At 69.2% G+C, this 56,515-nt stretch carries 54 protein-coding genes (2 of these 54 only partly in view); 36 read left to right on the forward strand and 18 right to left on the reverse strand.

What is annotated here, in order from left to right; translation table 11 throughout:
- The 4 genes in view from EIZ45_RS36830 to EIZ45_RS36845 are tightly spaced (at most 41 nt apart) and all read left to right on the forward strand, a layout consistent with a single transcriptional unit that may run on beyond the window.
- Positions 1-56, forward strand: partial view of a hypothetical protein gene (locus EIZ45_RS36830; RefSeq protein ID WP_037713222.1) — the 3' end only. It extends 142 nt beyond the left edge of the window; the window shows 56 of its 198 coding nt (coding positions 143-198); the start codon falls outside the window, past its left edge; the stop codon is at positions 54-56.
- A gap of 2 nt (positions 57-58) precedes the next feature.
- A complete protein-coding gene (locus EIZ45_RS36835; RefSeq protein WP_051171808.1) occupies positions 59-1,492 on the forward strand; it encodes a sodium:solute symporter in 1,434 nt (477 codons plus the stop codon).
- Complete coding sequence (locus EIZ45_RS36840; RefSeq protein ID WP_134668194.1) at positions 1,489-2,691, forward strand: amidohydrolase family protein; 1,203 nt, start codon at positions 1,489-1,491, stop codon at positions 2,689-2,691. The genes EIZ45_RS36835 and EIZ45_RS36840 overlap by 4 nt, the downstream gene beginning before the upstream one ends.
- 41 nt (positions 2,692-2,732) lie before the next feature.
- On the forward strand, positions 2,733-3,899 hold the full coding sequence (locus tag EIZ45_RS36845; protein ID WP_238608394.1) for a low temperature requirement protein A: 1,167 nt from the start codon (positions 2,733-2,735) through the stop codon (positions 3,897-3,899).
- A gap of 48 nt (positions 3,900-3,947) precedes the next feature.
- On the opposite strand, the gene EIZ45_RS36850 is transcribed toward EIZ45_RS36845, so the two are convergent.
- The gene (locus EIZ45_RS36850; protein ID WP_037810129.1) at positions 3,948-4,763 is read right to left on the reverse strand and encodes an alpha/beta fold hydrolase; all 816 of its coding nucleotides are present in this window, start codon (positions 4,761-4,763) and stop codon (positions 3,948-3,950) included.
- 82 nt (positions 4,764-4,845) lie between these two features.
- On the opposite strand from EIZ45_RS36850, the gene EIZ45_RS36855 reads away from it, so the two are divergent.
- Positions 4,846-5,343, forward strand: a complete 498-nt coding sequence (locus EIZ45_RS36855) for a pyridoxamine 5'-phosphate oxidase family protein (protein WP_037809986.1) — start codon at positions 4,846-4,848, stop codon at positions 5,341-5,343.
- A gap of 40 nt (positions 5,344-5,383) precedes the next feature.
- Positions 5,384-5,761, forward strand: coding sequence for a VOC family protein (locus tag EIZ45_RS36860; protein WP_134668192.1), 378 nt, complete (start codon positions 5,384-5,386; stop codon positions 5,759-5,761).
- A gap of 636 nt (positions 5,762-6,397) precedes the next feature.
- On the opposite strand, the gene EIZ45_RS36865 is transcribed toward EIZ45_RS36860, so the two are convergent.
- Complete coding sequence (locus EIZ45_RS36865; RefSeq protein WP_134668191.1) at positions 6,398-7,528, reverse strand: steroid 3-ketoacyl-CoA thiolase; 1,131 nt, start codon at positions 7,526-7,528, stop codon at positions 6,398-6,400.
- Positions 7,529-7,784: 256 nt separating this feature from the next.
- Between EIZ45_RS36865 and EIZ45_RS36870 the strand changes: the two genes are divergently transcribed.
- The 3 genes from EIZ45_RS36870 to EIZ45_RS36880 all read left to right on the forward strand — a co-directional run bounded on the left by EIZ45_RS36870 (position 7,785) and on the right by EIZ45_RS36880 (position 10,935).
- Positions 7,785-9,011 (forward strand): cytochrome P450, encoded by a 1,227-nt coding sequence (locus EIZ45_RS36870; RefSeq protein ID WP_037809990.1) that lies wholly within the window; start codon positions 7,785-7,787, stop codon positions 9,009-9,011.
- Between the two features lie 66 nt (positions 9,012-9,077).
- Complete coding sequence (locus tag EIZ45_RS36875) at positions 9,078-9,863, forward strand: transglutaminase family protein (RefSeq protein WP_037809991.1); 786 nt, start codon at positions 9,078-9,080, stop codon at positions 9,861-9,863.
- Positions 9,864-9,906: 43 nt separating this feature from the next.
- Positions 9,907-10,935: a YhjD/YihY/BrkB family envelope integrity protein gene (locus EIZ45_RS36880; protein ID WP_134668190.1), complete on the forward strand. Its 1,029-nt coding sequence runs from the start codon at positions 9,907-9,909 to the stop codon at positions 10,933-10,935.
- Here the strand turns inward: EIZ45_RS36880 and EIZ45_RS36885 are convergent.
- From EIZ45_RS36885 to EIZ45_RS36895, 3 genes are read right to left on the reverse strand one after another with little or no spacing between them, the layout of a single operon-like run.
- Entirely contained in the window at positions 10,932-12,092 is a 1,161-nt protein-coding gene (locus EIZ45_RS36885; protein WP_134668189.1) for a thiolase domain-containing protein, read from the reverse strand. The genes EIZ45_RS36880 and EIZ45_RS36885 overlap by 4 nt on opposite strands.
- On the reverse strand, positions 12,089-13,141 hold the full coding sequence (locus EIZ45_RS36890; RefSeq protein WP_134668188.1) for a thiolase domain-containing protein: 1,053 nt from the start codon (positions 13,139-13,141) through the stop codon (positions 12,089-12,091). The genes EIZ45_RS36885 and EIZ45_RS36890 overlap by 4 nt, the downstream gene beginning before the upstream one ends.
- 6 nt (positions 13,142-13,147) lie before the next feature.
- A complete protein-coding gene (locus EIZ45_RS36895; protein WP_134668187.1) occupies positions 13,148-14,131 on the reverse strand; it encodes a Zn-ribbon domain-containing OB-fold protein in 984 nt (327 codons plus the stop codon).
- A gap of 81 nt (positions 14,132-14,212) precedes the next feature.
- On the opposite strand from EIZ45_RS36895, the gene EIZ45_RS36900 reads away from it, so the two are divergent.
- The gene (locus EIZ45_RS36900) at positions 14,213-15,742 is read left to right on the forward strand and encodes an acyl-CoA synthetase (RefSeq protein ID WP_134668186.1); all 1,530 of its coding nucleotides are present in this window, start codon (positions 14,213-14,215) and stop codon (positions 15,740-15,742) included.
- 660 nt (positions 15,743-16,402) lie between these two features.
- Here the strand turns inward: EIZ45_RS36900 and EIZ45_RS36905 are convergent.
- Complete coding sequence (locus EIZ45_RS36905; protein ID WP_134668185.1) at positions 16,403-17,191, reverse strand: crotonase/enoyl-CoA hydratase family protein; 789 nt, start codon at positions 17,189-17,191, stop codon at positions 16,403-16,405.
- A 65-nt stretch (positions 17,192-17,256) separates the two neighbouring features.
- Here EIZ45_RS36905 and EIZ45_RS36910 point away from each other — a divergent pair, with 65 nt between their 5' ends.
- Together EIZ45_RS36910 and EIZ45_RS36915 are read left to right on the forward strand one after the other, a co-directional pair.
- The gene (locus tag EIZ45_RS36910) at positions 17,257-18,852 is read left to right on the forward strand and encodes an acyl-CoA synthetase (protein ID WP_199817435.1); all 1,596 of its coding nucleotides are present in this window, start codon (positions 17,257-17,259) and stop codon (positions 18,850-18,852) included.
- Between the two features lie 8 nt (positions 18,853-18,860).
- On the forward strand, positions 18,861-19,967 hold the full coding sequence (locus tag EIZ45_RS36915) for a nitronate monooxygenase family protein (protein ID WP_134668184.1): 1,107 nt from the start codon (positions 18,861-18,863) through the stop codon (positions 19,965-19,967).
- 3 nt (positions 19,968-19,970) lie between these two features.
- Here EIZ45_RS36915 and EIZ45_RS36920 read toward each other — a convergent pair whose 3' ends face one another.
- Positions 19,971-20,864, reverse strand: coding sequence for an alpha/beta hydrolase (locus EIZ45_RS36920; RefSeq protein WP_134668183.1), 894 nt, complete (start codon positions 20,862-20,864; stop codon positions 19,971-19,973).
- Between the two features lie 61 nt (positions 20,865-20,925).
- On the opposite strand from EIZ45_RS36920, the gene EIZ45_RS36925 reads away from it, so the two are divergent.
- On the forward strand, positions 20,926-21,387 hold the full coding sequence (locus EIZ45_RS36925) for a MarR family winged helix-turn-helix transcriptional regulator (protein WP_134668182.1): 462 nt from the start codon (positions 20,926-20,928) through the stop codon (positions 21,385-21,387).
- A 233-nt stretch (positions 21,388-21,620) separates the two neighbouring features.
- Here the strand turns inward: EIZ45_RS36925 and EIZ45_RS36930 are convergent, their stop codons facing one another.
- Both EIZ45_RS36930 and EIZ45_RS36935 read right to left on the reverse strand, forming a co-directional pair.
- A complete protein-coding gene (locus tag EIZ45_RS36930) occupies positions 21,621-22,430 on the reverse strand; it encodes a trypsin-like serine protease (protein ID WP_240690887.1) in 810 nt (269 codons plus the stop codon).
- Positions 22,431-22,723: 293 nt separating this feature from the next.
- Positions 22,724-23,941, reverse strand: a complete 1,218-nt coding sequence (locus EIZ45_RS36935) for an APC family permease (RefSeq protein WP_134668181.1) — start codon at positions 23,939-23,941, stop codon at positions 22,724-22,726.
- A gap of 75 nt (positions 23,942-24,016) precedes the next feature.
- Here EIZ45_RS36935 and EIZ45_RS36940 point away from each other — a divergent pair, with 75 nt between their 5' ends.
- The 11 genes from EIZ45_RS36940 (at position 24,017) to EIZ45_RS36990 (ending at position 33,090) form a co-directional block, all read left to right on the forward strand.
- Entirely contained in the window at positions 24,017-24,793 is a 777-nt protein-coding gene (locus tag EIZ45_RS36940) for a GntR family transcriptional regulator (RefSeq protein ID WP_134668180.1), read from the forward strand.
- Between the two features lie 55 nt (positions 24,794-24,848).
- Positions 24,849-25,229 (forward strand): DoxX family protein, encoded by a 381-nt coding sequence (locus EIZ45_RS36945; protein WP_134668179.1) that lies wholly within the window; start codon positions 24,849-24,851, stop codon positions 25,227-25,229.
- 105 nt (positions 25,230-25,334) lie between these two features.
- Complete coding sequence (locus EIZ45_RS36950; protein WP_134668178.1) at positions 25,335-26,453, forward strand: TIGR03364 family FAD-dependent oxidoreductase; 1,119 nt, start codon at positions 25,335-25,337, stop codon at positions 26,451-26,453.
- Positions 26,447-27,133 carry a phosphonatase-like hydrolase gene (locus EIZ45_RS36955; protein ID WP_134668231.1) on the forward strand — a complete coding sequence of 229 codons (687 nt, stop codon included), beginning with the start codon at positions 26,447-26,449 and terminating at the stop codon, positions 27,131-27,133. Before EIZ45_RS36950 ends, EIZ45_RS36955 begins: the two co-directional genes overlap by 7 nt.
- Positions 27,130-28,164, forward strand: a complete 1,035-nt coding sequence (locus EIZ45_RS36960; protein WP_134668177.1) for a 2-aminoethylphosphonate ABC transporter substrate-binding protein — start codon at positions 27,130-27,132, stop codon at positions 28,162-28,164. The genes EIZ45_RS36955 and EIZ45_RS36960 overlap by 4 nt, the downstream gene beginning before the upstream one ends.
- The gene (locus tag EIZ45_RS36965) at positions 28,161-29,228 is read left to right on the forward strand and encodes an ABC transporter ATP-binding protein (protein ID WP_134668176.1); all 1,068 of its coding nucleotides are present in this window, start codon (positions 28,161-28,163) and stop codon (positions 29,226-29,228) included. The genes EIZ45_RS36960 and EIZ45_RS36965 overlap by 4 nt, the downstream gene beginning before the upstream one ends.
- Positions 29,225-30,088, forward strand: coding sequence for a 2-aminoethylphosphonate ABC transporter permease subunit (locus EIZ45_RS36970; protein WP_134668175.1), 864 nt, complete (start codon positions 29,225-29,227; stop codon positions 30,086-30,088). Before EIZ45_RS36965 ends, EIZ45_RS36970 begins: the two co-directional genes overlap by 4 nt.
- Positions 30,066-30,863, forward strand: a complete 798-nt coding sequence (locus EIZ45_RS36975; protein ID WP_134668174.1) for an ABC transporter permease — start codon at positions 30,066-30,068, stop codon at positions 30,861-30,863. The genes EIZ45_RS36970 and EIZ45_RS36975 overlap by 23 nt, the downstream gene beginning before the upstream one ends.
- Positions 30,864-30,937: 74 nt before the next feature.
- Positions 30,938-31,426: a hypothetical protein gene (locus tag EIZ45_RS36980; protein ID WP_134668173.1), complete on the forward strand. Its 489-nt coding sequence runs from the start codon at positions 30,938-30,940 to the stop codon at positions 31,424-31,426.
- Between the two features lie 44 nt (positions 31,427-31,470).
- Entirely contained in the window at positions 31,471-31,971 is a 501-nt protein-coding gene (locus EIZ45_RS36985; RefSeq protein ID WP_235146630.1) for a hypothetical protein, read from the forward strand.
- A 681-nt stretch (positions 31,972-32,652) separates the two neighbouring features.
- Entirely contained in the window at positions 32,653-33,090 is a 438-nt protein-coding gene (locus EIZ45_RS36990) for an SRPBCC family protein (RefSeq protein WP_043829286.1), read from the forward strand.
- An 18-nt stretch (positions 33,091-33,108) separates the two neighbouring features.
- Here the strand turns inward: EIZ45_RS36990 and EIZ45_RS36995 are convergent, their stop codons facing one another.
- The 4 genes from EIZ45_RS36995 to EIZ45_RS37010 form a co-directional block, all read right to left on the reverse strand.
- Positions 33,109-34,770, reverse strand: coding sequence for a fumarate hydratase (locus EIZ45_RS36995; RefSeq protein ID WP_037810030.1), 1,662 nt, complete (start codon positions 34,768-34,770; stop codon positions 33,109-33,111).
- A gap of 856 nt (positions 34,771-35,626) precedes the next feature.
- Positions 35,627-36,658 (reverse strand): sigma-70 family RNA polymerase sigma factor, encoded by a 1,032-nt coding sequence (locus EIZ45_RS37000; protein WP_037810032.1) that lies wholly within the window; start codon positions 36,656-36,658, stop codon positions 35,627-35,629.
- A gap of 277 nt (positions 36,659-36,935) precedes the next feature.
- Positions 36,936-37,361 carry a D-aminoacyl-tRNA deacylase gene (dtd, locus tag EIZ45_RS37005; RefSeq protein WP_037810034.1) on the reverse strand — a complete coding sequence of 142 codons (426 nt, stop codon included), beginning with the start codon at positions 37,359-37,361 and terminating at the stop codon, positions 36,936-36,938.
- Positions 37,358-38,863 carry a class I SAM-dependent methyltransferase gene (locus EIZ45_RS37010; RefSeq protein WP_240692045.1) on the reverse strand — a complete coding sequence of 502 codons (1,506 nt, stop codon included), beginning with the start codon at positions 38,861-38,863 and terminating at the stop codon, positions 37,358-37,360. Before EIZ45_RS37010 ends, dtd begins: the two co-directional genes overlap by 4 nt.
- A gap of 19 nt (positions 38,864-38,882) precedes the next feature.
- Here EIZ45_RS37010 and EIZ45_RS37015 point away from each other — a divergent pair, with 19 nt between their 5' ends.
- The gene (locus EIZ45_RS37015) at positions 38,883-40,175 is read left to right on the forward strand and encodes an amidohydrolase (protein ID WP_134668172.1); all 1,293 of its coding nucleotides are present in this window, start codon (positions 38,883-38,885) and stop codon (positions 40,173-40,175) included.
- 8 nt (positions 40,176-40,183) lie between these two features.
- Positions 40,184-40,528: a DUF3099 domain-containing protein gene (locus EIZ45_RS37020; protein WP_134668229.1), complete on the forward strand. Its 345-nt coding sequence runs from the start codon at positions 40,184-40,186 to the stop codon at positions 40,526-40,528.
- 264 nt (positions 40,529-40,792) lie between these two features.
- Here EIZ45_RS37020 and EIZ45_RS37025 read toward each other — a convergent pair whose 3' ends face one another.
- From EIZ45_RS37025 to EIZ45_RS37035, 3 genes are read right to left on the reverse strand one after another with little or no spacing between them, the layout of a single operon-like run.
- Positions 40,793-41,662 (reverse strand): carbohydrate kinase family protein, encoded by an 870-nt coding sequence (locus EIZ45_RS37025; protein WP_134668171.1) that lies wholly within the window; start codon positions 41,660-41,662, stop codon positions 40,793-40,795.
- Positions 41,659-42,573, reverse strand: a complete 915-nt coding sequence (locus EIZ45_RS37030) for a pseudouridine-5'-phosphate glycosidase (RefSeq protein ID WP_037819193.1) — start codon at positions 42,571-42,573, stop codon at positions 41,659-41,661. The genes EIZ45_RS37025 and EIZ45_RS37030 overlap by 4 nt, the downstream gene beginning before the upstream one ends.
- Before the next feature lie 9 nt (positions 42,574-42,582).
- The gene (locus tag EIZ45_RS37035; RefSeq protein ID WP_134668170.1) at positions 42,583-43,239 is read right to left on the reverse strand and encodes a hypothetical protein; all 657 of its coding nucleotides are present in this window, start codon (positions 43,237-43,239) and stop codon (positions 42,583-42,585) included.
- Between the two features lie 84 nt (positions 43,240-43,323).
- Here EIZ45_RS37035 and EIZ45_RS37040 point away from each other — a divergent pair, with 84 nt between their 5' ends.
- Together EIZ45_RS37040 and EIZ45_RS37045 are read left to right on the forward strand one after the other, a co-directional pair.
- Positions 43,324-43,566: a DUF3039 domain-containing protein gene (locus EIZ45_RS37040; RefSeq protein WP_020657970.1), complete on the forward strand. Its 243-nt coding sequence runs from the start codon at positions 43,324-43,326 to the stop codon at positions 43,564-43,566.
- Positions 43,567-43,694: 128 nt separating this feature from the next.
- Positions 43,695-44,546 (forward strand): hypothetical protein, encoded by an 852-nt coding sequence (locus EIZ45_RS37045; protein WP_134668169.1) that lies wholly within the window; start codon positions 43,695-43,697, stop codon positions 44,544-44,546.
- 2 nt (positions 44,547-44,548) lie between these two features.
- On the opposite strand, the gene EIZ45_RS37050 is transcribed toward EIZ45_RS37045, so the two are convergent.
- The gene (locus EIZ45_RS37050; RefSeq protein WP_240690886.1) at positions 44,549-45,772 is read right to left on the reverse strand and encodes a YihY/virulence factor BrkB family protein; all 1,224 of its coding nucleotides are present in this window, start codon (positions 45,770-45,772) and stop codon (positions 44,549-44,551) included.
- Between the two features lie 227 nt (positions 45,773-45,999).
- On the opposite strand from EIZ45_RS37050, the gene EIZ45_RS37055 reads away from it, so the two are divergent.
- The 5 genes from EIZ45_RS37055 (at position 46,000) to EIZ45_RS37075 (ending at position 52,743) form a co-directional block, all read left to right on the forward strand.
- Positions 46,000-47,745 (forward strand): DEAD/DEAH box helicase, encoded by a 1,746-nt coding sequence (locus tag EIZ45_RS37055; RefSeq protein WP_037819238.1) that lies wholly within the window; start codon positions 46,000-46,002, stop codon positions 47,743-47,745.
- A 349-nt stretch (positions 47,746-48,094) separates the two neighbouring features.
- Positions 48,095-49,231, forward strand: a complete 1,137-nt coding sequence (locus tag EIZ45_RS37060) for a sugar ABC transporter substrate-binding protein (RefSeq protein ID WP_037819186.1) — start codon at positions 48,095-48,097, stop codon at positions 49,229-49,231.
- 95 nt (positions 49,232-49,326) lie between these two features.
- Positions 49,327-50,100, forward strand: coding sequence for an ATP-binding cassette domain-containing protein (locus tag EIZ45_RS37065; protein WP_134668168.1), 774 nt, complete (start codon positions 49,327-49,329; stop codon positions 50,098-50,100).
- Between the two features lie 17 nt (positions 50,101-50,117).
- On the forward strand, positions 50,118-51,551 hold the full coding sequence (locus EIZ45_RS37070) for a sugar ABC transporter permease (protein ID WP_134668167.1): 1,434 nt from the start codon (positions 50,118-50,120) through the stop codon (positions 51,549-51,551).
- A gap of 22 nt (positions 51,552-51,573) precedes the next feature.
- Complete coding sequence (locus tag EIZ45_RS37075; RefSeq protein ID WP_043829305.1) at positions 51,574-52,743, forward strand: ROK family transcriptional regulator; 1,170 nt, start codon at positions 51,574-51,576, stop codon at positions 52,741-52,743.
- Between the two features lie 885 nt (positions 52,744-53,628).
- Here EIZ45_RS37075 and EIZ45_RS37080 read toward each other — a convergent pair.
- On the reverse strand, positions 53,629-53,808 hold the full coding sequence (locus tag EIZ45_RS37080; protein ID WP_037358805.1) for a hypothetical protein: 180 nt from the start codon (positions 53,806-53,808) through the stop codon (positions 53,629-53,631).
- A gap of 341 nt (positions 53,809-54,149) precedes the next feature.
- On the opposite strand from EIZ45_RS37080, the gene EIZ45_RS37085 reads away from it, so the two are divergent.
- The 3 genes in view from EIZ45_RS37085 to EIZ45_RS37095 are tightly spaced (at most 58 nt apart) and all read left to right on the forward strand, a layout consistent with a single transcriptional unit that may run on beyond the window.
- Positions 54,150-54,950: a DMT family transporter gene (locus EIZ45_RS37085; protein WP_043838437.1), complete on the forward strand. Its 801-nt coding sequence runs from the start codon at positions 54,150-54,152 to the stop codon at positions 54,948-54,950.
- Positions 54,951-55,008: 58 nt separating this feature from the next.
- Positions 55,009-56,361 (forward strand): glutamine synthetase family protein, encoded by a 1,353-nt coding sequence (locus tag EIZ45_RS37090; protein WP_167756670.1) that lies wholly within the window; start codon positions 55,009-55,011, stop codon positions 56,359-56,361.
- A protein-coding gene (locus tag EIZ45_RS37095; RefSeq protein WP_134668165.1) for a hypothetical protein crosses the window boundary here: on the forward strand, positions 56,349-56,515 show its 5' end (the start). 589 nt of this gene lie beyond the right edge of the window; only the first 167 of its 756 coding nucleotides appear in the window; its start codon is at positions 56,349-56,351; the stop codon falls past the right edge of the window. The genes EIZ45_RS37090 and EIZ45_RS37095 overlap by 13 nt, the downstream gene beginning before the upstream one ends.

Raw genomic sequence — 56,515 nt, forward strand, 5'->3', positions numbered from 1 at the left:
CTCCGGCGCTGCTGCTGTCGGAACGCTTGCTGTCCCGCAGCGGCGAGGAGGATTGACGATGATCCTCGCCTTCACTCTCGCCGGCATCGTGCTCATCGGCGTGCTCGGCTTCGTCGGCCGCCGCCGTCCCGCCGCGGACCTCGCGGAATGGACCGTCGGCGGCCGGAAGTTCGGCGCGCTGACCATGTGGTTCCTGCAAGCGGGCGAGGTCTTCACGACCTTCACCTTCCTCGGCATGGCCGGGCTGGCGTTCTCCGGCGGCGTGGCCGCGATGTACGCGCTGCCGTACGTGCCGATCGCCTACGTGATCCTGTTCTTCCTCGCCAAGCGGATCTGGCGGATGGGCAAGGAACGCGGCTACCTGACCCAGGGCGACTTCCTCGAAGACCGGTATTCGAGCCGCGCGCTGGGCACCGTGTCGGCGATCCTCGGCGTCGTGTTCGTGCTGCCGTACCTGCAACTGCAGATCACCGGGCTCGGGCTGATCGTCCGGCTCGTGACCGGCGACCACGCGTCCGGCACGCTCAGCATGATCGCGGGCAGCGTGCTGGTGGTCGCGTTCGTGCTGTGGGCCGGGCTGCGCGGCGTCGCGGCGACGTCGTATTTCAAGGACGCGATCATGCTCGTCGTCCTGGTGGTGCTGATCATCGCGGTGCCCGCGCACTTCGCGGGCGGCGTGTCCGGGGTCTTCCACAAGATCGACCAGCTGCATCCGGAGAAGCTGTTCGTGCACGCCGGGGCCAACGACCACACGTGGTTCATCACGAGCATGCTGGTCAGCGCGATCGGCGTCGGGCTGATGACGCTGCCGCACACCTGGCCCGCGCTGATGTCCGCGCGCGACCCGAAGGTGCTGCGCCGCAACTACACCTGGATGCCGGTGTACGAGCTGTGCCTGCTGCTGCCGATGATCATCGGGTTCGCGGCGGTCCTGGTGGTGCCCAAGGGAAGCGACCCGAACGGCGTGCTGCTGACCTTGAGCAAGGACGCGCTGCCGGGCTGGGTCACCGGGCTCGTGGTGGTCGCCGCGACCGCCACCGCGATGGTGCCCGCGGCGGGCATCCTGATCGGCATTTCCTCGCTGGTGGCACGGAACATCACCCGGGTGCGCAGCGAGCGCAAGCAGTTCTGGATCAACCACGGGACGGTCGTGCTGGCCAGCGCGCTCGCCCTGGTGCTCGGCATCTTCCGGCCGGACCTGCTGGCGAACCTGCTGCTGCTCACCTACTCCGGCTCGGTGCAGCTGGCCCCGGCGAACCTGCTGGGCTTCCTGAAGAAGGTCCCGGTCGGCAAGGTCCCGGTGTTCGCCGGGCTGCTGGCGGGCGAGGTCGTGGTGATCTGGCTGACCTTCGTGGACACCAAGCTCGTCGGCACGGTGAACGTCGGGCTGGTCGGCCTCGCGGTCAACGTGGTCGTGCTCGCCATCGCGGCAGCCGTCGAACGGGCCGTGACCCGGTCCGGAAACGTTGTGCAGACAGGAGAACCGGTATGACGCGGACCCTTTTCACCGGCGGCACGGTGTTCGACGGGACGGGCAGCGCGCCCGCCCCGGCGGACGTCGTGGTCGAGGACGGCCGGATCGTCGAGGTCGGCACCGGCCTCGACGGCGACCGCGCGGTGGACTGCGCCGGCGCGATGCTGCTGCCCGGGATGTTCGACTGCCACGTGCACGTCACGGTGTCCGACCTCGGGTTGCTGCAGCGCGTCCAGAAGCCGTTCTCGTACCAGTTCTACGAGGCGGCCCGGAACCTGTGGACCACGCTGAAGCTCGGCATCACCACCGTGCGCGACGCCGCCGGGGCCGATCTCGGCATCAAGCAGGCGGTCGCGGACGGCCTGATTCCCGGCCCCCGCTTGGAAATCGCGATCGGCCTGATCAGCCCGACGGGCGGGCATGGCGACGGGTGGATGCCGTCCGGGCATTGCGTCCCGCTGTCGCTCCCGCATCCCGGCCGTCCGAGCGCGCTGGCCGACGGCCCCGACGAGATGCGCCGGGTGGCGCGCACGCTGTTGCGCGCCGGGGCGGACGTGTTGAAGGTCTGCACCACCGGCGGCGTGCTGTCGCCTCGGGACGATCCTCGGCATTCGCAGTTCACGCCGGAGGAATTGGACGTCCTGGTCGCCGAAGCGACCATGCAGGGGCGGGCGGTGATGGCGCACGCACAGGGCGCGGAGGGGGTCAAGAACGCCGTCCGCGCCGGGATCCGGTCGATCGAACACGGCATCTACCTCGACGACGAAGCGATCGAGCTCATGCTCGCGCGCGGCACCTGGCTCGTCCCGACGTTGGTGGCTCCGGTGAACGTCATCCGCGCGGCGGCCGCCGGTGCGGCGCTGCCGGATGCGGTGGTGCAGAAGGCGAAAGAGGTCGCGGAAGTGCATCTCGAGTCGGTGCGCCGGGCCGTCGAAGCCGGGGTCCGGATCGCGATGGGCACCGACAGCGGCGTCGGTCCGCACGGGACGAATCTCGAAGAACTGGAACTGATGCGCTCGGCCGGGATGAGCCCCGCGGACGTGCTGGTCGCCGCCACGTCGTCGGCCGCTCGGCTGCTGGGCAAGGACGCCGAACTGGGCCGCTTGGCACCGGGGTATCGCGCGGACCTGGTGGTCGTTTCGGGCGATATTTACGATTTCCCGGCTCTGGCGGGGAATGTTCGGGAAGTGTGGCAGGACGGAGCGCGCGCGGTTTAGGGCAGGGCATTCCCGAGCACGGCATACTTGCCGCCGTGATCATGAAAACCGAGGAACGCCACGCGTCCTGGCTCGAGCTTTTCTTCGACCTGGTCGCGGTCGCCGGCGTCGCCCAGCTTTCGCACCTCGTGCGCGGAACGACTTCCTGGAGCGACGCCGGCCTCTACGTCGTGTGCTTCCTCGCGTTCTGGACCGCGTGGATGTGCTTCACCGTGTACGGCAACGTCACCGGGGAAGCGGCGCGCGCGATGCCGGTGCTGCTCGCGATGGCCGGACTGGTTTTCATGGCCGGTTCGGTGCACGACATCGGCGAGCACGCACAGGGCTTCGCCATCTCCTACGTGGCGGTGCGCGCGCTCGCGAGCCGGGTCTGGGAAGGCCGGGAAAACACGCGGATCATCGTCGAATGGCCGGTGGTGCACGCCGGGATGGGCGTGGTGCCGTGGGTCGTCTCGTTCTGGGTCGACGCGCCGGGGAAGTACCTGCTGTGGGCACTCGGGCTGGCGATCGACCTGGTGGCCGGGCTGACCATGTCGGGGGAGCAGGTCGCGGCCAAGGTGGCGGAACGGGCCACCCAGTCGAAGCGGCCGGTGCCGGGGCTGGCCTTCGCGCACCTGGACCTCGCGCACTTCGGCGAGCGGCTGGGGCTGTTCACGATCATCGTGCTGGGCGAGGGCGTCCTGACGGTCACCGACGCGATGACGGAGATCCCCGACTGGGAGTGGCCGCTGCTCTCGACCGTGCTCGGGGTGCTGGCGCTGCTGGCGGCGTTGTGGGGAGCGGCGTTGTTCCAGGGATTCGGCGGGATTCCCTATCTGTCCCAGACTGCCTGGGGCCCGCGGGTCCTGCTGCCGGTGCACTGCCTGGTGGCCGGATTGCTGGCGGCGCTGGCGGCGGGGTTCGGGGACGCCGTGGAGTCGGTCGCGCACGGACACCTCGCGGCGGGGACGCGATGGCTGCTGTGCGGGTGCGTCGCGGCGTTCACGGTCGTGGGCGTGGTGGCGCGGGTGGCTTCCGGGAGGTGGAAGCCGTGGGACTTCGTCGCGGTGCTCGCCGGGGTGGGGGTTCCGGCCGCGCTGGGCCTGGCCGGCGCGACGCTGACCCCGGCGCGGTTCTTGTGGTTGCTGCTGCTCGCGATCGTGCCCGGGCTGGTGCGGGAGTTTCCGCGGCGTCGGCCGGTGGCGGCTTCGGGCGCGGAAGGTCCGTGAAGGACCCCCTCACGGCGCGCTGGTCGTGAGGGATCCCTTCACGGCTTTTCAGACGTTGGCGAGGAGATCCTTCAACGCGGCCGCGAACTTCGCCGGATTGCGCTGTGGTGCCAGGTGCGCGCCCGGCGTCTCGGTGAACGGCAGTCCGAGTTCGAGCGCGAGGATTTTGGCGGGCTGGTAGTGGTACCAGCCGCGGCTGCCCTCCCCGGCGACCGGCACGATCTCGGTGTTCGTCCGGCGCAGCGCGCGCAAGTCCGGCAGGTAGTCGAAGAACTCGGTCAGCTCGCGGTCGAACAGCCGGAGCCAGTCGCCCTCGTTCGGCAGCCGCAGATGCGGCAGGTCGGGCAGCGCGGCGCCGGCGATCCCGTCCGCGAACCGCGTGACCGCGCCCATCAGATCACCCGAACGGGCCAGCCGGACCTGCGCCGCGGCGGCTTCGAGAATCCCCTCGGCGTCCGGCATCAACTGGATCGCGGGCGGTTCGTGCGCGACGAACACGGCGACCCGGTCCGGATACCGCGCGACGAGATCCAGCCCGATCAACGCACCGGCACTGGTCCCGAACATCGACACCGGCCCGCTCCCGCCGACGTGGTCGAGCACCGCGAGCGCGTCGTCCGCCTGCAGCGCCACCGGAACGGGCCCGGTGGTGGTGTCCGTGCTGGCGAAATGGCCGCGCCGGTCGTAGGTGATCACGGTGAAGTCCGTGCGCAAAAGCTTGACCAGCGCCCGGAACGAGTCCGCCGCACCGGTCCCGCCGGGGACCAGCAGCAGCCGCGGTCCCTCGCCGGTCGTGCGGACGGCCAGCTCGCCGCCCTCGACCGGACAGCGATGCTCGGCAGTCTCCGCATCTTCCGCGATCATGCCGAGAGTCAAGCACAACCCGGGTCACCCGATCGCTTCCGGGACGCCGGTTTTTGTCGGTGGGGGGTGCGAGACTCCGGGAATGACGAGTTGGGATGAGTTCAGTGCCGCCGCCCCGGCATTGGCCTCGCGCGTACGAGCCCGCTTCGCCGCCGCGGATTCGCACGTCTTGGCCACCCTGCGCAGCGACGGTTCGCCGCGAGTGAGCGGTTCGGAGATCGACTTCCGCGACGGCGAGGCGTACATCGGGTCGATGCTCGACGCCCGCAAGGCCCGCGACCTCCAGCGCGACGGCCGCTTCGCCCTGCACGCCTACCCCGGCATCGAGGAAGGCGGGGACGCGAAAATCGCCGGCCACGCGGTGGAGATCACCGATCCGGCGGAGGTCGCGCGCATCCAGGAGGGACAGGAGAGCCACCTGTTCCGGCTGGATCTGCGGGAGGCCGTGGTCACGTGGGTGGAGGACAACACGCTGTGGATCGAATCGTGGCACCCCGGGAGCTGGGTGCGCTTCGCGAGGCCGGACAACGGTCCCGCGGTCCGGACGGAGCTGGGGTTGACGGGGGAGGAGAACGGTTGAGGAGCGTGGAGCGGACCCCGCGGAGCCCTAGCCTGGGCTGATGAAACTCACGTCCACCGTCCTCGACGCGCCCGACCCCCGAGCGCTGGCCGAGTTCTACCGGGAACTGCTCGGATGGCCGATCGGCGCCGACGAACCGGAGTGGGTCACGTTGCGTCCTTCCGGCGGTGGGGCTGGTCTGTCGTTTCAGCTGGAGACGCAGTACGTGCCGCCAGTGTGGCCTGTCGACGCGGGGAAGCAGCAGATGCAACTGCACCTCGACTTCGAGGTCGACGGACGCGCCGCGCTGGAAGCCGCAGTCACGAAGGCGGTCGCGGCCGGGGCTCGGATGGCCGAGTTTCAGCCGCAACAGCACGTGCGCGTGCTGCTGGATCCGGTTGGGCATCCGTTCTGCTTCTGGACTGACGACCGGCCTTAACCGCCACCGCACCGGCGGCGGAAGTTTCGGTCGCTGGCGCTCTAGAGCCGTGGCATCGCACGCCCCTTTTCCGCCGCGTCCCGGGTGAGAGTTGCCTTGCCGCAGCTGAATTGTGCCAGCGCGGCAAGAAGCGAGCCCGGACCCGACCGGGCCCGGGCTGCCTGCTCAGCTCCGCTTCCAGTTCGTCGCGGCCGCGGCGCTCCGCTGGCACAGCTGCGCTTCCGGTTTGTCGCGGCGGGTGGTGTTCTGTTGGTTCGGCTGCCCTTCCGGTTTGTCGCGGCCAGCGGTGCTGTGCTGGCACAGTTGCGCTTCCGGATTGTGGCGGCGGGTGGTGTTCTGTGGGCTCGGTTGCGCTTCCGGTTTGTTCCGGCGGGCGGTGCTTTGCTGGTTCGGTGGGGGTTCCGGATTGTGGCGGCGGGCGGTGCTCTGCTGGCTCGGCCGTGCTTCCGGTTCGTCGCGGCCACGGTGCTCGGCGCTTCGGGTTTGTCGCAGCGGCGGTGTCCTGTTGGCCCGGCTGGGCTTCGGGTTTGCCGCGGAGGCACCGCTCCGCCAGCTCAGCTCCGGCCCCAATCCGTCGCAAGGCCGCTGCTCCGCCAGCTCAGCCCCAATCCGTCGCAGCGGCCCTGCCCGTCCAGCTCAGATCCGCTCCAGAATCGTCGCCGTAGCCATCGCCCCGCCCGCGCACATCGACACCAGCGCCGTCGTCGCGTCGCGGCGTTCCAGTTCGTGCAGGGCGGTCGTCAGCAGTCGCGCGCCGGTGCTGCCCACCGGGTGTCCCAGTGCGATCGCTCCGCCGTTGACGTTCACTCGCGTCTCGTCCGGATTGTGCATGCGCTGCCACGAAAGCACGACCGACGCGAAGGCCTCGTTCACCTCGAACAGGTCCACGTCGCCGATCTTCATGCCGGCCGCCTCGAGGACCCGCGTCGTCGCTTGCACCGGGCCGTCCAGGTGGTAGTACGGTTCCGCGCCGACCAATGCCTGCCGCCGGATCCGGGCGCGCGGGTGCAGGCCCAGCGAACGGGCCAGCGACGCGTCCATGATCAGCACCGCCGCGGCGCCGTCGGAGATTTGGGACGACGAGCCCGCCGTGTGGATTCCGTCCGGCACCACAGGCTTCAACCGCGCCAGACCCTCCATTGTGGTCTCTCGCAGGCCCTGATCCCGGTCCACCACACCGGCTTCCGTCGTGACCGGCACGATTTCCCGCGAGAAATGCCCGGCCGACCACGCGGCGGCGGCGTTGGCCTGCGACCGCACTCCGAACGCGTCGACGTCCTCGCGCGTGATGCCTCGCCGGATCGCGATCCGTTCCGCCGCACCGTATTGGTCCGGCATGTCGATCGACCACGCGTCCGGTTTGGGGGAGCCGACGCCCTCGCCGCGGTTCGCGCCGAGCGGCACCCGGCTCATCGCTTCCGCACCGCACGCCACGCCGACGCTGATCGCGTCCGCCGCGATCAAGCCGGCGACCAGATGCGCGGCCTGCTGCGCCGAACCGCATTGCGCGTCGATCGTCGTGGCCCCGGTCGATTCCGGCAGGCCCGCGTGCAGCCACGCGGTGCGGGTCAGGTTGCCGCACTGCTCGCCCGCCTGCGTGACCGCTCCGCCGATCACCTGCTCCACCTCGGCCGGATCGATGCCCGCCCGTTCGACCACCCCGCGCACCGCCGCGCCCAGCAGTTCGGCCGCGTGCAGGCCGGACAGCCACCCGCCGCGCTTGCCGATCGGCGTGCGTGCCGCGGCCACGATCACCGGTTCGCCCACGAGTGTCCCCTTCCGGAAGCCCTGTACCTCGCAAAACTAGAACACGTTCCTGTTAATGACAAGCGAGCGCACGACAGCGCGGAAGTCGATCACGAACCGATGAGCGAGCGCTCACCTGCGCCAACAGCTTCTGGAACGGTAAAGTAAACAGGTTTCACTCAAGCGGGTTCCGTTGGTTAACACCGTATGCTCTACTGGGGTCATAGAACGCGTTGCAGTTGGGTATCACCGCCGATCCCGCGCAGGAGGCCAAGCCGTGGCAGCCCCGCTTTTGCCCGCCGGTTTCGACTTCACCGATCCGGACCTCTACGCCAGCCGGCTGCCCCTGGAGGAGTTCGCCGAACTCCGCCGCACGGCGCCCGTCTGGTGGAACCCGCAGCCGCACAACACCGCCGGATTCGGCGACGACGGCTACTGGGTCGTCACGCGACACGCCGACGTCAAGGCGGTCTCGCGCGACAGCGAGCTCTACTCGTCGAGGGAAAAGACCGCGATCATCCGGTTCGACGACCAGATGACCGCCGAGGGCCTCGACGCGAACCGGCTCGTCCTGCTGAACATGGACGCGCCGCAGCACACCAAGCTCCGCCGCATCGTGTCGAAGGGGTTCACCCCGCGCTCGATCGCGAAGCTCGAGGACACCCTGCGCGACCGCGCCGAGCGGATCGTGCACGAGGCCAAGAAGAAGGGCTCCGGCGACTTCGTCACCGACGTCGCGTGCGAGCTGCCGCTGCAGGCGATCGCCGAGCTGATCGGCGTGCCGCAGGAGGACCGGCTCAAGATCTTCGACTGGTCCAACCAGATGATCGCCTACGACGACCCGGAATACGACCTCGAGCCGATCGCCGCGTCGGCGGAACTCGTCGGCTACGCCTGGAACATGGCCGAGGACCGCCGCCGCTGCCCGATGGACGACATCGTCACGAAGCTCGTCCAGGCCGACGTCGACGGCGAATCGCTCGGCTCCGACGAGTTCGGCTTCTTCGTGATCCTGCTGGCCGTCGCCGGCAACGAGACCACCCGCAACGCGATCACGCACGGCATGAAGGCGTTCCTGGACCACCCGGACCAGTGGGACGTCTTCAAGGAGCAGCGCCCGAAGACCGCGCCGGACGAGATCGTCCGCTGGGCGACGCCGGTCGTCGCGTTCCAGCGCACCGCGACCCGCGACACCGAACTGGGCGGCGCGCAGATCCGCAAGGGCGACCGCGTCGGGATGTTCTACAGCTCGGCCAACTTCGACCCCGAGGTCTTCGACGAGCCCGGCAAATTCGACATCCTGCGCGAGGACAACCAGCACGTCGGCTTCGGCGGCACCGGTTCGCATTACTGCATCGGCGCGAACCTGGCGCGGCTGGAGATCGACCTGATCTTCAACGCGATCGCCGAGGTCATGCCGAACATCGCCGAGGTCTCCGCTCCCGAGCGGCTGCGTTCCAGCTGGCTCAACGGGATCAAGCACTACCAGGTCCGCTACGCCTGAGCAGGCGAAACGCCCGGGGACGCGACCTGACCGGCAAGGAGCGCGGCGCACCGGCATGATGGCCCCGTGCGCACGACGGTAGACGCGGAATTCGGCGTCCGGGTGACGAAACCCGGTCTCGCCGCGATCTCGGTCGCCGCCGTGCGCGCGGACGCCGGCGAACTCACCGTTTCCGACGCCGGTTCCGCGCGCACCGCCGAGTTCGAACACGGCACGCGCGCGGAGGTGTACGACCTCGCCGAGGGCGAGCATCGCGTCGCCTATCACGGCGAACGCGTGCTGCACCGCGGCAACGCCGAACCCGTCACGCTCGCCGACATCGCGCGGTACACCCGGCCCAGCCGGTACTGCCCGTCCGACCGGATGGGCGGACTGCTGCCGCCGGGCATCGGAGAACTGGACGGCGCGCGGGCACGAGTGCAGGCGATCGTCGACCACGTACACCGCAGGCTCGTGTACGCCGTCGGTTCCGGCGGCCCCACCCACGACGCCATCGACACGCTCCTCGCCGGCGAAGGCGTCTGTCGCGACTTCGCGCACGTATGCGTCGCGCTGTGCCGACTCGTCGACGTACCCGCGCGCTACACCTCGGTCTACGCGCCGGGTTTGCAGCCGATGGACTTCCACGCAGTCTTCGAAGCAGGCATCGACGGCCGCTGGTACGTCTTCGACGCCACCCGGTTGGCCCCGCGCCAGACCATGCTCCGCATCGCGACCGGACGCGACGCCGCCGACACCCCGTTCCTCGCGACGCTGGGCTGCGAACTCGACTTCCTCGGCGCGACCGTCTTCGCCACGACCGACGAGCCGCTGCCGCGTGACGACGGGCACGCCCCGGTCGTACTGGCCTGAATGCGTGTCTTTTGCGACAAACAGCGCGTCCGCTGGGTAAACAGTGACGGTGAAGCGTTCCCGCAGGACCCCCGGGCCGAGCAAGTGGGCCCGCGCGCGTGCCCGGTACCGATGGCTGGACCACATCGCGCGCGCCACCAACCGGTACATCGACTACGGCGGCTACCACTACGTCGCGTCGATCACCTACTTCAGCCTGCTCTCGCTGGTGCCGATCCTCATGCTGTCCTCGTCGGCGGCCGGGTTCGTGCTCGCGACGCAGCCGCATCTGCTGGACGCGCTGGTGCGCGGCATTTCCGGATCGCTGCCCGGCCCGATCGGCACCCAGGTGTCGTCGATCCTGACCGGGTTCGTGGAGCAGCGCACCGGCGTCGGGGTCGCCGGTCTCGTGGTCGGGCTGTACTCCGGCTGGAACTGGATGAACGCGCTGCGGGACGCGCTCACCGCGATGTACGGCCAGAACCGGTCCGACGGGCCGCTGCTGCGCACGATCCTCATGGACATCCTGGCGTTGCTCGGGCTCGCCGCGGCGCTGCTGGTGTCGTTCGGGATCTCGGTGTCCGGCACCGCGGTCGGCCGTTCCCTGCTCGGGCTGGTCGGCGTCGAGGACACGAGCTGGGGACACAACCTGCTGTCGTTCGTGTCGGTGCCGCTGGCGTTGCTCGCGGACTGGATGGTGTTCCTGTGGGTGCTCACCCGGTTGCCGCGCGAGCGGGTCGGATGGCGCAGCGCGATGCGCGGCGCGGTCGCCGCGGCGATCGGATTCGAGCTGCTCAAACTGGCCGGCGGGTTCTACCTGAACTTGATCAGCAAGTCGCCGTCCGGCGTGGCGTTCGGTTCGGTGATCGGTCTGCTGTTCTTCATCTCGCTGATCGCGCGGATGCTCGTCTACATCACCGCCTGGACCGCCACCGCCCGCGACGCTCCCCGCAAGCCGATCCAGCCCCCGGCGGCGACGCAGCTGCGCCCGATCATCGCGCCCAAGCAGGACAGCGCGAAGGCGGCCGTGCTGGGCGCGGTGGTCGGGGCGCTGGGGACGTTGTTCGCCTTGCGGGGGCGGCGGAGAGACTAGGGCTTTTCCGAGCCGACGACCCACATGCTGAAGTACTGCGAGCCGCCGCCGTAGGCGTGCCCCATCGCGATCCGGGCGTCGTCCACCTGGTAGTCGCCAGCGCGGCCCATCACCTGCTTGGCCGCCTCGGAGAACCGCAGCATCCCGGACGCGCCAATGGGATTCGACGACAGCACGCCGCCGGACGGGTTCACCGGCAGCCGTCCGCCGATCGCGGTGTCGCCGGCTTCGGTGATCTTCCAGCCCTCGCCCTCGGCGGCGAAGCCGAGGTTTTCCAGCCACATCGGCTCGAACCAGGAGAACGGCACGTAGATCTCCGCGACGTCCACTTCGGACAGTGGGTCCTTGATGCCCGCGTCGCGCCACAACGCGGCGGCCGCGTCGCGACCGGCTTGCGGGCTGACCTGGTCGCGTCCGGCGAACGTGGTGGGCTCGGTCCGCATCGCCGTCGAATGGATCCACGCCGCGCCGCCCGGCACCGCGTCGCCGGCGGCTTCGTCGCCGAGCACCATCGCACAGGCGCCGTCGGAGGACGGACACGTTTCGTCGTACCGGATCGGGTCCCACAGCATCTGTGACGCCTGCACCGACTCGACCGTGATGTCGGACTGCTGCAAGTGTGCGAACGGATTCAACGCACCATTGCGCCGATCCTTCGCCGCCACGATCGCCCCAATGTGCTCGGGCGCACCAGAACGACGAATATACGACCGCACGTGTGGCGCGAAATAGCCACCAGCGCCAGCGCCGACCGGCATCTGGAACGGCGGCAGGATCGACAGGCCCCACATCGCGTTCGATTCGGACTGCTTCTCGAACGCCACCGTCAGCACGCGCCGGTGCACGCCGGACTGGATCAGCGAAGTGGCGACCAGCGCGGTCGACCCGCCGACCGAACCCGCGGTGTGCACGCGAATCAACGGTTTCCCGTTCGCGCCCAACGAGTCCGCGAGGAACAGTTCGGGCATCATGACGCCCTCGAACAGGTCCGGTGCCTTGCCGATCACGACGGCCTCGATGTCGTCCCAGCCGACCTGGGCGTCCGCCATCGCGCGGTCGATCGCTTCGCGGAGCAGACCGGCCATCGACACGTCGGTGCGCTTCGCGCGGTGGTGCGTCTGCCCGGTCCCGAGCACCGCGGCGAGCTGTTTCGTCATCGTGCCTCCAGCACGGCGAGGAGGTTCTGCTGCAGGGCAGGTCCGCTGGTCGCGTGGGCGAGCGTCTTCGCCGCCTCGCCGTGGTGGATGCGCGCGGCGGCCTCGCCGATGCGCGCGAGCCCGGCGGAGAACATGGGATTCCCGGTGAGCGCGCCGCCGGACGGGTTGATCCGGACGCTGTCATCGAGACCGAGTTCGCGGCGCAGGATCAGTTCCTGGTGCGTGAACGGCGCGTGCAGTTCGGCCAGTTCGACCCCGTCGAGATCCAGCCGGGCCGCGGCTGCGGCGGTCGACGGGGAACGCGTGAGGTCGCGCGCGCCGAGAACGGGGGAGTCGATGCGGTGGTCCAGCCCGGAGATGATCGCGGGCCGCTCCACGAGGTCGCGGGCTCGTTCCTCCGAAGCCAGGATGATCACCGATGCGCCATCTGTCACCGGCGCGATGTCATGTGCGCGAAGGGGATCCGCGACGTAGGGGGTGTCGAGCAGCTCGGCGACGTCCACCGTTCCGGACAACTGCGCGGCCGGGTTGTTCGCCGCGTCCGCCCGTGAGCGGGCAGCGACTTCGGCCAAGTCCTTTTCGGACCACAGCCCGCTTTCGAGACCCAACCGGGCTTGCAACCCAGCGATCGCCAGCGAATCCGGCCACAGCGGAGTGACGAGGTACGGGTCCAGCTGCATCGCCATGACCCGGCGGAGCTGGCCGGCGCTGGCTTTGCCGAATCCGTACACCAGCGCGGTGTCGACCTCGCCGGTGCGGATCTTCAGCCAGGATTCGTACAGCGCCCAGGCGGCGTCCATTTCCACATGGGACTCGTTGATCGGCGGGAACGCGCCCAGTGCGTCGACCGCGGCGATGAACGAAAACGCGCGCCCGGCAAGGTAATCCGACGAGCCGGAGCACCAGAATCCGATGTCTTGTTTGGACAGTCCGGTCGCGGCGAAGGCCTCGGCGAGGATCGGCACGAGCATTTCCACGCCGTTGGTGGTGCCCTCGGTCTTGCGGACGTTGGGCGCCTGCGCGAAACCGGCTACGGCTACTTCAGGCATGGTTCCTCACAGGTGGTGGGCGAAGGTCTCGTACTCGGCGTCCGGTTCGCCGGTGGGTTCGAAGTGGCTGATGTTCTCCAGCGACGTCCACCATTCCTCGCGCGGCCGCCAGTTGGCGCGCACGCGCATGCCCATCCGGACCTCCTCGGCGGCGCAGCCGAGCACCAGGTGCAGGAAGGCGATGTCGGCCCCGTCCAGCAGGATGTAGGCCGCGACGTACGGCGGTTTGATGCGCTGGCCGAGGAACGGCACGTTGACGATGCAGAACGTCGTGACGATGCCGGTGTCGGGCAGTTCCACCTCGTCGGTGGTCGGCACGCCGTCGACCGGGCACGCGCCGCGCGGCGGGATGTAGACCTTGCCGCATTCGGGGCAGCGCTGGCCGAGCATCCGGCCTTCGGCGAGACCGCGCAGGTACCGGCTTTCCTCCGGCGACGCGGAATGCTGGTATTTCAGGTGCACCGGCGTGATGATCACGCTGACCGGTGCGCCTTCCTCGCGTTCCGCCACCGGCGGTGCGGCCTCAGTGGGCGTGGTGTCCGGCGCGTCCGCGGGCAGGAAATACGCGATGTCGCGGATGTGGCCGACGGTTTCGTCCGCCCACCGCACGCGCACCCGCTGTCCGATGTGGACATTGTCCGGAGAGCCGGCGTCGAGGGCATGGAGCAGGCTGGTGTCCGCGCCGTCGAGTTTCACCAGCACCCAGGCGAACGGACGCGACAGCGGCTGGCCGTCGAGCGGATCCGCGCACCAGGACCAGGAAACGACGGCGCCTTCGTCGGCGACCGGGACGAACTCCGTCAACGGGTCCGCGGTGGCCGGGTCGTACTCGACCGGCGGCACGTGCACGCGACCGTCGCTGCCGCGCACGCCTTCGATCCGGCGTTCGCGAAGCGCGTTGACGAACCGGCCGAGCACCGGGCCGGTCGAACGGGTGTAGTCGAAGCCGACGTTGAGCGGCGCCGACAGAGGGGCATCCGAAACCGTCACGGCTCCGAGTGAAACACGTTCTCGAATCCGAGGCAAGGAACCTGTTGTGTCTATGTGGAACGCGTTCTAGATTTGGGAGCTATGGACCTGGGACTGTGGACCATCGCCGCGGCCGAGCCCGCCCGGGTGGCGCTGGTGGATCCGGACGGGCGGGAAATTTCCTACGGCGATCTGACGGCGAAAGCCAACCGGTACGCCTCGGGGCTGCGCGAACTCGGCCTCGGCGTCGGCGACGCGGTTGTGCTGCTGCTGCCGAACGGCGACGACCTGGTCGCGGCGTACTTCGCGGCGATCCAGACCGGGCTGTACGTGGTGGTGGTGAACTGGCATCTCGTCGGACCGGAAGTCGCGTACATCCTCTCCGACAGCGGAGCCAAGGCGTTTCTGGCGCACGAGCGATTCGCCGACGTCGCGGTGGCTGCGGCTGACGAGGCTGAGCTGCCTGCTTCGGCGCGGTTCGCCGTCGGGTCGGTGCCGGGCTTCCGTCGGGTCGAGGAATTGGGTGCCGGGCTCGGGGACGGGCGGCCCGACAATCGGACCGCCGGGTCGCCGATGCTCTACACCTCAGGCACGACTGGACGGCCCAAGGGAGTCAAGCGGCCGTTGACCGGGGCGGATCCGGATCAAGTGCCCGCTGCTTCGACGTGGTTCTTCGGGGTGTTCGGGCTGCAGCCGTTCGACGAGCACGTGCATCTGTGCGGGTCGCCGCTGTATCACACGGCGGTGCTGAATTTTGTGGCTATTTCGCTGCAGCTGGGGCATACCGCGGTGCTGATGGATCGTTGGGACGCCGAGGAAATGCTGCGGCTGATCGAGCGGCATCGGGTCACGCACAGCCATATGGTGCCGACCCAGTTCCGGCGGTTGCTTGCGCTGCCGGACGACGTGCGCACGAAATACGATCTCAGTTCGCTGCGCGTGATGATTCACGGGGCCGCGCCTTGTCCGCTTGAGGTGAAGCGGCAGATGCTCGAGTGGTGGGGCCCGGTCGTGACCGAGTACTACGCGGCGACTGAGGGCGGCGGGACGGTGATTTCCGGCGAGGACTGGTTGCGGAAGCCCGGGTCGGTCGGGTTGCCGTGGCCGGGATCGACGATCCGGATTCTCGATGACGCCGGGGAAGAAGTGCCGGTCGGCGAGACCGGTGCGGTGTACATGAAGATGGGCGACTCGAAGTTCGAGTATCACCGGGACAAGGCCAAGACGGAGAAGGCCCGGGTCGGGGATTTGTTCACGCTGGGTGACGTCGGGCATCTCGACGAGGACGGGTATTTGTTCCTGCATGACCGCAAGGCCGACATGATCATTTCCGGCGGGGTGAATATTTATCCGGCGGAGATCGAGGGGGAGTTGGTGATGCATCCGAAGATCGCCGACGTCGCGGTGTTCGGGGTGCCGCATGAGGATTGGGGGGAGGAGATCAAGGCGGTGGTGCAGCCCGCGGAGGGGGTTGAGGGGTCGGACGAGTTGACGGCTGAGCTGCTGGCGTATGCGGAGACTCGGCTGGCTCGGTTCAAGTTGCCTCGGTCGGTGGACTATCTGCCGGAACTGCCTCGGGATCCGAATGGGAAGTTGTATAAGCGGAAGTTGCGGGAGTTGTACGTTTCTTGAGGTGAGCTGTTGCGGCTGGGCCCGGTGTCTCGCACGGGGAGCGTGCGGTGGGAGCCGCTGCCCCTCGGCGGGGCTCACCGCCCTTCGACTGGTCGCTGGGGGCTCGCCGTCCCTCGGCTTGGTCGTGGGTGTGGGCTCGCCGTCCCTCGGCTTGGTCGTGGGGTGGGGGCTCGCTGCCCCTCGGCTGGTCGCTGGGTGGGGCCCACCACCCCTCAGCCTGATTGTGACTACGGCGCGGGGGTGCTTGTCAAGGCGGGAAAGATGCCTTGACAAGCACCCCTGCGCCGTGTTTTTGGCTGTGTATCGGGGTTGCGGGAGTGTGGGTGCCTTGATTCGTTGGGTGCGTCGGCGGCGGTAGGTGCGCGGCTTGGGTGGTTGGTTGCGGTGGGGTGCGCGGGTGGCGGGTTTAGCGCCCCAATGTGGCATTGGGTGCATCCCGCGCATCCAATGTGGCGTTCGGTGCATCTGACGCACCCAATGCCACATTGGGGCGCATCGCGGGTGCCCGGCGTACGGGGGCGGGCGGTCTGTGAAGGGCTCCTTGAGGGAATCAGATTCCCTCAAGGAGCCCTTCACGGACTTCTGCGGGAGGTGCGGGAGGCGAGTGAGGGGAACCCTGGGGGAATCTGGGTCAATGAGGGGTCCCCTCACGTACCTTCGTCAGCGGCCTTGGAAGTCGGGCTTGCGTTTTTCCGTGAAGGCCCTCGGGCCTTCCTTCGCGTCGGCGGAGGCGAAGACTTCGATGCCGTACTTGGCGTCCAGTTTGAAGGCTTCTTCCTCGTGCATGCCTTCGGTGTCGCGGATGGTTTTGAGGATCGCGCGTATCGCGAGGGGGCCGTTGTCGTTGATCAGTTCAGCGAGTTCCAGTGCGCGAGCCAGCGCTTGACCGTCGGGGACGACGTGGCCTACCAGGCCGATGTCGCGTGCCTCCGCGGCGGTGATGTGCCTTCCGGTGAGGAGGAGGTCGGCGGCGACGGTGTACGGGATCTGCCTGGGCAGCCGCACGGCTGAGCCGCCCATCGGGAACAGGCCCCAGCGGGGTTCGGAGACGCCGAATTTCGCGCTCTCCGCGGCTACCCGGATGTCCGTGCCCTGCAGGATTTCCGTGCCGCCCGCGATGGCCGGGCCTTCTACGGCGGCGATGAGCGGTTTGGTGAGGCGGCGGCCCTTCAGCAGGCCCTCGATGCGGCTCGGGTCGAAGGAGCCGTTCGAGAAGGACTTGTCGGGGGCGTTGCGGGACATGGATTTCAGGTCAGCACCAGCGCAGAACGCGCCGCCGGCGCCGGTGAGGACGCAGCTGCGCACCTGGTCGTCCGAGTCTACCCGGTCCCAGGCCTCGACCATGATCGAAAGCATTTCGCCGGTGAGGGCGTTGCGGGCTTCCGGGCGGTTCATCGTCACCACGAGCGTGCGGCCTTCGAGGCTGACGAGTGCGTGGGGTTCGGCCACCGGGGCCTCCTTCTCAGCTGGCCGGGGTCATTGCCCAGAACGATAACATGTTCTACTTTGGGTGCGTGGCACTCAACATCGCGGATCTACTCGAGCACGCCGTCGACGCCGTGCCGGAACGCGTCGCGGTCGTGTGCGGCGGACGCCAGGTCACCTTCGCGCAGCTGGAGAAACGCGCGAACCGGCTGGCGCACCATCTGTCCGCGCACGGCGTGGGACCCGGCTCCCACATCGGTGTCTATTCCCGGAACTCCATCGAGGCGCTGGAAGCCATGTTCGCCGCGTACAAACTGCGCGCGATCGCGGTGAACGTGAACTACCGCTACGTCCACGGAGAACTCCGCTATCTGTTCACCAATGCCGACCTGGTGGCGCTGGTGCACGAGCGGCGCTACTCCGACCGGGTGGCGGCGGTGCTGCCGGAAACGCCAAAACTGAAACACGTTGTAGTCGTCGAGGACGGGTCGGACACGCCGTACGAGACGGGCGTCGAGTACGAGTCGGCGCTCGAGGGCGAGTCGGACGAACGCGACTTCGGCGAGCGCAGCGCCGACGATCTGTACATCCTCTACACCGGCGGCACCACCGGCTACCCCAAGGGCGTGCTGTGGCGGCACGAGGACATCTGGCGCGCGCTTGGCGGCGGCATCAACTTCGTCACCGGCGAGTACGTCCCGGACGAATGGACGCTCAGCGAACAAGGCAAATCCGGTTCGCTCGTGCGCCTGCCCGCCGCGCCGCTGATCCACGGGGCCGCGCAGTGGGCCGCGTTCGGTGCGCTGTTCACCGGCAGCCCGGTGGTGTTCGTCCCGCAGTTCGACGCGCACGACGTGTGGCGCGCGGTGCAGGAACACAAGGTGCAGGTGCTGACGATCGTCGGCGACGCGATGGCGCGGCCGCTTGTGGACGCGTACCGCTCCGGCGAATACGACGCGTCGTCGCTGGTCGCGGTGTCGAGTCACGCGGCGCTGTTCTCGCATTCGGTGAAGCAGGAATTCCTGGAGATGCTGCCGAACGTCGTGATCACCGACGCGATCGGTTCGTCGGAGAGCGGGTTCACCGGAATCGGCATGGTGGGCAAGGATTCCGACCATTCCGCCGGGCCGCGGGTGAACTTCGGCAAGGATGCCATCCTGCTCGACGACGACGGCAACCTCGTCGAACCGAAACCCGGCGCGATCGGGCTGATCGGCCGCCGCGGCCACGTTCCGCTCGGCTATTACGGCGACCCGGAGAAAAGCCGCACCATCTTCACCGAGATCGACGGCGTCCGCTACGTCGTGCCCGGCGACTACGCGCGCTACGAGGAAGACGGCACGGTCACGTTGCTGGGCCGGGGATCGCAGTGCGTGAACACCGGCGGCGAAAAGGTGTATCCCGAAGAAGTCGAGGGCGCGCTGAAATCGCATCCGGACGTTTTCGACGCACTGGTCATCGGCATCCCGGACGACCGGCTCGGCCAGCGCGTCGCCGCCGTCGTCCAGCCGCGGCCCGGCGTGCGGCCGGATCTGGCCGCGCTGGAAGCGCACGTGCGGACCGAGGTCGCCGGGTACAAGGTGCCGCGAACGGTGTGGCTGGCCGAGGAAATCGGCCGTTCGCCGAGCGGGAAGCCGGATTATCCGTGGGCCCAGCGGTACGCCGCCGAACACGAACCCGCCTAGGAGGGCGCATGCGCACATCGTTGTGCGACCGGTTCGGCATCGAGGTGCCGATCTTCGGATTCACCCCGTCGGAACACGTCGCGGCCGCGATCAGCCGCGCGGGCGGCATGGGCGTGCTGGGCTGCGTCCGGTTCAACGACGCCGCCGAACTCGACGCGGTGCTGTCCTGGATGGACGAGAACACCGACGGAAAGCCTTACGGCGTCGACATCGTGATGCCGGCGAAGATCCCGTCCGAAGGCACCCAGACCGACCTGAACGAGCTGATCCCGCCGGCACACCGGGAATTTGTCGATAAAGTGCTGAAGGACCTCGCGGTCCCGCCGCTGCCCGACGACACGGACGAACGCGCCGGGGTGCTGGGCTGGCTGCACTCGGTCGCCCGGTCCCATGTGGACGTCGCGCTGAACCACCGGATCAGCCTGATCGCCAACGCGCTGGGCTCGCCTCCGGTCGACGTGATCACCCGAGCCCACGACGCGGGCGTCCCGGTGGCGGCGCTGGCGGGCAAGGGCTCGCACGCGGCTCGGCACGTCGACAACGGCGTGGATCTCGTTGTCGCACAAGGACACGAGGCAGGCGGCCACACCGGCGAGATCGCGACCATGGTGCTGGTGCCGGAAATCGTGGACGCTGTCGGCGACCGCGCCCCGGTCCTGGCAGCCGGAGGAATCGGCTCCGGCCGCCAGGTCGCCGCCGCGCTGGCACTGGGCGCTTCGGGCGCGTGGATGGGCTCGTACTGGCTCGCGACGCAGGAGTACCTCCAGACCATGCCCGAATCGGAGGCGATGCAGGACGCACTGGTCGCGGCGACCTCCGCGGACACCGTCCGGACGCGGATCTACACCGGCAAGCCGGCCCGCCTGCTGAAGACCCGCTGGACGGAGGCCTGGGCGGCGCCGGGTGCGCCGGAACCGCTGCCGATGCCGTTGCAGAACCTGCTGGTTTCCCACGCGCACAACCGGATCCACGCCGCCGCGGACCCGTCGGTGGTGTCGATGCCGGTGGGCCAGATCGTCGGCAGGATGAACCGGGTCCGCCCGGTGGCCGACGTGATGGCGGATCTGGTGCAGGGGTTCGACGAGACGGTTTCCCGGCTGGACAAGCTTCGCTGAGCTTCAGGCGAGGCGCTGCTTGACGAAGAGGGCGGCCCGGTCGAGGGCTTGCCCTGCTTCGTCGAGGGTGTCGGTGAAGGTTTGGAAGACGTGCGGGACGTCGGCGGTGATGTCGAGGATCACGTCGACGTCCGCCTCGCGGGCGCGTTCTGCCAGCCGGACCGAGTCGTCCAGCAGGACCTCGTTCGTGCCGACCTGCAGCAGGATCGGCGGGAAGCCGGTCAGGTCGGCGTGGACGGCCGGGGCGAGGAGCGGCTGGGCCGGGTCCGCGCCTGCCAGGTACAGCTTGCCGGTCTTGGCCAAGCTTTCCCTGGTGAAGAAGGGGTCGGCGGCTTCCTTGTCCACCATGGACGCTCCGGAATGCGTGTGGTCGAGTCCCGCCGAGAACGCGACGATCCCGGCGGGCATCGGCAGCCCCGCGTCGCGCGCGGCGAGGGTGGTGGTGACGGAGAGGCCGCCGCCCGCGGAGTCGCCGGCGAAGACGATCGAGGACGGGTCGTTGTCTTCCAGGAGGCTGCGGTAGGCGGCGAGGCAGTCCTCGATCCCGGCCGGGAACGGGTGCTCGGGCGCGAGCCGGTAATCCAGCGAGAGCGCGCGGATTCCGGTGCGCAGGACCAGGTTCGCGGTCAGCCCCATCGCGGTGTGCGGCGAACCCAGCGCGAACGATCCGCCGTGGAAGTACAGGATCGTGCCCGGCCGCGGCGTGCCCGGAGGTTCGACGAGGACGGCCGGTCTCCCGGCGAGCGTGGTCGGAGTCTCGCGATGTTCGGCCGGCACGGGGTACTGGCTCATGAACGCGGCGAACCCGGCCCGCATCTGATCGATCGAAGTCGCTTCGGGCCGCTCCGGTGCGTTTCGCAGTTTTTCGTCCACCGCGCGGCGCTGTTCCCTGCTCATGGGGTCCCCTCAGGATTCCGTGGAAGTATATGCCGAGGCATCTAATGCTAGACTATATGCCATGGCAGGTACTTCGGCAAACGAGCAGTTCTTCGACCATCTCGTGCGCTGCGAGACCCGGATCTACAACGCGCTGACGGACGGTCTCAAGGCCGAGCACGGCATCGGCGCGTCGCAGTTCGAATTCCTGCAGTACCTGGGACGGCATCCGCAGTCGCGGGTCGCGGACCTCGCGGTGAACTTCGCCGTCGGGATCGGGGCGACCAGCAAGAGCGTCGACCGGCTCGAAGCACGCGGATGGGTGCGCCGGGTGCCGAACCCGGAGGACCGCCGGTCGTCGCTGCTCGAGCTGACTCCCGCCGGACGCGAGCTGGCCGAGGCGATGGAGAAGACGTTCCAGGACCAGCTCGAGCTGCTGATCGGCTCGGTGGTGGGGGAGGACCGGGTCGCGGAGGTCGTCGCCGTGCTCGCCGAGCTGCGGGGAGTGCTGGAGGAGCGGGGAGCGGGGCTTCCTGCGGGCTAGGTTTCGCGGGTTCTGGTGGCGGGGTTGGTTCCGACGCGGCGGCGCGGAACTCGGCGACTCCGGGCGGGTTGCCAGCGTGGCATCGCAGGCTTTGTCTCAGACGGAGGTTCGCGAGCTGTGCCTTCCAGCAGCAGTCCAGGCCTCTCCGCTTCTGCGGCGTGCCTGGCACAACGCCGCACAAACCAGGTGCGGAACCCCAGCGGAGTCCCGCACCTGGCTCGTCACTGCAGGGGTCAGATCTTCCCGGCCGCCGCGGCGATGCCGGAGGCGAACGTGCTCACCTCGGTGTACACGCCGGGTGCGTGGGCCCTGGCGCACCCGTCGCCCCAGCTGACGATGCCTACCTGGATCCATTCGCCCGCTCCGTCGCGGCGGAACATCGGGCCGCCGGAGTCGCCCTGGCAGGTGTCGACTCCGCCGGTGTCCAGCTTGCCCGCGCACAGTTCCGCGTCCGGCTTCAGGTCGGCGTAGTCGCCGCCCTGGGACTGGCACGTCGAGTCGTCCACGAACGGGACCTCGGCCTTCAGCAGGTAGCGCTGCTGCGCGCCGCCTTCCTGGGCCGCGCCCCAGCCGGCGATGGTGAAGGTGCCGGAGTTGTTGTCGGCGTTCTTCGCGATCGGCAGCGTCGGGATTCCGCTCACCGGGCTCGCCAGCTTGATCAGCGCCCAGTCGCCGCCGGTGGAGTCGTACGTCGGGGAGCGGTAGACGTAGGTCGAGCGCACCTTTTTCGCGCTCGAGCTCTGCAGATCGACCACGCCGAGCGTCGCGGTGATCGACGAGTCCGCTCCGGTGCGGTCGACGCAGTGCGCGGCGGTCAGCACGATCTGGTCGGTGTACAGCGCGCCGCCGCAGCCCATCGAAAGCCGGACCATCCACGGGAATTCCCCTTGGTCGGCGCGGGTCCCGCCGACGACCTGAGGCTCCGCACCCGGCGACGGCGGCGTCGACGCGACGGCGGGTGTCGCCAGTCCGGCGGCGGCTGCGAGTGCTGCCGCGCCTGCCAGTACTCGCGTGAGCATGCTGAAGTTTCGCTTGTCGGCCAAGGGGATTGTCCTTCCGGTGTCCACAGTGGAGCTTCCGCTCCCGGGGGCGGGGGAGGTGTCGTGCGTGATGAATCGACTACACCAGAGCCGCGGTAAGTGGACAACCAACTTTCTTCGGATCTTTCGGATTCTTCACCGGATCCGGCAGATTTCGCCGCCGCAGACGACGCGAAAAAGCAGCCTTGACCTGGGGATGCAGGAGAATCGGAGTAACCCGCCGGAGACGGAGCGAGGGGGACTTTCGCGCACCGCCTGCCGCGCACGGGCCGGAATCCGTGCGAGAAAGCCAAAACTCAGCGCGCAACCCCTCGGCGGCGCACCAAGTACGCCACGACGCCCAGCCCCAGCACCAAACACCCGCTGATCACCGAAGCGACCGGCAAACTGAACGCCAGCACCGCGCACCCCGCCAGCCCGCCGGCCGCGACCACCTTCGGCGCGGCTCCCTCGTCCCGGCGCAGGGTCAACGCGGAAGCGTTCGCCACGGCGTAATAAGCCAGCACCGCGAAGGACGAAAACCCAATCGCGCCACGCAAATCCGTCGTCGTCGCCAGTACCGCCACCACCACGCCCACCGCCAGTTCAGCCCGGTGCGGCACCGAAAACCGAGGATGCACCGCAGCCAAGAACCGCGGCAGATGCCCGTCCCGCGCCATGGCGAGCGTCGTCCGCGAAACGCCCAGCACCAGCGCCAGCAACGATCCCAACGCGGCCACCACGGCCCCGACTCGAACCACCAGCGACAGGGACGGCACGGCCGAAGCGAGCGGATCGGGACTCGCGCCGATCCCATCCGGCCCCAACGACACCAGCAGCACCACCGCCACCACGGCGTAAACCACGAGCGTCAGTCCCAAAGCGAGCGGAATGGCCCGCGGAATCGTGCGGGCGGGATCGCGGACTTCCTCGCCCAGCGTGGCCAGCCGGGCGTAACCGGCGAATGCGAAGAACAGCAATCCGGCGGCCTCGAGCACTCCGCCGCCGTGAAACGGAGTCCACGGCGAAACGTGCGGGCCGGAAAATCCGAAAACCGCGACCAAGGCAAGCACGAGAAGGGTGATGCAAACGATCACCCGGGTAGCCAAAGCGGACCGGTGCACGCCGAGATAGTTCACGCCGGTGACCAATCCGATCACGCCCACCGCGAGAATGCTCCGCCAAGGCTGCCCGAGCCCGGGCGCGGCGTAAGCGACGACGGTCAAGGTCATGGCCGCGCAGCTCGCCGTTTTCCCGACGACGAATCCCCAACCCGCTAAGTATCCCCAAAATTCACCCAGGCGAGCGCGTCCGTACACATACGTGCCACCGGATTCCGGGTACAGCGCGGCAAGCCGGGCGGAAGAAGTCGCGTTGCAGTAGGCGACCAGCGCGGCCACGGCGAGCGCGGGCAGCAATCCCGCACCCGCGGCGCGCGCGGCCGGGGCGAACGCGGCGAAAACGCCCGCGCCGATCATCGAACCGAGTCCGATGAATACGGCGTCGGCGAGGCCTAACCGGCGGGCCAAAGGCATTGCGGGGTCCTCCCGTGGGGTCAGTTCGCGAGACAGCGAACCACGCGCCGCGCGTCTGGCATAGGCTCGGGTCTCGTGCCCACGTCTTCGCCGCTGTCCCGCCTGTCCGCCGACGGACCGGTCCGCGACGGCATCCCGGATCACGGCCGCGTGCCGCGCTACTACGCGGTGAAGGTCGAGCTGCTGGCCGTCATCGCCGAACTGGGCGAGGGGAGCGCGCTGCCCACGGAACGCGAACTGTGCGAACGGTTCGAGGTGTCCCGCGCGACGGTCCGGCAGGCGGTCGGCGAGCTGGTCCTCGAAGGCAGGCTGTCGCGACGGCAGGGGAGCGGCACGTACGTCGCCGCGCCGAAGCTGGTCCAGCCGCTCGCGCTCGTCAGCTACACCGAAGGCCTGCGCCGCCAAGGAATCCGGCCCGGGCGCACGGTGATCACGCTCGAACGCCGCGCCGCGGGCACCGGACTGGCCGCCGACCTGCGGATCGAACCGGCCGCCGAGGTGATCCACCTGGAACGCGTCCTGCTCGCCGACGACGAACGCGTCGGCCTCGAATCGACCTTCCTCCGCGCCGACAGGTTCCCGACGCTGCAGGAGGATTTCGACCCGGAGCAGTCGCTGTACGCGTACCTGCGCGACGAACTGGGCGTCGTCTTCGACGGGGCCGAGGAACGCGTGGAGACCGTCCTCGCGACGCCCCGCGAGGCGCTGCTCATCGGCACGAATCCGGCGCTGCCGATGCTGCTGATGCACCGCGTGTCGTGGGGCCCGGACGGCGAGCCGTTCGAGCGGGTCCGGTCGCTTTACCGCGGGGACCGGCTGAGTTTCGTCACGCGACTGAGCCGCGTCGAGTAGCTGTCACAGTCCGCGCCGCCGGTTCGTTCCCCCTGCATCGAACGGAGGGACAACCATGGACATCGCATTGTGGACCGCGCAGGCAGCTCTCGCCTTGCTCTTCGCTTTGTCCGGCGTGCTGAAGTCGGCGATGTCGCGCGAGCGGCTGCTCGAAACGGGGCAAACCGGAGTGGCGGCCTATCCGATGCCGGTCGTGCGCTTCGCCGCGATCTGCGAACTCCTCGCGGCGGCCGGTCTGATCCTGCCCCGGCTGACCGGGATCGCCCCGGTGCTCACCGGGTGGGCGGCGGCCGGCCTGGCCGTGGTGATGATCGGGGCGATGGCGGGGCACGCGCGGCTGGCGGTCACGGAACACCGCCCGAAGGAGTACCGCAACGTCGCGGCGAATGTCGTGATCCTGGCGGTCTGCGTGTTCGTCGCAGTCGGCCGGCTCTGAAGATAACAGAACGGTAACTCATCTGGTCCAATATTCGAGGCTGCTTCACCTGACGTTCCCCGTGCCGACAGGCTCCGTTGAGCGCGGGCGGCGACTGTTGCGGCCGTGCGAATCCTCATCGTTGGCGGCGGCGTGCTCGGCACCCAGCACGCCTGGCAGGCCGTGGAACGCGGCCACGAAGTCCTCCAGCTCGAACGCGAGCCGGAGGCGCGCGGAGCGTCCGTCCGCAACTTCGGGCTGGTCTGGGTCGGCGGGCGGGCCGCCGGTCCGGAGCTGGAGACGGCGGTGCGCGCCCGGGAACTGTGGGAGCGGATCGGCGAACGCGTGCCCGCGCTGGGCTTCCGGCCCAACGGCTCGCTGACGGTCGTCCGGACCGACGCCGAGCTGGCTGTCGCGCAGGAGGTCGTCGCCGGGCCGGAGGCGGCGGAGCGCGGCTTCAAGCTGCTCGACGCGAAGGAAACCCGGGCGCTGAACCCGGCTTTACGCGGCAACTTCACCGGCGCGCTGTGGTGCGAGCGCGACGCGGCGGTCGAACCGCGGACCGCGCAGCCTGCGCTCCGTGAAGCGCTCAAAGCGAGCGGGCGTTACCAGTGGCTGCCGGGTCGCGAGGTGCGGAACCTGACGGAAAACGGCGTCGTGGACGATCACGGCGAGCGCCACGAAGGCGACGTCGTGGTGTTCTGCACCGGCGCGTGGCTCGGCGGGCTGGTCCGCGAGATCGCGGGAGAAATCCCGGTGCGGCGGGTCCGGTTGCAGATGGCGCAGACCCAACCGCTCGACGAGCCGTTGCCCACCAGCGTCGCGGACGGCGACAGCTTCCGGTACTACCCGGCCTACCGCGGCGCCGCGCTCGACGCGATGAACGAAGGCCAGCCGCAGGGCGAAATCGCCGCGCAGAACGCGATGCAGCTGCTCATGGTGCAGCGCCGCGACGGCTCGCTCACCATCGGCGACACGCACGAGTACGCGCAGCCGTTCTCCTTCGACGTCACCGAAGACCCGTACGAACACCTCGCCGAAGTAGCGGGCGCCCTGCTCGGCCGTCCGCTGCCGCGAATCCGCCGCCGTTGGGCAGGCGTCTACGCGCAGGCAACCGACTCGGCCGCGGTGGTGCACCGGGAACGGTTGTCCGGCAACGCTTTTCTCGTCACCGGTCCTGGCGGCCGGGGAATGACCTGCTCGCCCGCAATCGCCGAAGACACCGCAAAGGAGCTGGACTGGTGACCACCGAACTCGTCGTGCTCGACATGGCCGGAACCACCGTCGCGGACGACGGACTGGTCGAACGCGCCTTCACCGCGGCGATCGCCGCCGCCGGAGTGTCCGAAGAGGACGAGCGATACGCCGGAATGCTCGACTACGTCCGGGAAACCATGGGCCAGTCGAAGATCACCGTGTTCCGCGCGCTGCTCGGCGACGAAGACCTCGCCCAGCGCGCGAACGCCGAATTCGAGGGCTCGTACGGACGGCTGGTCGCGGCCGGGGAGTGCAAGCCGATCCCCGGTGCCGAGGAAACCATCCGCAGCCTGCGCGACCAGGGCGTCCGGGTCGCGTTGACCACCGGATTCGCGCCCACGACGCAGCGCGCGCTGCTGGACGCGCTCGGCTGGCACGACCTCGCCGACCTCGTGCTCGCTCCCGGCGACGGCGTGCGCGGCCGGCCGTATCCCGACCTGATCCTCGCCGTCGCGCTGAAACTGCAGGTCACCGACGTCCGCAACATCGCGGTGGTCGGCGACACCCCCACCGATGTCCGCACCGGTCTCGCCGCCGGCGCCGGAATCGCCGCCGGAGTGCTCACCGGTGCCAGCAACCGCGCCGATCTGGAAGCAGCAGGCGCGACCCACGTTCTCGACTCCGTCTCCGCCCTCCCCGCCGTACTCGAAGGAGCCACCCAGTCATGAGAATCCGGAAAGCGACCGTCGTCGCTCTCGTCGCGGCCCTGGCCGGCCTGCTGTCCGCGTGCGGCGGCACGGCGGGCGGCGCGTCCGGCGACCAGACCGTCACCGTGTACACTGCGGACGGGCTCGAGGACTGGTACAACGCCCGGTTCGCCGAGTTCAAGCAGCAGACCGGGATCACCGTCCAGGCCGTTACCGCCGGTTCCGCCGAGGTCGTTTCGCGCGTGGGCAAGGAAAAGGCCAACACCCAGGCCGACATCCTCGTGACGCTCCCGCCGTTCGTCCAGCAGGCGGCAAAGGAAGGTCTGCTCGCGGCGTCCGCGCCGAAGGGCGTCGACCAGGTTCCAGCCGCGCAGAAGGACCCGCAGGGCCGCTACTACGCGATGATGAACAACTACCTCAGCTTCATCTACAACCCGAAGCAGGCGAACCCCGCCCCGAAGACCTGGAACGACCTTCTCGACCCGAAGTACAAGGGCAAGCTCCAGTACTCGACGCCGGGCGAAGCGGGCGACGGCACCGCGGTGCTGCTGCAGGCCCAGCACGTGTTCGGCGAGCAGGGCGCGCTTGACTACCTCGGCCGCCTGCAGGCGAACAATGTCGGGCCGTCGTCGTCCACCGGCAAGCTGCAGCCGAAGGTCGCGAAGGGCGAGATCCTGGTAGCCAACGGAGACCTGCAGATGAACCTCGCCGAGATCGACAAGAGCGGCGGGTTCTCGGTGTTCTTCCCGGCTGACGCGCAGGGCAAGCGGTCCACCTTCGCTCTGCCGTACTTCGCCGGTCTGGTCAACAACGCGCCGCACGCGGACAACGCGCGCAAGCTGCTCGACTTCCTGTTTTCCCCGGAAACCCAGGCGAAGGCCAGCGACGCGTACGGCATCCCGGCCCGCTCCGACGTCAAGCCGCAGGGCCCGAAGGCGGAGAAGATCACCGCCGCGATGTCCGGAGTGGACATTTGGACCCCGGACTGGAACAACGTCCTCGGCCGCCTCGACGCCGATCTCGCCGCGTACCGGAAGGCCACCGGACAGTGACTCCGGCAGTAGAGTTCCGCGGCGTATCCGTCCACTTCGGAGCGACGCAAGCGCTTGCCCCGCTGGATCTCTCGGTAGCGCGCGGCGAAACCCTCGCGCTGCTGGGACCGTCCGGCTCCGGAAAGTCGACCGCGCTCAAGGCGCTCGCCGGGTTCCTCCGGCCGAGCGCCGGGCGGGTGCTGCTCGACGGCCAGGACGTCACCGATCTGCCGCCGCATCGGCGCGGTCTCGGCGTGGTGGTGCAGAGCTACGCGCTGTTCCCGCACCAGCGGGTCGCCGACAATGTCGCGTTTGGACTGAAGGCGCGGAAGATGCGCCGGGCGGACGTGGTGAAGCGCGTCGGCGACGTGCTGGAACTGGTGGGGATGAGCGAGTACGCGCGCCGGTATCCCCGCGAGCTGTCCGGCGGGCAGCAGCAGCGGGTCGCGCTGGCGCGGGCGCTCGCGATCCGGCCCAACGTGCTGTTGCTCGACGAGCCACTGTCCGCATTGGACGCCGCGCTGCGCGAGGACATGGTCGCGGAACTGCTGCGGCTGCGGGCCGAATTGCCGGACACGACGCTGATCTACGTCACTCATGACCAAAGCGAAGCGCTCGCGCTCGCCGACCGGATCGCGGTGCTGCGCGACTCCCGGCTGGTCGAACTCGGTCCGTGCGAACAGCTTTACCGCCGTCCGGCGACCGAGTTCACCGCGAGCTTCCTCGGCGCGGCGAACCTGATCCCGGTCGAACTGGTGCGCGCGGACGGGACCGTCGCGACGGTCCGGCTGGCCGGGCGCGAGCTGTCCGCCGAACCGTCCGGCACGCTTCAACCGGAGCGGCCGGTGGCGCTCGGCGTGCGACCGCACCGGATTTCGGTCGGCGAACTCGGACCGGGCACCTTCCCGGCGCTGGTGCGCGGCGTGCAGTGGCGCGGCTCCGGATACCGGCTCGACCTGCGGCTTACCGACGAGGTGTGCGACATTCGCGCCGAGGTGCCGGACAGTCCGGTGCTGCCCGCGGTCGGCGACCGGGTCGGAGTGTCCATTCCGGACGGTTGCCCGCTGGTGGGGGTGGGCGGATGACTGGCCTCGCCCTCGGCACCGCCGCGGTCGCCCCGGCTCGCCGCAGCACACGGCCCCGCCGGTACCGGATCGGCTGGCTGCTCCCGCCCGCGATCGTGGTCGCCGGGTTTTTCGGTTATCCGCTGGTGCTGGTGGTCCTGCAGTCGTTCACCGCACAGGACGGCAGTTTCGGGCTTTCGGTGTGGACGCAAGTGCTGTCGTCGCCGGAATTCGGCCGCGCGGTGTGGCAGACGGTGTTGCTGGCCTTGGGTTCCACCGTCGGTTGCGTGCTGCTCGGCGGATTTCTCGCGCTGGTTGTAGCGTTCGTCCCGTTTCCCGGGGCGACGCTGCTCGCCCGCCTCGTGGACACGGTGCTGGCGTTCCCGTCGTTCCTGATCGCGCTGGCCTTCACCTTCCTTTACGGCGGCGCGGGAGTCTTCGGCACCGCCGGGTTTCTGTACTCGCCGTGGGGCGTGCTGCTCGCCGAGATCACCTTCTACACGCCGTTCGTGATGCGGCCCGCTCTTGCTGCGTTCAGCCAAGTTCCGTCGGCCCAACTGGACGTGGCGGCGAGCCTCGGCGCGCGGCCGGGCCGGGTGCTGTGGCGCGTGGTGCTGCCGGAAGCGTTGCCGTCGCTCGCGTCCGGTGCGTGCCTGGTGCTGCTGTTGACGATGAACGAGTTCGGCATCGTGCTGTTCCTCGGCGCCAAGGGCGTCTCGACGTTGCCGATGCTGGTGTACGGCAAGGGAATCGTCACGTTCGACTTCCCGGCCGCATCCGTGGTCGCGGTGGTGAACGTGGTGCTGTCGCTGGTGCTCTACACGGTTTACCGGCGCGTCGTCAGGGGAGGGGGCCGTCGTGCTGCTGTGGACGCGGCGTAGCCGGTTGCTGGTGTGGCTGGTGTTCGGCGTGGTTTTCCTCGGGGTGGTGGCCGCGCCGCTGGTGATGATCGTGCTGGCGTCGTTCGCCGGGAGCTGGACGGGCGTGCTGCCCAGCGGGCTCACCGGAGCGCATTACGCGGACGCGCTGTCCGGTGAGACGTTCGCGAGCTTGTCGGTGAGCGTGCAGACCGGGGTGATCACGTCGCTGGTCTCGGTGGTGCTCGGCACCTGGGCCGCGCTGGCCGTCGACCACGCGCCGCCGCGCCTGCGCCGGATGGCGGATTCGCTGTTCCACCTCCCGATCGCGGTGCCGTCGGTGGTGCTGGGGCTCGCGTTGCTGGTGGCGTTCAGCCGTCCGCCGGTGGCGTTCAACGGCACGCGCTGGATCGTCCTCGCCGGACACTTGATGATCCTGCTGCCCTTCGCGTACAGCACGGTTTCGGCCGCGCTGCAACGCGTTGACCCGCTGCTCGCGCAGGCCGCGGCGAGTCTCGGCGCGCGTCCGTTGCGGGTGCTGGTGCGCGTGCGGTTGCCGGTGCTGCTGCCCGCGATGTCGGCTTCGGCCGGTTTGGCGCTGGCGATGTCGATGGGCGAATTGGGCGCGACGATGATGCTGTACCCGCCCGACTGGCGGACGCTCCCGGCGACCATCTTCTCCCTCACTGACCGGGGACAGGTGTTTCTCGCGTCCGCGAGCACGGTGCTGTTGCTGGTGGTGACACTGGCCGGGGTGGTGCTGCTGGGGCTGGTGCGGGGGAAGGCTTCGGCCCGGTGAAATAGTTTCCCGCCCGGATGCAACCTTCCGGGGCGCGATTCCGTCCGCGTTGCATGCGGACTACAGGGAAAATCGTGGGAGCGAGCGCGCTGCTGCTGACGGTCGCGGCGTGCGGGGGCAACGGAACCGTGGCTGCGCCGGTTTCCTCGGGGCCGCCGTCCAGTTCGGCGCCGGTGTCCTCGCCTCCGCCATCTTCGCCGTCGGTGTCTCCGCCGCCGGTTTCAGCGCCGCCGAAGAGCCGTCCGACACAGGGCGTGCCGCCGGGGGACACCGCGCCCGCGGCCGGGCAGATCAATGCCTCGGCCCTTCCAGCCGGCTACCCGCACGACGTCACGCTCGCCGAGGGCGGCTCGGTCGTGGTGATCCAGGCGGAGGAAGGCGGATGCGACAAGCTCAGCGCGAAGGCGGGGGAGCAGACGGCGACTCAGGTCGTCGTGCTGGTGACGCTCACCAAGGCGCCGCACGGGCAGATGTGTCCCATGCACATCCGGGAGATTTCGCTGCCGGTGCGGCTCGCCGCGCCGCTGGGCGGGCGGGAACTGGTATTGAAGCCCGGTCCGTGAAGATCGGGTGCAACCCGGCGGGGCGGTCGGTCCGTCCAGGGATCATGAGGTACTCGACGAAGCTGATCGGAACGACACGACTGGCGGGCGCGGCACTGGTGCTCACGATGGCAGCCGCGTGCGGCAGCCCGACGAGCATGGCGAACGCACCAGCGTCCGGGACCGAGACTGCGCCGCCGAGCGGCAGTGCTTCGGCGCCGCCGTCGTCGCCGGGCAAGCCCCAGTTCAACCCGCCCGCGGGGGCGGTGCGGGTTCCGGACAAGCAGGTGGACGGGGCTGCGCTGCCCAAGACGTTTCCCAAGGAGGTTTATTCGGACAGCGGGGGGAAGGTGCTCGTGGTGCGGGCTGAGGAAGGCGGGTGCGGGCATGCGCTTGGGTCCGCTGTCGAGCAGTCCGCGCAGCGGGTGGTGGTGGATTTGAGCGAGACCAAGGCGCAGACCGGGCAGATGTGCACGATGGATTTGCGGCATCCGGTGATTTCGGTGCCGCTCGGGGCGCCGTTGGGGGAGAGGACTGTGGTGTTGAAGCAGTCTCCGCCTCGGTGAGGTCGTTGGGGTGACGGGTCGGACGGCTTCGTCGGGGGGTCGTTCGGCTCGTCGCCTGGCGGCGACATCGCGCTCTGAGTGGGGCCACCACCCCTCAGCCTGATTGTGACTACGGCGCGGAGGTGCTTGTCAAGGCGGGAAAGATGCCTTGACAAGCACCTCCGCGCCGTGTTTTTGGCTGTGTATCGGGGTTGCGGGGGTGTGGCTGCCTTGATTCGTTGGGTGCGTTGGCTGCGGTTGGGCCGGGCGGTACGCGGCTTGGGCGATTGGTCGCGGTGGGATTCGCGGGTGGCGGTTTAGCGCCCCAATGTGGCATTGGATGCATGTGATGCACCCAATGTGGCGTTCGGTGCATCTGACGCACCCAATGCCGCATTGGGGCGCATCGCGGGCGGCAGGCAGCGGGCAGGGCGGGGTGGCACGGTCCGTGAGGGCCACCCTGAGGGAATCAGATTCCCTCAGGGTTCCCCTCACGGCCCGCACGTCCCGCGTCCCAGACCAGGCGAGACCTTCGACCTGGGCGGACACGGCTCGAACGCACCTGCAGCGCCGCCTTGAGTTCCTGGCATGGGGAATCAGAGTCAATGAGGGTTCCCCTCACGGACTTCCTGGCGGGGAGTCCACAGTGGACTTGCGGGTGTGTCGATGGCAGCGGGGGGCGGGCGGCCCTAGGCTTGGGCGATGGGAACTCGCCAGGTTTCGCGCAGTGCTGTCGTTGCTGCGGCGCCGGAACGGATTTTCGCGTTGCTCGTCGATCCGGCGCAGCATCCGCTCATCGACGGGTCGGGCACGGTGCGGGCCAGTCAGGGGTCGGCGCCGGCGCGGTTGTCCTTGGGGGCGCGGTTCGGCATGGAGATGCGGATGGGCGCGCCGTACCGGATTCAGAACACCGTGGTCGAGTTCGAGGAGAATCGGCTGATTGCTTGGCGGCACTTCTCCGGGCATCGGTGGCGTTGGCTGCTCGAGCCGACCGAGGACGGGCGCACCGAGGTCACCGAGACCTTCGACTGGTCGACTGCTCGGTCGCCGCTTGCTATCCGGTTGCTCGGGTTTCCCCAGCGCAACGCCGAGGCCATCGAGAAGACTCTCGCCCGGCTGGGCGGGATGTTTCCCGGATGACCTCGGCGTCGGCCGGAATCAGCGGAAGCTGATCTGCAGGACCGGTTCGCTGGTTTCGGAGAAGAAGTCGTTGCCCTTGTCGTCGATGACGATGAACGCGGGGAACTCTTCGACCTCGATTTTCCAGACCGCTTCCATGCCGAGTTCGGCGTACTCGAGCACGTCGACCTTCTTGATGCAGTCCTTCGCCAGCCGGGCGGCCGGGCCGCCGATCGAGCCGAGGTAGAAGCCGCCGTGTTCCTTGCAGGCCGCGGTGACCTGCTTCGAGCGGTTGCCCTTCGCCAGCATGACGAGCGAACCGCCCGCGGCCTGGAACTGGGCGACGTACGAGTCCATCCGGCCCGCGGTCGTCGGGCCGAACGAGCCGGACGCGTAGCCGTCGGGGGTCTTCGCCGGGCCCGCGTAGTAGACCGGGTGGTCGCGGAGGTACTGCGGCATCTCCTCGCCGGCGTCGAGGCGCTCGGCGATCTTCGCGTGGGCGATGTCGCGCGCCACGACCAGCGGGCCGGTCAGCGACAGGCGCGTCTTCACCGGCAGTTGCGCCAGCTGGGCGCGGATCTGGTCCATCGGCTGGTTCAGATCGACCGACACGACCTCGTCGGACAGGTCTTCCTCGGTGACGTCCGGCAGGAAGCGGGCCGGATCGCGCTCGAGCTGTTCGATGAACACGCCCTCGCTCGTGATCTTCGCCTTCGCCTGGCGGTCGGCCGAGCAGGACACCGCGACGCCGACCGGGCAGCTCGCGCCGTGCCGGGGCAGGCGGATCACGCGGACGTCGTGGCAGAAGTACTTCCCGCCGAACTGGGCGCCGATGCCGAACTGGCGCGTCATCTCCAGCACCTGCTGCTCGAGGTCGCGGTCGCGGAACGCGTGGCCCAGCTCGGAACCCTCGGCGGGAAGGTTGTCCAGGTAGCGCGCGGAAGCCAGCTTCGCGACCTTGAGGTTGAACTCGGCCGACATGCCGCCGACGACGATCGCCAGGTGGTACGGCGGGCACGCGGCGGTGCCCAGGCTGCGCAGCTTCTCGTCCAGGAACCGGGCGAGCCGCTTCGGGTTCAGGACCGCCTTCGTTTCCTGGTACAGGAACGTTTTGTTGGCGCTGCCGCCGCCCTTGGCCATGAACAGGAACTCGTACGACGGGTCCGTCGCGTCGGTGTCTTTGTGATACAGCTCGATCTGCGCCGGGAGGTTCGTGCCGGTGTTGCGCTCTTCCCAGAAGTTGATCGGGGCCATCTGCGAGTAGCGCAGGTTCAGCTGCTGGTAGGCGTCGAAAATGCCCTGAGACAGCGCGCGCTCGTCGTCGCCGCCGGAGAGCACGCCCTCGGTGCGCTTGCCGATGACGATCGCGGTGCCGGTGTCCTGGCACATCGGCAGCACGCCGCCTGCCGAGATGGCCGCGTTGCGGAGCAGGTCCATCGCGACGAAACGGTCGTTGCCGCTGGCTTCGGGGTCGTCGACGATCGCGCGCAGCTGCTGCAAGTGTGATGTACGCAACAGGTGCTGGATGTCGGTGATCGCCGTGCGCGCGAGCGTCGTCAGCGCTTCCGGATCGACCTTCAGAAACTTCCGCCCGGCGGCTTCGACGGTCTCGACGCCGTCGGCGGTGACCAGCCGGTATTCGGTGGTGGTGTCCTTGCCGAGCGGCAGGACTTCGGTGTGCTGGAACGTGGTGGGCGGCACAGCGAGGCTCCTTTGCCCTGATCGGGATTGGCTCACGGTACTCAGCGGGTTCCGCCCGGTCGCACGGGCGCGGGGACGCTGTGGGATAGCGCACGCCAGCGGTGCTTCCGGCGGGTTTCGGGCAGGCATGGTCGGGAGGCCGGGCCCACCCCGACGGACCCGACCTCCCGGGGAAAGCGGACCGGATGCGCACACACCCGCCCCGCGTGACCAACGGGACCCCCGCCGGCGCGTTGACCGGACGCCGCACAGCGGGGGTCGCGAACGCTTGCTACCCACTGCCCAGAACCGCCAAACGCGAACGAGACGCGAATTCCACGATCGGGTGCGCGGAGTGGTGACGGGGTTGCGGTGGGTGTCAGGACGAATCGGGTCAAGGGGAGGAAACGGGGCACGGAAGGTGGAGGGTGCGCTCAGAAGGGGCTTAAGTGGCTGGTGAGGCTCAAGTGGCTGGTGGGGCTGGTGGTGTTGATGAGGCGATTTGTCGGCAATTCGACGTTGCCCTCGGCGGGGCAGCGGTCAGGGCGGCAGGCGGGGGAAATCGGGGCTGGGCACGACAAAACCCCCGGTCCGAAAGCCGAACCGAGGGTCTTGCGCAACCAGCGGCACGAACCGCTGCCCATCGAAACAATCTGTGGTCGAAGAGTCCCCGTCCCGCCTGACCGGGCCCCACCCGATCCCCACGGAAAACCCTGACCGTGCCTGTCCGCGTGCTTGCCGCGGCCGGGCTCACCGGACCCCGCGCCCGGTCAGTCCGCCGCGCCAGCCCGAATGCTCGCTGACCGGCTTCTCCGCCCTCCCCGGAACCCGGAACCCGAGCCCGAAACCCGGCCCGGGTCCGGGGAGGGAAGAAAACTCAGCTGGCGTACGCCCGCAGCCGGTCGGCGCGCTCGCCCTGGCGCAGCTTCGCCATGACCTCGCGTTCGATCTGCCGCACGCGTTCGCGCGACAGGCCGAAGTGCTTGCCGATCTGGTCGAGCGTGCGCGGCTGTCCGTCGTCGAGGCCGTAGCGCAGGCGGATGACGTGCTGTTCGCGGTCGTCCAGCGTGGCCAGGACCCGGCGGAGGTCGTCTTGCAGCAGGCCGGAGATCACGGCGCTCTCGGCGTCGGTCGCCTCCGAGTCCTCGATGAAGTCGCCCAGCGGGGCGTCCTCTTCGGTGCCCACCGGCATGTCGAGGCTCACCGGGTCGCGCGACTGGTCGAGCAGGTCCGAGATCTTGTGCACCGGAATGCCCGATTCGGCGCTCAGTTCCTCGTGCGTCGCGTCGCGGCCCAGCTGCTGGTGCAGGTCGCGGCGGATCCGGGCCAGCTTGTTCACCTGTTCGACCAGGTGGACCGGCAGCCGGATGGTGCGGCCCTGGTCCGCCATGCCTCGGGTGATGGCCTGGCGGATCCACCACGTGGCGTACGTGGAGAACTTGAACCCCTTGGAGTAGTCGAACTTCTCCACCGCGCGGATCAGGCCCAGGTTCCCCTCCTGGATCAGGTCGAGCAGCGGCATGCCCCGTCCGGTGTAGCGCTTCGCGAGCGACACCACGAGTCGGAGGTTGGCCTCCAGCAGGTGGTTCTTCGCGACGTGGCCGTCGCGGACCAGCGCGCGCAGTTCCTTGCGGCGCTGCGGCGTGAGGCCCTCGGCGGTGTCGAGCATGTGCTGGGCGAAGACCCCGGCTTCGATCCGCTTCGCCAGCTCGACCTCGTCGGCCGCGGTGAGCAGCGCGGTCTTGCCGATGCCGTTCAGGTACACGCGCACCAGGTCGGCGGCGGGGCTCTGGGCGTCGAGGTCGGCGTCGGTGAGCGCCCCCACGCTCACCCGCTCCTCGGTCTGCTGTGCTGGAATCCCGCGCTCGCGAATCCCGCGCGCTTCGCGTTCGAGAGTCTGGACTGACATTCTGCCTCCCCGGTCACGGGCTGAACGTGTCTCGCCGGCGCCTGCGGGACGGGGCCTGTGGAATCCCGTGTCCGCGGGCCCAGCCGGCTTGGCTGGACACTGGTCTCAACGCTCCGGGTAGGTGAAACGTTCCCGGCTCGCTGAAATGAGGACGGGCGTACCCGCCTCGCGGTTGCTCCACCAAAACTGAGGTTTTGCTGAGAACCGCTGCGCTCCGGGGAATGCGCTCGAATCGCGCTCCGTGCCTTCGATGTTACGCGGCCTTCTCCAATGTGGTCTAGACCTCAACGAGAACGGTGAACGGGCCGTCGTTCACGCTTTCCACCGCCATCTCCGCGCCGAACCGTCCGGTCGAGACGGTCGCGCCGCGGCCGCGCAGTTCCGCGACCACGGCGTCCACCAGGGGTTCGGCGATTTCCGGCCGGGCGGCGGCGGTCCACGACGGGCGGCGGCCCTTGCGGGTGTCGCCGTAGAGCGTGAACTGCGACACCACGAGCAGCGGCGCGCCGGTCGTCGCGCACGATTCCTCGTCGCGCAGCAACCGGAGCTCGTGCAGTTTGCGGGCCATCGTTTCGGCTTTCCCGGGATCGTCGTCGCGGTGCACGCCCAGCAGCACGAGCAGCCCGGGTTCCTTGATCTCTCCGGCAATCTCCCCCGCGACGGTCACGCTCGCGCGGGTGACCCGCGCCGCCACCGCCCTCACCGCGGCGAACCCGGCACGAGCATGCCGTGCCGCACAAGTTCGCGGACGATGGGCAAAGCGGCGGCGGTCAGTTCGGCCGAATCGAGGCCCTGCGCGGCGGATAGCAGGTCCAGCAGATCCGACAGCGGCAACGCGCCGCGGCAACCCGCGAGAAGGCGCGTGGTGAGTTCGTCGACCTCGTGCTGCCAACCGGGTCCGTCGGTGCGATGCAACCGCCGCACGGTTGTTTCCCAGCCCTCATCTCCGGGAGAGTCGACGCGTTCGAGCAGCACTGTCTCGGGTACCCGAAACGCTACGTCCAACACATTGTCGCCGTGCGTACGCAGCCACTCGACGCGGTCGAGCCAGTTCGCTGCTTCGGGGCCCAGCGGGTCGTCGTAAGCCTGTCGCAGGTCTTCGCAGACAACAGTCGGCGTCTGACCGTTCGCGCGCCGCAGCGTCACGAAGCCGAATCCGATGCCCTGTACGTCGTTTTCGGTGAACCAGTCGAGCCACGCGGCGGCTTTCGCGCGGCCTTCGGGCGAGCGCGGGTCGATGCCTTCGTCACGAAGCCACGTGCCGACGTACAGCCCGGGGTCGGCGACGTCGCGCTGTACGAACCAGGCGTCCGTCTCAGGCGGCAGCCAGCGTGCGACGCGGTCGCCCCAGTCTTCGTCGCGACGGTGCAGCCACGACGCGAGGAGCTGACCCGTGCCGCCGTCGTTGAGGAAGCTCGGCAGCTGACGGACGACCAGCGCGCTCGCGTCGTCGCCGGCCAAGCCGGAGTCGCGGTACGTGTAGTCGACGCGCGGCGGACCGACCACGAATGGCGGATTGCACACGATCTGGTCGAAGCGGCGGCGCGCGACGGGTGCGAACCATTCGCCGCGCAGCAGCTCGACGTCCAGCTCGTTCAGCCGGAAGGTGCCCGCGGCCAGCGCGAGCGCGCGGGCCGACACGTCGGTCGCGGTGACCCGCTGCGCGTGCCGGGTCGCGTGCAGCGCCTGGACGCCGTTGCCGGTGCCCAGGTCGAGCAGGGTGCCGACCGGGCGGCGGCTGGTCGCGCGGATCAGGCTCAGCGACGCGTGCCCGACACCGAGCACGTGGTCCTCGGGCACGACGTGGCCGAGCATGTCGGCGTCGAGGTCGGAGACGACCCACCACGAACCGTCATCGTCGCCGTGCGGGCGGATGTCGAGCGCGGCGCGGAACTCGTCCCCGACCGTCCGCAGGATGCCCGCGGCCACCGCGTCGTCCGCGCTGAGCGGGGCGAACGCCGACGAGACGGCCTTCTCCGGCTCGGCGAGACCGAGCAGGAACAGCCGGATGAAGACGCCGAGATCGCCGGCGTCGAGGCTCGCGCGGCGGGCGGGTTCGGGCTCGCCGCGGCCGAGCGCCGTGTGCGCTGCGCCGCCGAGCGCGTCGACGACGCCGTCAGCGTCGTAGCCGGTGCGTCGGAACGCTTCGCGCAGCCGCGCGCAGACGTCGTCGGAAAGGTCAGGAAGAGGCGTGTTCGTGCTCACGGTGGGTAAGCCTGCCACGATGAGCATCGTGACCACCGAGACCACCGAGCGTGTCCTGGCTCCGCTTGAAGCGGCACTGCCGGAGCTTGAAGCGCTGTACGTCGATCTGCACCGTCATCCCGAGCTGGCGTTCACTGAAACCCGCACGGCAGCCGAGCTGGCCCGACGGCTGACTGAAGACGGCTTCGAGGTGCACACCGGCATCGGTCGCACCGGTGTAGTCGGCGTCCTGCGCAACGGCGAAGGACCGACTGTGCTGCTTCGTGCGGACATCGACGCGTTGCCGGTCGAGGAGCAGACGGGGCTCTCGTACGCGAGCACTGTGCGCGGCGTCGACTCCGAGGGCCGCGAAGTGCCGCTGATGCACGCCTGTGGGCACGACATGCACGCGACGTGGCTCTCCGGTGCCGCGCATCTTCTCGCGGCTTCGCGGGACGAGTGGTCCGGCACGCTGCTCGCGCTGTTCCAGCCCGGGGAAGAGGCCGGGGACGGTGCCGCCGGGATGGTCCGCGACGGTCTCTTCGACCGGGTCGGCCGTCCCGACGTGGTCTTCGGGCAGCACATCGTGCCTGGTCCGGCCGGGTGGGTGCTGACTCGCCCGGGCGTGATCATGGCGGCGACCGATACTTTGCGGATCACCCTGCACGGTCGCGGCGGGCACGGGTCGCGGCCGGAAACCACGGTCGACCCGGCGGTGCTGGCGGCGTCCGTGGTGCTCAAGCTGCAGACGATCGTGTCGCGCGAGATCGCGGCGACTGAGCCTGCGGTGGTGACTGTCGGCTCGATGCATGTCGGGACCGCGGCGAACGTGATCGCTGACCATGCCGTGCTCGAAGTCAACACTCGGGCCTTCGACGACGCCGTGTTGGTGCGGCTGCGCAAGGCGATCGAGCGGATCGTGAACGGTGAAGCCGCGGCCGCGGGGGCGCCTCAGCCGCCGACGGTGGAGGTCGTCGCGTCCTATCCGGTCACGGCGAACGACACTGCCGCGTCGGACGAGTTGACCGAGGTGTTTCGCGGGCACTTCGGTGCGGAGGCGACGATGCCCGCGCCCCTGGTCACCGGCAGTGAGGACTTCAGCGAGTTCGGCCGGGCGGCCGGGGTGCCGTCGGTGTTCTGGCTGGTCGGAGGGTTCGACGCGCAGCAGGTCATCACGGCGATGACCGAGGGACGGTTCGAGACCGACGTGCCCTCGAATCACTCGTCCAAGTTCGCGCCGGTGCTGCACCCGACGCTGCGGACCGGGGTCGAGACGCTGGTCGTCGCCGCGTTGTCCCGGTTTGCCCGCCCGGGTGTCGCGGAAGGCCGGTGAGTGAGACGATGGAACACGGAGGTGGTGCTGTGAACGCACCCCACGGAGCCGATCCCCGCCCCGAACCTGTGTTGATCACCGAGGCCGAGCCGTCGCTGGACGATCAGCTGGCGTCGCGGAAGCGGAAGTACGTCATCATGATGGTGTGCCGGATTCCCTGTCTTATTTTGGCCGGGCTGACTTATCACACGTGGTGGCTGGCTATTTTGTTTTTGGTGATTTCCGTGCCGTTGCCTTGGATCGCGGTGTTGATCGCTAATGACCGGCCGCCTAAGAAGTCGGAGAAGGTCAATCGGTATGCGCGGGATGCTCGGCAGATTGAGGGGCGGAAGCATCGGGTGATTGACGGGTGATCGGCTCGTCGCCTGGCGGCGACATTGCTTTTGAGGGTTGCGTGGGGCACCCCGAAGCTTGATTGTGCTGACGGTCTGGGGGTGCTTGTCAAGGCGGGAAAGATGCCTTGACAAGCACCCCCAGACCGCAGATGGGCTTCGTATCGGGGTGCGGGGGAGGGGCTGGGTGCCTCGCTCGTTGGGTGCGTCGGTGCGGTTTTAGGGCCGTGAGGGGGGCCCTGACGGAATCTGGGGCTGTCAGGGGGCCCCTCACGGACCTTTGTTTTAGGGTTGCGGGCCGATTCGGCTTACTGCCAGTGCGCCTAGTTGGGTGCCTGTGCGTAGTACGTCCACTGTGGACTTTCCGGCTAGCCAGGTGGTGAGGACGCCTGCGTCGAAGGCGTCGCCTGCGCCGGTGGAGTCCACGCAGGTTGTTTCTACTGCTGGGACTGAGGAGACGCCGGTTGCGTCGATCCAGCTCGCGCCGTCCAGGCCTGCGGTTACTACTACTGCGCCTACGGTGTTCAGCAGTTCGGTGGCCGAGGACGGGTCTGCGGAGCCGGTCAGGGCGACTAGTTCTTCGGTGTTCGGCATGAGCAGGTCGGTGCCGCGTACGTCGTCCAGGAAGGCTGACGGGTCGTGGATGTGGGCGGCTGCTTGGGGGTCCACGGAGGTCGTCAGCCCGGCTTTCTTCGCGGCGGCCAGTGCGGCTAGGCCTGCGGGGCGGGAGGACGGGTCCAGCAGGACATAGCCGGACAGGTGCAGGTGGGTGGAGCCTGCCAGTGCCTCGGAGGTGACGTCTTCGGGGGCGAAGCGTTTGTTCGCGCCTCGGTCGGCGAGCATGCTGCGTTGGCCTTCGCCGTCTACCAGGACTACTACGCAGCAGGTCGGGGCTTCCGGATCGGTCGCGAAGGCGCAGCGGACTCCTGCGGCTTCCAACTCGGCTCGGATCAGGCGGCCGCCCGAGTCGTCGCCGATTCGGGCGATCAGGGTGGTTTCTGCTCCCAGGGAGCGCAGCCACAGGGCGGTGTTCGCTCCGGCGCCGCCGCCGGTGAAGCGGATTGCTGCTCGGGCGTCGCCGCCGTGGGGGAGGGGCTGGTCGTGTCGCGCGACGACGTCTAGGCCCGCGTCGCCGACTACTACGATTCCGGTCACGACAGGGCCACCGCTACCTCGGTCGCGAGTTTGGCGTTGGACAGCACCAAAGCCTCGTTCGCGTCGATGCTGACGCCTTCGCTGGCGGTGTGGAAGTGTTCGAGCAGCACGGGGGTCACGTCCGCGCCGTGTACGTCGCCGTCGGCCAGTTTTGCCAGGCCTTCGCGCAGCAGGCGGTCGTGCAGTGCACGGTCCATTTCGGACTCTTCCGGGATCGGGTTTGTCAACAGTACGCCCGAATTCGCGTACCGGCGGTGCGCGGAGATGACCGCGGCGGCCTGTTTCGGGTCGTCCACGCGCCAGCCGACGGGGTGGCCGGACGAGCGGAGGTAGAACGCGGGGAAGTCGTCGGTGCGGTAGCCGAGGACGGGCACCGAGTTCGTTTCCAGGACTTCAAGGGTGGCGGGGATGTCCAGGACGGACTTCACGCCGGAGCACACGACCACGGTCGGCACCTTGGCGAGGACGCCGAGGTCGGCCGAGACGTCCCAGCTCTGTGCCGCGCCCAGGTGCACGCCGCCGAGGCCGCCGGTGGCGAAGACGCCGATCCCGGCTGCCGCGGCGAGCGCCGAGGTGCCGGCGACGGTCGTGGCGCCGGAGCGGCCGAGGCCGACTGCGGGGCCGAGGTCGCGCAGGGACAGCTTGTCCAGGCCGGCGTCGGGGGCGCAGACGCGCTCCAGTTCGGCGGGGGACAGGCCGATGACCGGCCGTCCGTCCAGTACGGCGATGGTGGCCGGGACGGCGCCGCCGTCTCGTACGGTTTGCTCGATGCGGCGGCCGACGTCGAGGTTCCGTCCGTACGGGAGGCCGTGCGAAAGGATCGTGCTCTCGAGCGCGACGACGGGGTGACCGTCACGCAACGCCGAGGCGACTTCCTCGTGGACGAACAGGGGAGTGGTCTGGGTGGTCACGAACGGACATCATCTGTGATCGCCGCGCACGCTGCGGCATCGGGTCAGCTCTGCCTGCAGATTTCGCCGCGCGGCGGCTTCCCAGCGTGAGCGCGCGCTTTCGGTGAGGTACAGCGCAGGTCGCGCGAGGAGGCTTTCCAGTACCGCGGCGCGGCCGGTCGCCCAGGCATCGTCGGGATAGCGCGCGTACTCCTGGCGCACGTTGTCCACGTACGCGGCGTACACAGCGGGCGGTGCGCCGAGGATGGCTAGGTCGGCGTCGAGGAGGGCTGCTGCGGCTAAGTCGTCTTCGGGGGCTTCGTGGGCGGCGGTGGCGAGGACGAGGGCTTCGGCTCGCTCGGTGTGTGCGTCGGCAATCCCTGCGCGCGTGAGCCAGCGGCGAAGCCACTCCGCGCTGCGCTGCTCGTCTTCGCCGGGTACGGCGTCGTAGACCACGTCGTGCGCCCACGCGGCGAGTACGACGACAGCGCGTTCGTGGAAGGGCAGGTCGGCCGCTAGCCGCTCCGCGTCGTGCGCGACGGCGGTGGCGTGGGCGAGGTCGTGGTAGCGGCGGTGCGGTTCGGTGTAGCGCGTTTCGAGGTCGGCCCAGGCGTCGTGGCCGACGCGGTGGTCGCCGCCGAGGCGGGTGAGGCAGCTGTGCCAGCGGGGTGCGGACTCGTGCGGCATCCGGGCTCCTGAGGGGTCCCTTGGCAGGTCAGGCGAGCCTAGCCGGGCATTACCGCGGGCGCGGCGCTGAGGCATGATGGTGGGGTGAGCACCGAAACGCTGACCAAGCCGGAGACCGACAGCACCGAGTCGACCGACGACGACTCGCCGAAGATGTTCCACTACGTGCGCAAGAACAAGATCGCCGAGAGCGCGGTCATGGGCACGCACGTCGTGGCGCTCTGCGGCGAGGTCTTCCCGGTCACGAAGTCGCCCAAGCCGGGGTCCCCGGTCTGCCCCAAGTGCAAGAAGATCTACGAGGGCCTCCGTCCCGGCGGCGACGACTGAGCGCGCTTCCCGCGCGTCCCGGTGCGCGGGAACAAAGGTGAAAATCCTTCACTCGGTGGCTGTGCACCCGGGGAGGAACTGGTAGACCTGCAGTCCGGCCAGTCGCCTCCCCGCAGGAGTGTCCCCGCATGCGCGCAACCGGGATCGTGCTTTCCCTCGTCGTCCTGATGTCCGCCTTCAGCGCCGTCGCGGCGGGCGCCGCGGACGCGGTGACCGGATGGACCACCGTCGGCTCGGACCGGGCCCGTCCGCTCGACGAGAGCCAGGGCCTCGCCACTGTCGAGCGCTCGTCCGGCACCAGCATCCGCTACACCGGCATCGGCACCGTCGACCCGGGTCTGGCCTCGAAGGGCTGGAACCACATCGGCGACCCGGGCTCGGCGAAGGGCTGGTACGTCGAGCCCTACCAGCGGGACGACCGCGGCGCGAAGCTCTTCCGCGTCGAAGCCCCGGACGGCTCCCGCGCCGACTACCAGCACGCGCTGGAATCGTGGGAGGCCAACAACAACTCGTTCGCCGCGGTGTCGCCCGACGCGCGCTGGCTCGTGTCCGGCGAATGGGGCACGATGGACCGCCTGCTCGTCTACCCGATGCCCGGCGTCGCGGCCACCGATCCCGGCCAGAACCTGCCGTACGCCTCGGCGATCCGGCTCGACCACCAGGTACGCGACGTCCAGGGCTGCGATTTCGTCTCCGCGACCCGGCTCATGTGCTCCTCCGACGACCCGGACGGCAGCCTCTTCGGCACCACGAAACCGCTGCTGCAGGTCGATCTCTCCGGTTCGGTCTCCGGCTCCGACGTCACCGGGCACGTCACCTCGCTCGGCCAGCTGCCGCTGGAGAGCGGCTGCAGCGGCAACTTCGAGGTCGAGGGCATCGACTACGACGAACGCGACGGCGGCACCCTGCGCGTGGTCGTGATGTCGCCGAGCGTCTGCATCGCCTTCGACAGCAAAACGTGGCGGTTCCGCCAGGGCTGACCTCAGCCCTGCGAGCGCGGTTCCGAGCCGGAAGAAGGTTCGGAGCCGCGCTGGTCCGGGGCACGCTCAGGCCGCGCGAGCTGCACGGTCTCCGATTCGGGGCGCTGCACCTCGGCGCCGTTCGGCTCGTCGTGGCCGGTCTCGGACTCGGCGGGGTCGTCTTCGGGGTGCCGTTTCGGCCGGCGCAACGGCATCGTCGTGCGGTCCCACAGGCGACGGCCCTCCTCGGCCCGCATCCGTTCGTTCGCGCGTTCCATCTCCAGCCGCCGCCACTTGCGCCGCTGCCGCCGGGTCGCCTTCGCGGGCCACAGCTCCTGGATCGCGCTGTTGAAGTACGCGCCGCCGACCACCGCGAGCCCGATGAAGAACATCAGCAGCAGGAACGCGATCGGCGCGGCCAGCGCGCCGTAGGTGTAGCCGGTCTTGGTGATCCAGTTCAGGTAGATCCGCAGCCCGATGCTCGACACCAGGAACACCACGCCGGCCAGCATCGCGCCCGGCAGCCCGCGGTGCCAGGGCAGCCGGCGCGGCAGCGCGAGCTTGTACAGCGTCGTCAGCGCGAGCGCGATCATCACGCCCAGCACCGGGTAGTAGAGCGTGCCGACCCAGGACGAGACCGTCGGCCGCCAGTCGACCGGGAAGAACTCCGGCAGCAGGTCCGGCCCGATCGCCAGCAGCGGAAGCCCGATCACGAGCCCGATCAGCGCGCACAGGTACAGCAGCAGCGCGAAAATCCGCTGCCACACCTCGTTGCGGACGCCGTACTGGTCGTGCGCGACGGTGATCGCGTCGACGAACGACGACATCGCCGACGAACCCGCCCACAGCGAGATGACGAAGCCCACGGACACGATCTCGCCCTTGCCGACGGTGAGGATGCTGTTCACCGTCGGTTCGATGATCTCCTGCACGGCGTTGGCGCTGAAGATGGTGTGGCTGAAGGTGATGATCCGGTCGTGCACCGCGGTGACCACGTTCTGGCCGAACCACTCGCCGATGAACCCGACGCTGCCCAGCAGCCCGAGCAGCAGCGGCGGGAGCGACAGCGTCTGCCAGAACGCCGCCTCGGCGGCCTCGGAGAAGATGTTGCCGTCCCACGCTTTCGCGAGCGTGCGGGTGAGCAGCCGCCACGGCCCCCTGCGCACGGTCTTCTCCGGCACGCTCTTCTTCGGCACTGCCTTGCCGTCCGGCTCTGCCTCGCCGGCGTCCGGTGTCACCTCGCCCATGGTGTGTCCCAGCATGGTCCATGCGCGCGGTTTTGGCTCGTCACCCCCGCCGAGAGGGGGCGTGTCGGAGGACACCACCCGTGGCGGTGGCGGGCGCCCGGGGACTCGGAAGGTAAGCTGGCCGACGTGCCCTCATCGCGGCGCCCGGCGGCGAAGCCGGTGCCACAGTGGGGGTTTTCGCACGTCACGGCCGCGCGGAGCGGCCCGAGGAGGGGGTGAACCGAGTTTTGTCCGAGACGACCCAGCCGGTCCTCGGGGCGCCGCCCGCAGCGACGGACTCCACCGCGCGCCCGCTGCGCGCCTGGCAGCGCCGAGCGCTCACGAAGTACCTGTCGAGCAAGCCGAAGGACTTCCTCGCGGTCGCGACGCCGGGCGCGGGCAAGACCGTCTTCGGCCTCCGGATCGCCGCCGAACTGCTGTCGGACCGCACGGTCGAGGCGGTCACGATCGTCACCCCGACCGAGCACCTGAAGCACCAGTGGGCGGCCTCGGCCGCGGCGGCGGGCATCCCGATCGACTCGAACTTCCGCAACACCACCGGCGTCACGTCGTCGGACTACCGCGGCGTCGCGGTCACCTACGCGCAGGTCGCCGCGCATCCCACGCTGCACCGGGTGCGCACGGAGAACCGCAAGACCCTGGTGATCCTCGACGAGATCCACCACGCGGGCGACGCGAAGTCCTGGGGCGACGCGACCAGCGAGGCGTTCACGCCCGCGGTGCGCAGGCTCGCGCTCACCGGGACACCGTTCCGCAGCGACGACTCGCCGATCCCGTTCGTCACCTACGAACCGGACGGCGGCGGGTTCCAGCGCAGCAAGGCCGACCACTCCTACGGCTACTCCGACGCCCTCGCCGACGGCGTGGTCCGGCCGGTCGTCTTCCTCGCCTACTCCGGCGAGGCGTCGTGGCGCACCAGCGCGGGCGAGGAGTTCACCGCGCGGCTGGGCGAGCCGCTCACCGCGGAGCAGAACGCGCGCGCTTGGCGCACGGCGCTCGATCCGGCGGGCGAGTGGATCCCGGCGGTGCTGCAGGCCGCCGACACGCGGCTCAGCCAGGTGCGGCAAGGAATCCCGGACGCGGGCGGCCTGGTGATCGCCACCGACCAGGAAACCGCGCGCGCCTACGCCAAGATCCTGGAGCGGATCTGCGGCGAAACGCCGACGCTGGTCCTGTCCGACGACCCGAAGGCGTCCGGGCGGATCAAGGAGTTCTCCGAGACCAAGGAACGCTGGATCGTCGCGGTCCGGATGGTGTCCGAAGGCGTCGACGTCCCGCGGCTCGCCGTCGGCGTGTACGCGACCAGCGCGTCCACCCCGCTGTTCTTCGCGCAGGCCATCGGCCGCTACGTGCGGGCCCGGAAAAAGGGCGAGACGGCGAGCATCTTCCTGCCGAGCGTGCCGGTGCTGCTGGAACTGGCCAGCGAGCTGGAAGCGCAGCGCGACCACGTGCTCGGCAAACCGCACCGGGAGAAGGAAGGCTGGGACGACGAACTGCTCGCCCAGGCCAACCGCACCGAGGACGAACCGGGCGAGGAGGAGAAGGCGTTCACCTCGCTGCACGCCTCCGCCGAGCTCGACCAGGTCATCTACGACGGCAACTCGTTCGGCACCGCGGTCTTCTCCGGTTCCGACGAGGAGCAGGAGTACCTCGGCCTCCCCGGGCTGCTGGAGCCGGACCAGGTCCGCGCGCTGCTGCGCAAGCGGCAGGAAGAGCAGATCTCCGACGAGAAGCGGCGCAAGCCGAAGGACGAGCAACCGGCCGCGCCGCCGGTCCGGTCGCAGTCGGTGAGCGAACGGCTCGGCGCGCTGCGCAAGGAGCTCAACGCGCTGGTCGGCGTGTACCACCACCGCACGAAGAAGCCGCACGGCGCGATCCACAACGAACTGCGCCGCCAGTGCGGCGGCCCGCCCACCGCGATGGCGACGGTGGAGCAGCTCGAAGAGCGCATCGTCACGCTGCGCTCCTGGTAGTTCTCCGGGCGAAACAGCGGGGCGCACGGCGGGTCCGTGCGCCCCTTCCCCAGGTAGAACGGTTCGTCCGGTTCGATCCGGGCGCCTGAACGGGCACCCCTGCCCTGCGGACCGGACAAGACCGGACAAGTTCTCGTTACGCTCGGTGCGTGGCAGGGATCACTCAGTCAGCGCAAGCCCCTGATGAGGGCTGCGTTGCCGAACCGTGTCCATTTGGTGTCGGTTACTCGATCCCGCCATCTTCCGCAGAGCCGCTCCGCGGCATATGTTGTCGGCCACAACATATCTGCGACGGTGCACGGGGACCCCTCCCGATCACCCCGCGAGCATGATCGGAGAAGGAACGAGGATGCGCACCAGAACCCTTACCCTCCTCGCCGCGACGGTGAGCGCCGGCCTGGCGCTTTCGGCGTGCGGCGCCAACAGCGCGGGCTCCGGCAACTCGGGGGACAGCAAGAGCTCCGCCTCCGCCCCGGCAGGCGGCGGCGCCAACGGCAAGGTCGGCGTGATCCTGCCGGAGACCGCCACTTCGGCCCGCTGGGAAGCCTTCGACAAGCCGATGCTGCAGGCCGCGCTCTCCGCGCAGGGCTTCAGCGCCGACATCCAGAACGCCCAGGGCGACAACCAGAAGTTCTCCACTCTGGCCGACGGCTTCATCAGCTCGGGCGTCAAGGTGCTGGTCATCGCCCCGTCCGACCCCGCGGTCGGCGCGGCGATCGAGGCCAAGGCCAAGAACGCCGGCATCCCGGTCATCGACTACGACCGCCCGAGCCTCGGCGGTTCGGCCGACTACTACGTCTCGTTCGACAACGAGAAGGTCGGCGAAATCCAGGCGCAGGGCCTCGCGGACGCGCTGAAGAGCAAGCCGGGAGCCAACGTCGTCCAGATCGAGGGCGCGCCGACGGACAACAACGCGACCCTGTTCGCCAACGGCCACGACAAGGTCCTCAAGCCGCTGTACGAGTCCAAGGCGCTGAACCTCGTGCAGAAGCAGCCCATCGACAACTGGGACGCCCAGGTCGGCGGCACGACGTTCGAGCAGATCTTCACCCGCGTCGGCGGCAAGGTCGACGGCGTCGTCGCGGCGAACGACGAGCTGGCGGGCGCGGTGATCACCGTGCTGAAGAAGAACGGCCTCAACGGGAAGGTCCCGGTCACTGGCCAGGACGCGACCGCGGCCGGGCTGCAGGCGATCCTGCGCGGCGACCAGACGCTGACGATCTTCAAGCCGATCAAGGAAGAGGCCGAGAACACCGCGAAGCTGGCCGCCGCGCTGGCCAAGGGCGACAAGGCCGCCGCCGACGCGATCGCCACCGGCAAGCTGCACGACCCGAAGAACAACCGCGACCTGAAGTCGGTGCTGCTGCAGCCGCAGCTGATCACGATCAAGGACATCAAGACCGTCGTCCAGCAGGGCTACGTCAAGGCGTCCGACATCTGCACCGGCGACCTCGCCGCCAAGTGCACCGAAAACGGCATCTCCTGACGCAGCAGTAACTCCCCGCCAGAGCAGCCGGGCCGGGACGCGTTCCCCCGACGCGCGTCCCGGCCCGGTATCCACGCGAGAGACAAGCGAATCCCATGAGCGAGCCCATTCTCGACATCACCGGCCTGAACAAGAGCTTCGGCCCGGTCCACGTCCTGCACGACGTGGACTTCGCCGTGCGGGCGGGCGAAGTGACCGCGCTCGTCGGCGACAACGGGGCCGGCAAGTCCACTTTGGTCAAATGCATCGCGGGCATCCACCCGTACGACACCGGAGCCGTGCGGTTCAACGGCGCGGACGCGCACATCCGCGGCCCCAAGGACGCCGCCGAACTCGGCATCGAGGTCGTCTACCAGGACCTCGCCCTCGCCGACAACCTCGACATCGTGCAGAACATGTTCCTCGGCCGCGAGCGCGGCAGCAGCTGGCTGCTCGACGAGGCCAGCATGGAGAAGGCCGCGCGCGAGACGCTGGCGTCGCTCGGCGTGCGCACGGTGAAATCCGTCCGCACCCCGGTTTCCTCGCTGTCGGGCGGTCAGCGCCAGACGGTCGCGATCGCGAAATCCGTGCTGTGGAACAGCAAAGTCGTCATCCTCGACGAACCGACCGCGGCGCTCGGCGTCGCGCAGACCAAGCAGGTGCTCGATCTGGTGCGCCGGCTGGCCGAACAGGGCCTCGGCGTGGTGCTGATCAGCCACAACATGGCCGACGTGTTCGAGGTCGCGGACCGGATCGCGGTGCTGTACCTCGGCCGGCTGGTCGCGGAGGTGCAGACCGGCGGCGTGACGCACAGCCAGGTCGTCGAACTCATCACCGCGGGCCGATCGGGCGATCTCGGCCTGGCCCGTCCCGAAGCTGTCGCGCTGTGAGCGAGAAAGAACCCGCCATGACCGAAACTTCCGAGAAGCCGCAGACGCCGGACGCGCCCTCCGGGGCGATCGCCGACTTCGGCATCGACACGACCTCGCTGTCCACCGGCGAGGCGATCAAGGACTACTTCGCGCGGATGAAGGACGGGCAGCTCGGCTCGATTCCCGCCGTGCTCGGCGTGATCGTGCTCGCCGTCCTGTTCAGCGCGCTGTCCGGCGACTTCTTCACCCTGCAGAACATCGCCAACCTGCTCGAGCAGGGCGCGGGCCAGACCATCATCGCGATGGGCATCGTGTTCGTGCTGCTGCTGGGCGAGATCGACCTGTCCGCGGGCACCGCGTCCGGCGTCTGCGCGTCGCTGATGGCGCTGCACTATGTCCACAATGGAAACCTGCTGGGCTCCATGGGAACCGGCGTCTTCATCACGTTCATCGCGGTGCTCGTGCTCGCGGTGGTGCTGGCGCTGCTGCAGAAGATCTGGGCCGGGGCGGCGGTTTCGCTGATCGGCATCGTGGTGATCATGGTCGGCGCGCCGGTCAACGCGTGGGTCGAAATGCTCATCGCGGTCTGCACCGGCACCGCGATCGGCTGCATCACGGGTTTCCTGGTGTCGAAGATCGGCATGCCGTCCTTCGTCGTCACGCTGGCGCTGTTCATCGTCTGGCAGGGCGTGATCCTGCAGTTCGTCGGCGAAGGCGGCACGCTGCCGATCAGCACGAGCGACACGCTCAACGCGGTCGCCAACGGCAACCTCTCGATCGTCGGCAGCTGGGTGCTTTTCGTCGTCGCGGCAGGCGGATACGCGGTTCTCGCGCTCGGACAGCACTTCTCGCGGCTGAAGCGCGGGCTGGTGGTCCAGCCGACGCCGATCGTGCTGGCGAAGGTCGGCGCCATCGCGGTCGTCGCCGCGGTCGCGACCTATCTGCTCACCATCAACCGCGCGTCGAACGACCTCGTCGTGATCGCGGGCGTGCCGTACGTGGTGCCGATCGTCCTGGTCCTGCTGGTGGCGGGCACCTACGTGCTCAACCGCACCAAGTACGGCCGGCACCTGTACGCGGTGGGCGGCAACAAGGAAGCCGCGCGCCGCGCCGGCATCAACGTGCCGAAGCTGCGCACCAGCGTGTTCGTGATCAGCTCGTCGTTCGCGGCGATCGGCGCGATCGTGTACTCGTCGAAGGTCGGTTCGGTCAGCGGCCAGTCCGGCGGTCTGAACACCCTGCTGTTCGCGGTCGGCGCGGCGGTCATCGGCGGCACCTCGCTGTTCGGCGGCAAGGGCCGGATCATGGACGCGGTGATCGGCGGCGCGGTGCTGGCGATCGTGAACAACGGTCTCGGCCTGCTTCAGCAGAAGGCCGCGGTGGTCAACATCATCACCGGTCTGGTGCTGCTGCTGGCCGCTTCGGTGGACGCGTTGTCGCGACGGCGGGCTGAGGCGTCAGCACGCTGAGGGCAGATGGGAAGATGATCCGGTGAGCAGCCCGCCCGTCGCCCGCCCGGACGAGGTGCGTCGGCACAACCGCACGACTCTGTTGCGCCTGCTGCACGTCGGCGGGCCCAGTACGCGGGCTGCCCTGGCCACCGAACTGGGGCTCAACCGGAGCACCATCAAGACCCTCGTCGACGGTCTCGCCGAGGCAGGCGTGGTCGAGGAAAAAGTGCCGAGGCCAGGGCGAGGGGCGGGCCGCCCCTCGCTCCTGGTCCTGCCGCAGCCGCACGCCGCGGTGGTGCTCGCGGTCGATTTGCAGGTCGAGCACGTGGCGATCGCGCTGGTCGGGCTCGGCGGGCAGATCCTCGGGCGCAACAGCTGGAACCTGCACACCCGGACGCGGACCGCAGACGAGGTGATCACGCACGTGATCGAGTCGACCCGGGTCCTGGCGAGCGACCTCGGCGTGGAACCGATCGCGGTCGGCGTGTCGGTGCCCGGGGTGGTGCGACGGGCCGACGGGCTGGTGCACGAAGCGCCCAACCTGCGGTGGACCGATGTGGCGCTCGGGGACCGGCTGTCGGCGGTGCTGCGGATTCCGGTGCTGGTGGCCAATGACGCCGAACTGGGCGCGGTTGCCGAGCATTTGCGCGGGGCGGCTCGGGGGTCTTCGGACTCGGTGTACGTGTCCGCGGACGTCGGCGTTGGCGGCGGGGTGATTTCGCAGGGGTCTTCGCTGCGCGGCGGCGCTGGGTATGTCGGCGAGATCGGGCACATGGCGATCCGGCCTGGCGGGCGGGCTTGCTATTGCGGCAGCCGCGGATGCTGGGAGACCGAGATCGGCGAGGCGGCGCTGTGCCGGGCTCTGGGGTTGCCGGAGGACACGCCGCGCGGGGTGATTCTCGTTGAGCTGCGGGAGCTGGGGCTGGATGCTGTCGCGGCTTCTTCCCGGTTGGCTGAGTATGCGGAATGGCTGACGTTGGGGTTGGTCAACGTGGTCAACCTGCTGGGGCCGGAGCTGGTGGTGCTGGGGGATTTGCTGACTGTGCTGCCGGAGTCGGTGATGCGGGCGGTTGCCGAGGAGGTTCGGGGGCGGAGTTTGGTGTCTCGGGCTGTTGGGGGGACTCGGATCGTGAGTTCGGCTTTGGGGGCGGATGTGAAGCTGCTGGGGGCTGCTGAGGTGGCTTTTGAGGTGGTTCTGGATACGGTTTGACGTCCTCTTCGGCTCGTCGCCTGGCGGCGACATCGGCCTCTTGGTTGCGTGGGGCACCCCGAAGTTTGATTGTGCTGACGGTTCGGGGGTGCTTGTCAAGGCGGGAAAGATGCCTTGACAAGCACCCCCGAACCGCAGGGGAGCTTCGTATCGGGGTGCGGGGGAGGGCTGGGTGCCTCGATGTTTTGGGTGCACCGGCTGCGGTTCGTGGGTGGTGGTGGCTAGCGCCCCAATGCCGCATTGGGTGCGTCGGATGCACCCAATGTGGCGTTCGGTGCGTGGGATGCACCCAATGCCGCATTGGGGCGCATCGCTGGCGGGGCTGCGGCGAGGGTTGTCCGTGAAGGGCTCATTGAGGGAATCCAATTCCCTCAATGAGCCCTTCACGGACCGCTCACCCCATATCCCGCCTCGGCCGCACCGCCGACCTGGGCAAACACGCCTCGAAACGCACCTGCTACGCCTCTTGAGTCCCTGGCATTGGAATCTAGGTCCGTGAAGGGGCCCCTCGCCGCCGGTGGCTGGTCGTGAGGGCCACCCTGAGGGAATCAGAGTCAATGAGGGTTCCCCTCATTGACTTGGGGGAAGTGTTTCGGGGGCGGAGTGTGCGTTTGCCCGGTTGACAGGGGGCAGGAACGCGGCGAGGTGGGGTCCGGCGTGGGCCCACGCGCGGAGGTCAGCGCTCGCCGCCGTGGCGGGCATGAGCGGCCAGTGCGGAGGCCCAGGACTCGCTCAGGCAGCCGAGCGGAGCCGGTCCGGGCCTCAATCGCCTGGTGCGGCTGCCGAGGCAGCAAAAACGAGCGTGTAACCCGGCCCGAAAAACGCCGGAGGCGGCAAGCGCGCTGCGCCTGCCGCCTCCGGGTAGCTGTTGTCGGGTGAGCGAACTTACTTCTGGATCTCCGCGGCCAGTTCCTTGAGCTTGGCCTCGTGCTCTCGGGCGTGGTGCCCGCAGAAGAGCAGCTCGCCTCCGGAGCTGAGGACAGCGCGTACCTGAGCTGCTGCTCCGCACCGGTCGCATCGGTCGGCTGCGGTCAATTCGGGGCGGGTGAGCGTCGGCGTTGTCATGGGGGTCTCCCTCCGTCCCGGCACCGGTCGCCCGGTGCCTCGATCCAGCTACGCCCACTTCGGTGTCGATGCCTTCGGCGGGGATCGCTTCCGGCTCCGCGGTGTTCGTGCTTCCACTCTTGCAGACGTTTGGCGGCCCGCAAGTGTTCCCGCGCCGGTGGGAGGTGCGTCACGCCGAATTAGCCCGGTTGCCGCAGCGGCGTCCCAACCCGTAGGACCAGACCACCCGCCGCTTGGCGTTTTCCGTGGTCAGGCACCATGCGGGAGTGGGCATTGCACTCTCCTGGAAACGCGTGAACGCGATTCCGGCACCGGTCTTGTTCGTTCTCAGCGGAATTTCCATGTATGCCGGTGCGGCCATCGCGGTCGACCTCTTCGGGCACGCCACGCCCTCCGGGGTTGCGTGGCTGCGCTGTCTCGGGGCAGCCGTCGTGCTGCTGCTGTGGCGGCGGCCGCCGAAAGCAGCCTGGCGGGGCAAGCGGCTGCTGCTCGCGGGCGCTTTCGGCGTCGTCACGGCGGGGATGAACGTGGTCTTCTACGAGGCCATCGCGCGGTTGCCGCTGGGCACGGTCGTCGCGCTGGAGTTCGCCGGTCCGGTGGTCGTGGCGGCGATTGGGTCACGGACCCGGCGCGATTTGATCGCGCTGGTCCTGGTGGCGCTCGGGGTGGTCGCGATCGCGGACGTGCGGATCGCGGGCAGTCCGCTCGGCGTCGTGTTCGCGCTGGCCGCGGCGGCTGCTTGGGCGGGGTACATCGTGCTGGGCAAGCGGGTCGCGATCGGCGGGGACGGGCTGGATTCGCTCGCGGTCGGGTTCGTGGTGGCGACCGTCGTGCTGTCGCCGCTCGCGCTGGGCACCGGCGAAGTGTGGGGTTCGCCACGCATGCTGCTGCTCGGGATCGGCGTCGGCGTGTTGTCCACCGTTGTGCCGTACGCGCTCGACCAAGTGGTCCTGCGCCGCCTCGGGCAGGCGCGGTTCGCGGTGCTGCTGGCATTGCTGCCGGTGACGGCGGGGGTCGTCGGGTTCGTGGTGCTCGCGCAGGTGCCGAGCGTCGTCGAAGCGATCGGGACGCTCGCCGTCGTCGCGGGTGTGGCGTTGCGCAGCCGTGACGATGCCGGGCCGGTCACTGAGCCGCCCGGGTGAACATTCGCGGATGGCCCGGACGGCGCGGGCCCGCGATACTGATCCCGAGGAGGTTGCCATGACCAAGGCGGCGTCGGCGGCGGCGAAAGACCTGGCCGCGGCGGGGGTCGGTGGCGTCCACCTGGCCTGGGCGGACAACAACGGCATCCCGCGCTCGCGGGTGGTCCCGGTCGGCGGGCTGGCCGACGCGGCGGTCCGCGGCGTGGGCGCGACCTCGCTGTTCGCGGTCTTCGACAGCCACGACGCCATCACGTACGCCCATTCCGGCCTCAGCACGCCGTCGGGCGACATCCGGCTGGTACCGGTCGTGGAACGCCTCCGCCGGCTCGCCGGGCAGCCTGCGCTGGCCTGGGTGCCGGTGCGGCAGATCGCCGCGGACGGTTCGCCGTGGCCGTACTGCCAACGTTCCGTGCTGGAGTGGCAGGTCGCCGAGGCAGCACAACGTGGTCTCGAATTCCGGGCCGGGTACGAGCTGGAGTTCTCCGTCGCGCCAGCGGGCAGCGAGGACGTCGTATCCGCGCCGGGACATCGCGGTCCGGCCTACAGTCCGCACGCGCTGATCGGCCTGGACGACTTCATCGCCGCGCTGCTGCACGATTTCTCCGCGAACGGCCTGCAGATCGGCCAGCTGCACGCGGAATACGGTGTGGCGCAACTGGAATTGTCGCTCGCTGCCACGGATCCGGTCTCCGCGGCGGACGATCAGCTTTTGGCGCGCCAGACCATCCACGCGGCCGCGCACGCACACGGGCTGGTGGCGACTTTCGCGCCGATGATCGGCCTCGGAGCCGCGGGAAACGGCTGGCACTTGCACACTTCGGTCCGTCGCAAGGGGCGCAACCTCCTGGCTGGCGACGGGGTGCCGGAAGGCGAAGGCGCGGCGTACCTCGGCGGGCTGCTGCGGGATTTGCCCGCGCTGACGGCGATCACCGCGCCGAGCGTGCCGTCGACGATGCGGTTGCGGCCAGGGTTTTTCGCTGGTGCGTATGCGTTCTGGGGCGTCGAAAACCGCGAAGCGCCGCTGCGCTACGTCCCGGGCACGGCGCTGCTCGGGACGGAGCACGCGAATGTCGAGCTGAAGACGTCGGACGCGTCGGCCAATCCGTATCTCGCGCTGGCGGTAGTGCTCGCTGCCGGGATGGCCGGGATCGAGGATTCGGCGGTCCTGCCGGACCCGATCGCGGAGGACCCGGGCGGCTGGAGCGAAGGGGAACGGAACACCGCGGGCGTGCTGCCGCTGCCGGCGAGTCCGTCCGAACAGGACACTGCGCTGCTGGCGAATCCGCGCGTGTCCGGGGCGCTGGGGGACGAGCTGCTCGGCGCGTTCCGCGCGGTGCGCGCCTCGGACGCGGCGTGGGCCGCCGAGCGGGCGCCTGAGGAGATCGTGGCGGCGCATCTGTGGCGGTACTGAACACGGGGCTTTCCGACGTCCACTGGCTTCCCGGCGGTGCGCGCCTGGTCGCCGAGGCCCGGGCGGAACTGCCGCAGAAGGACGGTTTGGCGGCGGCCTTCACCGGGCTCGTGACGCTGCGCGCGGCGGACATCGCGGTGCCGGACCAGGACGA

The sequence above is a fragment of the Amycolatopsis sp. CFH S0740 genome (genome assembly GCF_004522315.1).
GTDB classification, from domain to species: domain Bacteria; phylum Actinomycetota; class Actinomycetes; order Mycobacteriales; family Pseudonocardiaceae; genus Amycolatopsis; species Amycolatopsis nivea.

Bases quoted from the DNA above. Each gene is read 5' to 3' on its own strand.
- EIZ45_RS36835 (WP_051171808.1), top strand. From the start codon at position 59: ATGATCCTCGCCTTCACTCTCGCCGGCATCGTGCTCATCGGCGTGCTC.
- EIZ45_RS36840 (WP_134668194.1), top strand. From the start codon at position 1,489: ATGACGCGGACCCTTTTCACCGGCGGCACGGTGTTCGACGGGACGGGC.
- EIZ45_RS36845 (WP_238608394.1), top strand. From the start codon at position 2,733: ATGAAAACCGAGGAACGCCACGCGTCCTGGCTCGAGCTTTTCTTCGAC.
- EIZ45_RS36850 (WP_037810129.1), bottom strand. From the start codon at position 4,763: ATGATCGCGGAAGATGCGGAGACTGCCGAGCATCGCTGTCCGGTCGAG.
- EIZ45_RS36855 (WP_037809986.1), top strand. From the start codon at position 4,846: ATGACGAGTTGGGATGAGTTCAGTGCCGCCGCCCCGGCATTGGCCTCG.
- EIZ45_RS36860 (WP_134668192.1), top strand. From the start codon at position 5,384: ATGAAACTCACGTCCACCGTCCTCGACGCGCCCGACCCCCGAGCGCTG.
- EIZ45_RS36885 (WP_134668189.1), bottom strand. From the start codon at position 12,092: ATGACGAAACAGCTCGCCGCGGTGCTCGGGACCGGGCAGACGCACCAC.
- EIZ45_RS36890 (WP_134668188.1), bottom strand. From the start codon at position 13,141: ATGCCTGAAGTAGCCGTAGCCGGTTTCGCGCAGGCGCCCAACGTCCGC.
- EIZ45_RS36900 (WP_134668186.1), top strand. From the start codon at position 14,213: ATGGACCTGGGACTGTGGACCATCGCCGCGGCCGAGCCCGCCCGGGTG.
- EIZ45_RS36915 (WP_134668184.1), top strand. From the start codon at position 18,861: ATGCGCACATCGTTGTGCGACCGGTTCGGCATCGAGGTGCCGATCTTC.
- EIZ45_RS36920 (WP_134668183.1), bottom strand. From the start codon at position 20,864: ATGAGCAGGGAACAGCGCCGCGCGGTGGACGAAAAACTGCGAAACGCA.
- EIZ45_RS36925 (WP_134668182.1), top strand. From the start codon at position 20,926: ATGGCAGGTACTTCGGCAAACGAGCAGTTCTTCGACCATCTCGTGCGC.
- EIZ45_RS36935 (WP_134668181.1), bottom strand. From the start codon at position 23,941: ATGCCTTTGGCCCGCCGGTTAGGCCTCGCCGACGCCGTATTCATCGGA.
- EIZ45_RS36945 (WP_134668179.1), top strand. From the start codon at position 24,849: ATGGACATCGCATTGTGGACCGCGCAGGCAGCTCTCGCCTTGCTCTTC.
- EIZ45_RS36960 (WP_134668177.1), top strand. From the start codon at position 27,130: ATGAGAATCCGGAAAGCGACCGTCGTCGCTCTCGTCGCGGCCCTGGCC.
- EIZ45_RS36970 (WP_134668175.1), top strand. From the start codon at position 29,225: ATGACTGGCCTCGCCCTCGGCACCGCCGCGGTCGCCCCGGCTCGCCGC.
- EIZ45_RS36985 (WP_235146630.1), top strand. From the start codon at position 31,471: ATGAGGTACTCGACGAAGCTGATCGGAACGACACGACTGGCGGGCGCG.
- EIZ45_RS36990 (WP_043829286.1), top strand. From the start codon at position 32,653: ATGGGAACTCGCCAGGTTTCGCGCAGTGCTGTCGTTGCTGCGGCGCCG.
- EIZ45_RS37000 (WP_037810032.1), bottom strand. From the start codon at position 36,658: ATGTCAGTCCAGACTCTCGAACGCGAAGCGCGCGGGATTCGCGAGCGC.
- EIZ45_RS37015 (WP_134668172.1), top strand. From the start codon at position 38,883: ATGAGCATCGTGACCACCGAGACCACCGAGCGTGTCCTGGCTCCGCTT.
- EIZ45_RS37020 (WP_134668229.1), top strand. From the start codon at position 40,184: ATGGAACACGGAGGTGGTGCTGTGAACGCACCCCACGGAGCCGATCCC.
- EIZ45_RS37035 (WP_134668170.1), bottom strand. From the start codon at position 43,239: ATGCCGCACGAGTCCGCACCCCGCTGGCACAGCTGCCTCACCCGCCTC.
- EIZ45_RS37045 (WP_134668169.1), top strand. From the start codon at position 43,695: ATGCGCGCAACCGGGATCGTGCTTTCCCTCGTCGTCCTGATGTCCGCC.
- EIZ45_RS37050 (WP_240690886.1), bottom strand. From the start codon at position 45,772: ATGGGCGAGGTGACACCGGACGCCGGCGAGGCAGAGCCGGACGGCAAG.
- EIZ45_RS37060 (WP_037819186.1), top strand. From the start codon at position 48,095: ATGCGCACCAGAACCCTTACCCTCCTCGCCGCGACGGTGAGCGCCGGC.
- EIZ45_RS37065 (WP_134668168.1), top strand. From the start codon at position 49,327: ATGAGCGAGCCCATTCTCGACATCACCGGCCTGAACAAGAGCTTCGGC.
- EIZ45_RS37070 (WP_134668167.1), top strand. From the start codon at position 50,118: ATGACCGAAACTTCCGAGAAGCCGCAGACGCCGGACGCGCCCTCCGGG.
- EIZ45_RS37080 (WP_037358805.1), bottom strand. From the start codon at position 53,808: ATGACAACGCCGACGCTCACCCGCCCCGAATTGACCGCAGCCGACCGA.
- EIZ45_RS37085 (WP_043838437.1), top strand. From the start codon at position 54,150: ATGTATGCCGGTGCGGCCATCGCGGTCGACCTCTTCGGGCACGCCACG.
- EIZ45_RS37090 (WP_167756670.1), top strand. From the start codon at position 55,009: ATGACCAAGGCGGCGTCGGCGGCGGCGAAAGACCTGGCCGCGGCGGGG.